This is a genomic window from Geobacillus sp. CCR, from assembly GCF_052906625.1.
Window position 1 is genome coordinate 1 of the sequence record NZ_JBREBQ010000022.1, and the last position, 55077, is coordinate 55077.

Genomic DNA, 55077 nt, shown 5'->3' on the forward strand with positions numbered 1-55077 from the left:
CCCCCTCAAGATGAGATTTCCCACCGCGCAAAGCGGGTAAGATCCCTCGAAGATGACGAGGTCGATAGGTCCGAGGTGGAAGCGTGGCGACACGTGGAGCTGACGGATACTAATCGATCGAGGGCTTAACCAAGAAAAGCGCAGGCGAGCGGGTCGCCGCGACGGGCAAATGTTCTTCGCCTGCAGGGATGTTCACATCCCGAAGGCGAAGGTTATTTGACCCCGAGCGGCGGCGAGCCGGAGCTGGACAATGCGAAAAGCGCAGGCGAGCGGCTTCTTCCTGAGCACGGTTATCTAGTTTTGAGGGAATGAAAAAGTCTTGACAACAGGTCAACTTTCCTTATAACAAGACTTGTCCATTGTTGCCTAGTGGCTATGGCGGAGGGGAAACACCCGTTCCCATCCCGAACACGGAAGTTAAGCCCTCCAGCGCCGATGGTAGTTGGGGCCAGCGCCCCTGCAAGAGTAGGTCGTTGCTAGGCAAAATGGAAAGCACGTCTTTTCTTTCCTTGGAAGAAAAGGCGTGCTTTTTCATTTATTCGGCTGCTTGACGTTTTATTGTCCAAAAAAACGGATATTCTATAGTTAGTTTTCCTTCTTTGGTCACTCTTGAAATTTTCCGTAATACATTGTATAGTAAGAGTAAGGTCAAATATAGTCAAAGTCAACAAATAGGCAGTGGGGTGTCCTGGTCAGCGGACGGCCCATCGCCAGGCAGCTTGGTTGTAAGGAAGGTGGTAGGTAGAGTGCCGAACATTTCCGACATCATTGAGCAATATTTAAAGCAAGTGCTCAATATGAGCGACCAAGATATCGTTGAAATTAAACGAAGCGAAATCGCTAATAAATTCCAATGTGTTCCGTCGCAGATCAACTATGTCATCAATACGAGGTTTACCCTTGAAAGAGGGTACATCGTCGAAAGCAAGCGCGGTGGCGGTGGGTATATCCGCATTATGAAAGTGAAGACAAAGAGTGAAGCACAGCTTATTGACCAGCTGCTCGAGCTTGTCGGCCACCGCATCAGCCAATCGAATGCCGAAGATGTGGTAAAACGTCTCGTTGAAGAAAAGGTAATTTCGGAGCGGGAAGCGAAAATTATGTTAAGCGCTATGGATCGTTCTGTTTTATATATCGATTTGCCCGAGCGGGACGAACTGCGGGCCCGCATGTTAAAAGCGATGCTGACGTCGCTGAAATACAAATAGGGGGAGGGGGAGGCATTGATTTGCCAAGAATGCAAGCAGCGGCCGGCCACGATGCACTTTACAAAAATTGTAAACGGAGAGAAAACGGAGTTCCATCTTTGCGAGCAATGTGCCAGAGAGCATGGCCATATGTTTACGTTCTACGGCAATGATGATTTTTCACTCAACAACTTGTTGGCGGGGCTTCTTAACTTTCAAGCGCCGATGAAAGAGATGACGGCGAACGCGTTTCCGAACCCGGATGTACTTCAATGTGAGACGTGCCAAATGACATACCATCAATTCACACAAATCGGGCGGTTCGGCTGCGCTAACTGCTACCGGACGTTTGCACGCTACTTGCCGCCGATTTTGAAACGGCTCCATAGCGGCAATACCGCTCATTCAGGAAAAATTCCGAAGCGAAAAGGCGGCGTTCTCCATTTGCGCAAGCAACTTGCTATGTTGAAACAAAAGCTTCAGGAGCTCGTTGCTCGTGAGGAATTCGAGCGGGCGGCCGAGGTGCGCGACCAAATCCGCTCGTTGGAGGATGAACTGCGTCGACGCGGAGAGGGGGATATGTAAGCGGTATGTCGTTCGAGAAGTTTTTCAATACGGCGGTCAGCGCGTGGATGAGCCAAGAGGGGCCGGATTCGGACATCGTCTTAAGCAGTCGCATCCGACTGGCGCGCAACATCGTTGACTTTCGTTTTCCAACGCTGTTTAGCAGTGAAGAAGCGATGCAAATCGTCGCGTTGTTTGAACGGACGTTCGCCCATCGTTCTTACGGAGGGGCAGGCCGCTTCGAGTTGTTGAAAATGTCGGAGCTTCAGCCGATTGAAAAACGGGTATTGGTAGAAAAACACTTAATTAGTCCACATCTGGCTGAGGATTCGCCGTTTGGCGCTTGTCTGCTTTCGGAAAATGAAGAAATCAGCATCATGATCAACGAGGAGGATCATATCCGCATCCAATGCCTATTCCCGGGGTTGCAGCTTGCTGAGGCTCTCGAGGCGGCGAGCGAATTGGACGATTGGATTGAAGGGTATGTCAACTATGCCTTTGACGAGCGGCTTGGTTATTTAACGAGCTGCCCGACCAATGTCGGGACGGGATTGCGGGCTTCGGTGATGATGCATCTTCCGGCGCTTGTGCTGACGCAGCAAATTAACCGTATTATTCCTGCCATCAACCAGCTTGGGCTTGTTGTCCGTGGAACATACGGTGAAGGGAGTGAAGCGTTGGGAAATATATTCCAAATTTCCAACCAGATCACGCTTGGGAAATCGGAGGAAGACATTGTTGCTGATTTGCATACGATCGTTCAGCAGCTGATCGCCCAAGAAAGAGCGGCTCGTCAGGCATTAGTGAAAACTTTGGGCATACAATTAGAAGACAAGGTGTTCCGTTCATACGGCATACTGGCCAACTGCCGCGTCATCGAATCGAAAGAAGCGGCGCAATGTCTGTCCGATGTTCGCTTAGGGATTGATCTAGGATATATCAAGAACATCTCGCGCAACATTTTAAATGAGCTGATGATTTTGACGCAGCCGGGATTTTTGCAGCAATATGCCGGCGGGGCGCTTCGCCCTGAAGAACGGGACGTCCGCCGCGCGGCGCTGATCCGGGAGCGTTTAAAGATGGAGGAACGAAGAAAGATGGAGGGTGATGAACGATGATGTTTGGCAGATTTACGGAACGGGCGCAAAAAGTGCTGGCGCTGGCGCAGGAAGAAGCCATTCGCCTCGGCCATAACAATATCGGCACAGAACATATTTTGCTCGGCCTCATCCGCGAGGGCGAGGGGATCGCGGCTAAGGCGCTCATGGCGCTTGGGCTCGGCCCAGATAAAATTCAAAAAGAAGTCGAATCGCTCATCGGCCGTGGCAGTGAAGTGTCGCATACGATCCACTATACGCCGCGGGCGAAGAAAGTGATTGAGCTGTCGATGGATGAAGCGCGGAAGCTCGGCCATTCATACGTCGGCACAGAACATATTTTGCTTGGGTTGATCCGCGAAGGCGAAGGGGTGGCCGCCCGCGTGCTGAACAACTTGGGAGTAAGCTTGAACAAAGCGCGCCAGCAAGTGTTGCAGCTGCTTGGCAGCAATGAGTCGATGTCAGGCCATGGCGGCGGTGCTTCGCACGTGAGCACTCCGACGCTTGACAGCCTCGCCCGCGATTTGACAGCGATTGCCCGCGAAGGGCGGCTGGACCCGGTCATCGGCCGCAGTAAAGAAATTCAGCGCGTCATTGAAGTATTAAGCCGGCGGACGAAAAATAATCCTGTGTTGATCGGCGAGCCGGGCGTTGGGAAAACGGCCATTGCTGAAGGGTTAGCCCAACAAATCGTCAATAACGAAGTGCCGGAAACGCTGCGCGACAAGCGGGTCATGACGCTCGATATGGGGACAGTCGTCGCCGGAACAAAATACCGGGGGGAATTTGAAGACCGACTGAAAAAAGTGATGGATGAAATTCGTCAAGCGGGCAACATCATCTTGTTCATCGATGAGCTGCATACATTAATTGGCGCCGGTGGGGCGGAAGGAGCGATCGACGCGTCGAACATTTTGAAACCGGCGTTAGCGCGCGGGGAGCTTCAATGCATCGGCGCGACAACGCTCGATGAATACCGGAAATATATTGAAAAAGACGCCGCGCTTGAACGCCGCTTTCAGCCGATTTACGTTGATGAACCGACAGTGGAAGAATCGATCCAAATTTTAAAAGGGTTGCGCGATCGGTATGAAGCGCACCACCGCGTTTCGATTTCCGACGAGGCGATCGTGCAAGCCGTCAAGTTGTCCGACCGCTACATTACCGACCGTTTCTTGCCGGATAAGGCGATCGATTTGATCGACGAGGCTTGCTCGAAAGTGCGCCTTCGTTCGTTCACCGCACCGCCGAAATTGAAAGAACTTGAACAAAAGCTCGAGGAAGTGCGGAAAGAAAAAGACGCGGCCGTGCAAAGCCAAGAATTTGAAAAAGCGGCGTCGCTGCGCGATATGGAACAGCGGCTGCGCGAAGAACTGGAGGAAACGAAACGTGCGTGGAAAGAAAAACAAGGCCAAGAAAATTTGGAAGTGACGGTCGAAGACATCGCCGCGGTCGTCTCGAGTTGGACCGGCATTCCAGTATCGAAGCTCGCTGAGACGGAAACGGAGCGGCTGCTCAAGCTGGAAGAAATTTTGCATTCGCGTGTCGTCGGCCAAGACGAGGCGGTCAAAGCGGTCGCCAAAGCGGTGCGCCGCGCCCGTGCTGGCCTGAAAGACCCGAAACGCCCGATCGGTTCGTTCATTTTCCTTGGTCCGACCGGCGTTGGGAAAACGGAGTTGGCCCGAGCCTTGGCAGAAGCGATGTTTGGCGATGAAGACGCCCTCATTCGCATCGATATGTCCGAGTATATGGAAAAACACTCGACATCGCGGCTCATCGGGTCGCCGCCGGGGTATGTCGGTTATGAAGAAGGCGGCCAGCTGACGGAAAAAGTGCGCCGCAAGCCGTATTCGGTTGTCCTGTTAGATGAGATGGAAAAAGCGCATCCGGACGTGTTCAATATTTTGCTGCAAGTGTTGGAAGATGGGCGGCTGACTGACTCGAAAGGGCGGACGGTCGACTTCCGCAACACGATCATCATCATGACGTCCAACGTCGGCGCCGATGCGCTGAAACGGAATAAGTACGTTGGCTTCAACATTCAAGACGGGAACCAGCAATACAAAGATATGAAAAGCAAAGTGATGGATGAGCTGAAAAAAGCATTCCGTCCAGAGTTTTTAAACCGGATCGACGAAATCATCGTCTTCCATTCGCTCGAAAAAGACCATCTGAAACAAATCGTCCGATTGATGGCCGATACGCTCGTGAAGCGGCTGAAAGAGCAAGACATTGATCTTGAGCTGACGGAGGCCGCCATTGAGAAAATCGCCGCCGAAGGGTTCGATCCAGAATACGGTGCCCGCCCGTTGCGCCGCGCCTTGCAAAAGCATGTTGAAGACCGTTTGTCCGAAGAATTGTTAAAAGGCACGATCGCCAAAGGGCAAAAAGTCGTCGTGGATGTCAAAGACGGGGAGTTTGTCGTATTGTCGAAACAGGCGGTCGTGTGAGGGAAGAAAAGGCATGCGGCAGCTTCCTGCCCATGCCTTTTTTTCGTTGGAAAACGTTACAGAAAGGGTTAAGATCGATGGCGAAGAAGAAAACGAAGTTCGTTTGCCAAGAGTGTGGATATGAGTCGGCCAAATGGCTTGGACGCTGTCCGGGATGCCAAACATGGAATTCGCTTGTTGAGGAAATTGAGCAGGAGAAACCGACTGTGCGCGGCGCATTTCTTCATTCGGAGCGGGCGGGTTCGGCCAAACCGGTCCCGATTACAGCCGTGGAGGCGGTGCAAGAGCCGCGCATGAAAACGAACAGCGCGGAGCTCGATCGCGTGTTGGGCGGTGGAATCGTCAAAGGTTCGCTCGTTTTGATCGGCGGCGACCCTGGCATTGGCAAATCAACGTTGCTTTTGCAAACATCGGCGCAGCTGGCCGCCGCTGGGCATCAAGTGCTGTATGTCTCCGGTGAGGAATCGGTCAAACAAGTAAAGCTGCGCGCTGGACGCCTTCGTGCGGAGTGCGATCGGCTGTACGTGTTGGCGGAAGCAGATTTGGAATACATTGTGGCAGCGGTTGAAACGGTTCAACCTGCTTGTGTCATCATTGATTCGATTCAGACGGTGTATCGCACCGATATTTCCTCTGCACCGGGCAGCGTCGCCCAAGTGCGCGAATGCACGGCCGAGCTGATGAAGCTGGCGAAAACAAAAGGCATTGCCATTTTTATCGTCGGTCATGTGACGAAGGAAGGGGCGATCGCCGGGCCGCGCCTGCTCGAACATATGGTGGACACCGTTCTCTATTTTGAAGGGGAGCGACACCATACGTATCGCATTTTGCGAGCGGTGAAAAACCGTTTTGGCTCAACGAACGAAATCGGCATTTTTGAGATGCGCGACATTGGGCTGAAGGAAGTGGAAAACCCATCAGAAGTGTTTTTAGAAGAACGGTCGCGCGGAGCGGCTGGCTCGACGGTCGTGGCGGCGATGGAAGGGACGCGGCCGGTGCTCGTGGAAATCCAGGCGCTCGTCTCGCCGACGAGCTTCGGCAACCCGAGACGGATGGCAACCGGCCTTGACCATAACCGTGTGTCGCTTTTGATGGCCGTGCTCGAAAAGCGGGTTGGGCTGCTGTTGCAAAACCAAGATGCTTATTTGAAAGTGGCGGGCGGCGTGAAGCTTGATGAGCCGGCAATTGACTTGGCGGTCGCTGTCAGCATCGCCTCGAGCTTTCGCGATCGGCCGACGAATCCGGCGGATGTCATTATCGGCGAAGTCGGCTTAACTGGAGAGGTGCGCCGCGTCTCGCGCATCGAACAGCGCGTGCAGGAGGCGGTAAAATTAGGCTTTTCCCGCATCATTGTGCCAAAAAACAATTTAGCTGGCTGGCAGCCGCCAAAAGGTGTGCAAGTGATCGGTGTTTCGCATGTGGCCGAGGCGCTTGAGCATACAATGTGTTAATCGCTCTTTCACCTGCGCAACCCGCTTCTTCGCGCCCAAGGGGATATGAGCAATCAAAAATTCATCGCCTCTTCATTCTTAAGTGTTCAAGCAGAGGCATAAACAGCCTAAAAGGATTGAACCTTTTCGCTCTGATGTACGTAAAAAATAGTAGGGTGATCCGAAACAACTATGGCGTTTGGCCGGCGTTTTCCGCTATTGTTACAAGCAGATGTCGAATGTTCAAAAACGATTAAAAATTGCCTTCCAATTGGTTTCAAACATTGGAAACTGTTTATAATGTTAAATAGGGAGGTGAAGATGGGCTGATGGTCAAACGCATTGTGCAATTATTTTTCCTCGCCGTGGGCGGAACGTTAGGCGCCATGTTTTTTCCTGACTTGCTTAAGCTGATGAATGTGAGCGGCATGCCGCTTCTCAATAATTCTTATACGCTGGCGGTGCTGGGGGCAGTCGTTTTCTTTTTGTTGACGTTTTGGCTTGTCGATTATGTGGTCGACATGATTCGCTGGGTGGAGGAAACGCTCGTGAAGGCGCCGGCCGCCGACGTGCTGTTTGGCAGTCTCGGGCTGATTTTCGGTCTTATTATCGCGTTTTTCGTTGTCATGCCGTTGCAGTCGTTTCACATTCAAGTGTTGAATACGGTGTTGCCGATTTTTTTGACGGTGTTGCTTGGCTACTTAGGGTTTCGCGTCGGTTTAAAGAAACGGAATGAGTTGATGAACTTATTTTCCTTGTCCAACCGCATGGCGAAGAAAAAAGGTGGAGAAGCGGAAAACGAACCGTCAAAGGGCGGTGCTGTGAAAATTTTGGATACGAGCGTCATCATCGACGGGCGGATCGCAGACATTTGCCAAACCGGGTTTTTGGAAGGGCCGCTTGTCATTCCGCGGTTTGTGCTCGAAGAATTGCAGCATATCGCCGATTCGTCCGATGTGCTGAAACGGAACCGCGGCCGCCGCGGCTTGGATATTTTGAACCGCATCCAAAAAGAAATGGCGATGAAAGTGGAAATCCATGAAGCGGATTTCAGCGACGTCCAGGAAGTCGACAGCAAACTCGTCAAGCTGGCGAAGCAACTTCAAGGCGTTGTCGTGACGAACGATTTCAATTTAAACAAAGTATGTGAGCTGCAAAACGTGCGTGTTTTGAATATCAACGATTTAGCGAATGCCGTCAAACCGGTCGTGCTGCCAGGCGAGGAGCTGAACGTACACGTCATTAAAGATGGGAAGGAGCATAACCAAGGCGTGGCCTATTTGGACGACGGGACGATGATCGTCGTCGAAGATGGCAAAGAATATATCGGCAAACGGGTTGACGTTTTAGTCACCAGCGTGTTACAAACATCTGCGGGGAGAATGATTTTTGCCAAATTGAAACTGCTGCAAAAAGCGTTGTAAAACGAATAGGGGAAACGGCCAATGAATTACGAAGCGATTGTCTTGGCGGCCGGGCGGGGAAAGCGGATGAACGCCGGCATGAACAAGCAATTCCTTGAGCTTGGCGGTGAGCCGCTCATCGTTCGGACGCTGAACGTGTTTGAGCGCGATGAGTGGTGCACCCGCATCGTGCTCGTCGTCAACCCAGCCGAGCGAAGCCGATTTGAGCAGCTGCTCGCCCGCTTTCGCATTCGAAAAGTCGCCGCGCTTACCGACGGCGGCGAGGAGCGGCAGCATAGCGTCTACAACGGATTGCAGGCGCTCGCGGGGGAGGAGATTGTTCTCATCCATGACGGCGCCCGCCCATTTGTCCGCGTCCATCATTTGCACGAGCTAGTGAACGCCGCTGTTCAGTACGGGGCGGCGATCCCGGCAGTGCGGGTGAAAGATACGATCAAAAAAGCGAACGGTTTGTTTGTCGAACAGACGATTGATCGTTCCAGCTTGTGGGCGGTGCAGACGCCACAAGCTTTTCGTCTGTCTTTGATCATGGAAGCGCACGAAGCGGCGAAACAGGCTGGCTATCTCGGCACGGATGACGCCGGCCTTGTGGAGCGAATCGGCAAGCCGGTGAAGATCATTGAGGGGGATTATCGCAATATTAAGCTGACGACGCCGGAGGACCTTTTGTTTGCTGAGGCGATTTTGGCAAGCCGGATGGCCGAATAGATGGGGGTGGAGAGATGTTTCGCATTGGACAAGGGTTTGACGTCCATCAGCTTGTTGAAGGGCGTCCGCTGATCATTGGCGGCGTCACCATTCCGTATGAAAAGGGGCTGCTCGGCCACTCAGATGCCGACGTGCTGCTTCATGCGGTGGCGGACGCATGCCTTGGGGCGATCGGCGCCGGCGATATCGGCCGGCATTTTCCGGACACAGATCCGCGCTTTAAAGATGCCGACTCGGCTGAGCTGTTGGCGCACGTATGGGCGCTCGCTCGGCAGGAAGGGTATAGGCTCGTGAACGCCGACTGCACGATCATCGCACAAAAGCCGAAGATGGCGCCGTATATTGAAGAAATGAGGGCGGTGATCGCTCGGTTGCTGGAAGCCGAGCGCTCGCAAGTCAATGTGAAGGCAACGACGACGGAGAAGCTTGGATTCACTGGGCGGGAGGAAGGCATTGCCGCCCAGGCGGTCGTCTTGCTGCAAAAAAGCTAATGGAGCGGCCTTTGGCAACATCATTTGGGAAGGCCTCGTTCCCTTAATACATAAGCGCTTTGTTCGCCGTCCTGGCTAGGAGGTGTAAAGGGGGGGCGTCGGCGGCGTGGTGCGGCTTAGGCGAGAGCTGTCTGTTTTGAACTTTGCCGCGATAAACGGTACAATAATAGCACAAGCTTTGATGGAAGTGGAGGGTTTGGATGATGGCAAAAGAGGTGCGCGTGCGCTATGCGCCGAGCCCAACCGGCCATTTGCATATCGGCGGGGCGCGGACAGCGCTGTTTAACTATTTGTTTGCCCGCCATCACGGTGGAAAAATGATCGTCCGCATCGAGGATACGGATATTGAACGGAACGTCGAAGGCGGCGAAAAGTCGCAGCTCGAAAACTTAAAATGGCTCGGCATTGATTATGATGAATCGATTGATCAAGATGGCGGCTACGGGCCGTACCGGCAAACGGAGCGGCTCGATATTTACCGAAAATATGTGAATGAATTGCTTGAGCAAGGGCATGCGTACAAATGTTTTTGCACGCCGGAAGAGCTCGAGCGCGAGCGGGAGGCGCAGCGGGCGGCCGGCATCGCCGCTCCGCAGTACAGCGGCAAATGCCGCCATTTGACGCCGGAGCAGGTCGCGGAGCTCGAGGCGCAAGGGAAGCCGTATACGATCCGCCTGAAGGTGCCGGAAGGGAAAACGTACGAGTTTTACGATTTAGTGCGCGGCAAAGTGGTGTTTGAATCGAAAGATGTCGGCGGCGATTGGGTGATTGTCAAGGCGAATGGCATTCCGACATACAATTTCGCTGTTGTCATCGACGACCATTTGATGGAAATCAGCCATGTGTTTCGCGGTGAGGAACATTTGTCCAATACGCCGAAGCAGCTCATGGTATACGAGTATTTCGGCTGGGAGCCGCCGCAGTTCGCGCACTTGACGTTGATCGTCAACGAGCAGCGGAAAAAGCTGTCTAAGCGCGATGAATCAATCATTCAGTTCGTCTCGCAATACAAAGAACTTGGCTATTTGCCGGAAGCGATGTTCAACTTTTTCGCTTTGCTTGGCTGGTCGCCGGAAGGAGAGGAAGAAATTTTTACGAAAGACGAACTGATCCGCATGTTCGATGTCTCCCGGCTGTCAAAATCCCCGTCCATGTTTGATACGAAAAAGCTGACATGGATGAACAACCAATATATCAAAAAGCTTGATCTTGACCGGCTTGTCGAGCTGGCCTTGCCGCATTTAGTGAAAGCCGGGCGCCTGCCGGCGGATATGACGGACGAACAGCGGCAATGGGCGCGCGATTTAATTGCTTTGTATCAAGAGCAAATGAGCTACGGGGCGGAGATCGTCCCGCTGTCTGAGCTGTTCTTTAAAGAAGAAATCGACTACGAGGACGAGGCGCGTCAAGTGCTTGCTGAAGAGCAAGTGCCGGCTGTGCTTTCCACCTTCCTTGAGAGCGTGCGTGAGCTTGAGCCGTTTACGGCAGACGAGATTAAAGCGGCCATTAAAGCGGTGCAAAAGGCGACCGGGCAAAAAGGGAAAAAGTTGTTTATGCCGATCCGCGCGGCGGTGACGGGACAAACGCACGGACCGGAGCTGCCGTTTGCCATTCAGTTGCTCGGCAAAGAAAAAGTGATCGAGCGGCTGGAGCGGGCGTTGCAAGAAAAATTTTAATCGGCCTCTATGCACGTTTGCATGATGGATGTGGTATAATAATATAAAGTTTCGATGGAACAAGCGCATAAAGAAAAAGCGTTGACGAGGAGAAGTAGGAAGCATCGGCATCCCAGAGAGAGCCGCCTTGGCTGGAAGCGGCTTGTGTTCGGTGCTGTCTGAAGTGCGCCTCGGAGTCTCCTTTCGAACCGGAACAGAGACGTTCTGCAGTAGAGGGGAGCGGAGCATCTCCGTTATCGGAATCGAGTGAGCGAAACGGCGCCCCGTTTCGCTAAACAGAGTGGAACCGCGCCAAAAGCGTCTCTGTGTCTTCGGCACAGGGACGCTTTTTTATTCAAGACAACTTAGAGGGATGGAGGGAGGACATTATGTTTAAAACGTTAAAAGAGGATATTGAGGTCATTTTTGAGCAAGACCCGGCGGCGAGAAGCTATTTGGAAGTCATTTTAACATATTCCGGCCTGCATGCCATCTGGGCGCATCGGATCGCCCATGCGCTTTACAAGCGGAAATTTTACTTTCTTGCCCGCTTGATTTCGCAAATCAGCCGCTTTTTCACTGGCATTGAAATCCATCCGGGCGCGAAAATCGGCCGCCGCTTTTTCATCGACCACGGCATGGGCGTGGTGATCGGCGAAACGTGCGAAATCGGCGACAATGTCACCGTCTATCAAGGGGTCACATTAGGCGGGACAGGGAAAGAAAAAGGGAAGCGGCACCCGACGATCAAAGACAACTGTTTGATCGCTGCCGGCGCGAAAGTGCTCGGTTCGATTACGATCGGGGAAAACTCGAAAATCGGCGCTGGGTCGGTCGTGTTAAAAGACGTGCCGCCCAATTCGACCGTCGTTGGCATTCCGGGCCGCGTCGTTGTGCGCGACGGGGTGAAAGTGAAGAAAGATTTAAACCATACCGACCTTCCTGACCCGATCGCCGACCGGTTTCGGGAGCTTGAAGAGGAAATCGCCCGGCTGAAAAGCGAGCTTGAGGCATTGAAACAACAAGAAAGGAAGAACGAGTATGAGCAGCATCCGGCTTTATAATACGCTGACGCGAAAAAAAGAACCGTTTGAGCCGTTGGAGCCGAATAAAGTGAAAATGTATGTGTGCGGCCCGACCGTCTATAATTATATTCACATCGGCAATGCTCGGGCCGCCATCGTTTTTGACACGATCCGCCGCTATTTGGAGTTCCGCGGCTATGATGTGACGTATGTATCGAACTTTACCGATGTTGATGACAAGTTGATCAAAGCGGCCCGCGAGCTCGGCGAGAGCGTGCCGGCGATTGCTGAGCGGTTTATTGAGGCGTATTTTGAAGACATTCAGGCGCTTGGCTGCAAAAAAGCGGACATCCATCCGCGGGTGACCGAAAACATTGATACGATTATCGAATTCATTCAGGCGCTCATTGACAAAGGATATGCCTACGAAGTCGACGGCGACGTGTATTACCGGACGCGCAAGTTCCGCGAATACGGCAAGCTGTCTCATCAATCGATCGATGAGCTGCAAGCTGGGGCGCGCATCGAAATTGGGGAGAAAAAAGACGATCCACTTGATTTCGCCCTTTGGAAAGCAGCGAAGGAAGGAGAAATTTGTTGGGACAGTCCATGGGGGAAAGGGCGGCCTGGTTGGCATATCGAATGCTCGGCGATGGCGCGCAAATATTTGGGCGATACGATCGATATCCACGCCGGCGGCCAGGACTTGACATTCCCGCACCATGAAAACGAAATCGCCCAGTCGGAGGCGCTGACCGGCAAACCGTTCGCGAAATATTGGCTGCACAATGGGTATTTAAATATTAACAACGAAAAAATGTCGAAGTCGCTTGGCAATTTCGTGCTCGTTCACGATATCATCCGGGAGATCGACCCGCAAGTGCTGCGTTTTTTCATGCTGTCGGTGCATTACCGCCATCCGATCAACTACAGCGAGGAACTGCTTGAGAGTGCGCGGCGCGGACTCGAGCGCCTGAAGACGGCGTACAGCAATTTGCAGCATCGCCTGCAGGCAAGCACGAACTTAACGGACAATGACGAGGAATGGGTTTCGCGCATTGCCGACATCCGCGCCTCGTTCATCCGTGAAATGGACGACGATTTCAACACGGCGAACGGCATTGCCGTATTGTTTGAACTGGCGAAGCAGGCCAACTTGTACTTGCAGGAAAAAACGACATCCGAGAAGGTCATTCACGCGTTTTTGCGCGAGTTCGAACAGCTGGCGGACGTACTTGGACTCACCTTGAAGCAGGATGAGCTGCTTGATGAGGAAATCGAGGCGTTGATCCAAAAGCGCAATGAAGCGCGGAAAAACCGCGATTTTGCGCTGGCCGACCGCATTCGCGACGAGTTGAGAGCGAAAAACATCATTTTGGAAGACACGCCGCAAGGAACGAGATGGAAACGGGGATAGCACGCGATGATGGCGGAGTTTGAAACGGTCAACGATGTGAAGCAGTTAAATGGACTGGCGCTTGCCTATATTGGCGACGCCGTGTACGAGGTGTATGTGCGACGCCATTTGCTTGCTGGCGGCAGCGTGCGGCCGCATGAGCTGCATCGGCGGGCGGTCCGCTATGTGTCGGCGCGGGCGCAAGCGCAAGTGATTTTGGCGTTGCTTGACGAGGGCGTCCTGACCGAGGAGGAAAAGGACATCGTCCGCCGCGGCCGCAATGCCAAATCAGGCACAATCCCGAAAAATACGGATGTGCAAACATACCGGCATAGCACGGCCTTTGAGGCGCTCATCGGTTATCATTTTTTGGTTAATAATGAAAAGCGGGTTGATGAGCTGATCGGCCGTTCGTTTGCCATTATTGAAAGGGAAGAAAGGGCGTTGGAATGATGGACTACATTATCGGCAAAAATCCGGTCATTGAAGCGCTCAAAGCCGGGCGCGACATCAATAAAATTTGGATCGCGGAAGGGGCGCAGCGCCATACCGTCGAACCTGTGCTTGAATGGGCAAAGCGGCGGGGCGTGCTCGTCCAATATGTCCCGAAGCGCAAGCTTGATCAGATGGCTGAAGGAGCTCATCAAGGGGTGATCGCTCAGGCGGCGGCTTACCGCTACTATGAAATCGATGACTTGTTCGCTCGCGCCGCCGAGCGGGGCGAGGCGCCGTTTTTTCTCATCTTGGACGAGCTTGAGGATCCGCATAATTTAGGGGCCATCATGCGCACCGCTGATGCGGTCGGGGCGCACGGCCTCATTATTCCGAAGCGGCGTTCGGTCGGGCTGACCCAAACGGTGGCGAAGGCGTCGACCGGGGCGATTGAGCACGTTCCGGTCGCGCGTGTGACAAACTTGGCGCGGACGATTGACGAGCTGAAAGAGCGCGGAGTGTGGGTAGCCGGAACGGATGCATCGGCTCAAGACGACTACCGCTCGCTCGATGGCACGATGCCGTTGGCGCTCGTAATCGGGAGCGAAGGAAAAGGGATCAGCCGCCTAGTGCTTGAAAAGTGCGATTTCTTGTTCCGGTTGCCGATGCGCGGCCATGTCACCTCACTCAATGCCTCTGTCGCCGCCAGCCTGCTCATGTACGAGGTGTACCGGAAGCGGTATCCGTTGGGAGAATAGCTAATGAACATTTTGATTGTCGACGGCTATAACATCATCGGAGCGTGGCCGGAGCTGCGCCGGCTGAAAGAAGAGGGCGATCTGGCAGCGGCAAGGGATTTATTGATTGAAAAAATGGCTGACTACAAAGGATTCACCGGGGACCATGTCGTGATCGTATTCGATGCCCACCTCGTGCAAGGAAACGAGAAAAAGTATAAACATTACGACGTCGATGTCATTTTTACAAAGGAACATGAGACGGCCGATGAGCGAATTGAACGGTTGGCGAAAACATTGATGAATGCGCGCACAAAAGTGTATGTCGCTACCTCCGACTACACCGAACAATGGACGGTGTTCGGCCAAGGCGCCCTGCGCAAGTCGGCGCGCGAGCTATTGGATGAAGTCGAGACGGTTGAGCGGGACATTTCCCAAAAAGTAAAAGCGATGCGGCAGCGCACTCCGATCTCCAAAGTTCCGCTAAATGATAGAATTGCTGAAATTTTTGAAAAATGGCGAAGAGGAGAAAAATGAGCGGTTGACGCTGTAAAAATTTGTCCTGTATAATACATGTTAGCGATTGATGCGGTCGGGGGGATCAGCGTGGGGGAATGCTTGAAAGCAATGAAAGGGAAAGATTATCATCAGCTGGACGATGAGCAGCTTGTTGCGCTCGTTCACGAAGGGGATGGGGAAGCACTTGATTTTTTAATCCATAAATATCAAAACTTTGTGCGCGCCAAAGCTCGCTCCTATTTTTTAGTCGGAGCTGATCGGGAAGATATCGTGCAGGAAGGAATGATCGGTCTGTATAAGGCCGTCCGTGATTTTAAGGGGGACAAGCTTTCCTCATTTAAAGCGTTTGCAGAACTTTGCATCACAAGGCAAATGATTACCGCGATTAAAACGGCGACCCGCCAAAAGCATATTCCGCTCAACTCTTACGTTTCCTTGGATAAGCCGATTTATGACGATGAATCTGACCGGACGCTGATGGATGTGTTGTCCGGCACGCAGGTGACGGACCCGGAACAATTGATTGTCAACCGCGAGGAAGTCGATGATATTGAACTAAAGATGGCGGAACTGCTCAGCGACCTCGAGCGGAAAGTGCTCGCTTTGTATTTGGATGGACGCTCATACCAGGAAATTTCCGAAGAGCTGAACCGCCATGTCAAGTCGATCGACAACGCGTTGCAACGCGTCAAGCGGAAGCTCGAGAAATATTTGGAATACCGCGAGATCAGTTTGTAGGCATCGCGCCGCCGCATCAAAAGATGTCATTGACAGCGAAACAGCCAATATGATAAATTTTTATGGACATCTCGAAGGAACGGTGGAATGCTGATGCGCCAAAAAGTGACGCTGGCTTGCGCGCAGTGCGGAAGCCGAAACTATACGGCAGCAAAACAAATACGTCGCCTTGGTGAGCGCCTTATGGCCAACAAGTTTTGCTCAACATGCAACAAACATACAATCCATCGTGAAACGAAATAGACGGTGGAGATAGTTTTGAACGATGATGGAGGTACGAGTGATGCAGCGAGTAATCAACTTTTTAAAAGAAGTCGTACGCGAGTTGAAAAAAGTGAGTTGGCCAAACCGGAAGGAGTTAGTGAACTACACGGCGGTCGTGTTGGCCACGGTGGCGTTTTTCACCGTCTTTTTTGCCGTTGTGGACCTCGGCATTTCTGAGTTGATTCGCCTCGTGTTTGAATAAGCGGACGAAGGATATGTTATAATGAAAGATAATCGTGCGCGTATGGAACCCGGCAACGGGTTTTTGTTTTGCGCAAAAAACAAAACGAAAACCGCCTTGGGGAGGCTTGTTGATGGAGAAAAACTGGTATGTTGTCCATACATATTCGGGATATGAAAACAAAGTGAAAGCCAATTTGGAAAAACGCGTCGAATCGATGGGAATGCAAGATAAAATTTTTCGCGTCGTCGTTCCGGAAGAGACGGAGACGGACGTCAAAAACGGAAAACGGAAAACGACGAAAAAGAAAGTGTTCCCTGGCTATGTGCTCGTTGAGATGGTCATGACGGATGACTCATGGTATGTCGTGCGCAACACGCCGGGCGTCACTGGATTTGTCGGCTCAAGCGGAGCTGGTTCGAAACCGACGCCGCTTATGGAGGAAGAAGTAAAAATGATCTTGAAGCGGATGGGCATGCCGCTTGCCGAGGTTGACGTAGACTATGAGGTAAATGAAACGGTGCGGATCAAAGAAGGTCCGTTTGCGAACTTTACAGGGAAAATTGAAGCGATTGACCCGGATAAACATAAAGTGAAGCTGCTTGTCGATATGTTTGGGCGCGAAACACGGGTGGAGCTTGAGTTTTCGCAAATAGAAAAAATCTAATGGATAAAGAACTTGCAATTGATAGGGAAAAGTGATACTATTTTAAAGTCAGTATGTCTCTTAAACGGAGACATATGGCGGTGAACTTATACACTTGTATAAGGGAGCCGTTTTGTTTTTACGCTGATCCTCTCAACTGAACGGGAGATAGGAAAACGGCTCAGTAGACCGGAGCCGGATGAGTGGGAGGGGCAATCCCTAATACCACATCACGGACTTAAGGAGGTGTGTCTCGTGGCGAAAAAAGTAATCAAGGTCGTCAAACTGCAAATTCCTGCAGGGAAAGCGAATCCGGCGCCGCCAGTAGGTCCTGCGTTGGGTCAAGCCGGTGTCAATATTATGGCGTTTTGCAAAGAGTTTAATGCCCGCACGGCGGACCAAGCAGGGTTGATCATTCCGGTTGAAATTACGGTTTTTGAAGACCGTTCATTTACATTCATCACGAAAACGCCGCCAGCCGCTGTATTGCTGAAAAAAGCGGCGGGCATTGAATCGGGCTCCGGCGAACCGAACCGCAACAAAGTGGCGACAATTAAACGCGACAAAGTGCGTGAGATCGCTGAGCTGAAAATGCCGGATTTGAATGCGGCGAGCATTGAGGCGGCCATGCGCATGATCGAAGGCACGGCCCGCAGCATGGGCATTGTGATTGAAGACTAAAGCCGGTGCGTCGTTTGTAGGGGAGGTTGCGTCATTGGGCAACCTCTCTCTCCATGAACAAAAACAGCAAGACGGGCCTGATGAATGGGCATCCGTCCGCTTCTTCGTTTTCGAAAGAAGCGAAGAACGTTCAATGTGGGAGGTTTTTCCGCTAAAACCACAACCGAGGAGGATTTTTCACATGCCGAAAAGAGGAAAGAAATACTTAGAAGCATTGAAACTCGTCGACCGCTCCAAAGCATACCCGATTGCTGAAGCAATCGAGCTCGTGAAAAAAACGAACATCGCGAAATTCGATGCCACGGTGGAAGTGGCGTTCCGTTTGGGCGTCGACCCGAAAAAAGCGGACCAACAAATTCGCGGCGCCGTCGTCCTGCCGCACGGCACAGGGAAAGTGGCGCGCGTGTTGGTGTTCGCGAAAGGGGAAAAAGCGAAAGAAGCAGAAGCGGCTGGCGCTGACTATGTCGGCGATACAGAATATATCAACAAAATCCAGCAAGGTTGGTTTGACTTTGATGTCGTTGTTGCTACGCCGGACATGATGGGTGAAGTCGGGAAACTCGGCCGCATTTTAGGGCCGAAAGGGTTGATGCCAAACCCGAAAACCGGAACAGTCACGTTTGACGTAGCAAAAGCGGTGCAAGAAATCAAGGCTGGTAAAGTGGAATACCGCGTCGACAAAGCGGGCAACATCCACGTTCCGATCGGCAAAGTGTCGTTTGACAACGAGAAATTGGCTGAAAACTTCGCAGCCGTCTATGAAGCAATTTTGAAAGCCAAACCGGCGGCGGCAAAAGGGACGTACGTGAAAAACGTCACGATTACATCCACAATGGGCCCTGGCATCAAGGTTGACCCGTCCACGGTTGCTGTTGCACAATAACCGTTGACTTTTGTTTGTCCGTCTGTTAAAATGCCATTTGGCTGAACAAATGAATATCATTTGTACCGTAGACAGTAGGTGCCTGTTTGAGGCTTAATTTCCTACCGAGGTATGTGGACGATAGAACAGCGCGCCCTGCGTCGGGGACGAGCGGCGGTGCGTTGAACGACACCTCCATGTCTACGCGGCATGGAGGTTTTTTATTGAGCAGACGGTATAAGTGGTATTCTCTCATTTTCCTTACAGGAGGTGCAGGACGTGTCGAGCGCGATTGAACTGAAAAAACAAGTGGTCGCGGAAATCGCAGACAAATTCCGGGCCAGCAAGGCAACCGTCATCGTTGATTACCGCGGCTTGAACGTGGCGGAAATGACCGAGTTGCGCAAACAGCTGCGCGAGGCAGGCGTCGAGTTTAAAGTGTACAAAAACACCTTGACCCGCCGGGCGCTCGCGGAAGTCGGCTTGGAAGGACTGGATGAAGTGTTCACCGGTCCAAATGCCATCGCCTTCAGCAATGAAGATGTCGTGGCGCCGGCAAAAATTTTAAGCGAGTTTGCGAAAACGCATGAAGCATTGGAAATCAAAGGCGGCGTCATCGAAGGGAACATCGCCAGCAAAGAAGAAATCGATGCGTTGGCGAAACTCCCGTCCCGCGAAGGGTTGCTTTCGATGTTGCTTAGCGTTCTTCAAGCCCCGATCCGCAACTTTGCGCTTGCGATTAAAGCGGTGGCTGACAAGCAAGAGGAACAAGGCGCGTAATGGCGCATCGATATGTGCTTAACAATCATTCAGAAAACAAAGGAGGAAGTTGTGATGACGAAAGAACAAATCATCGAAGCTGTGAAAAACATGACGGTATTGGAATTAAATGAATTAGTCAAAGCAATTGAAGAGGAATTCGGCGTAACAGCTGCGGCTCCGGTTGTTGTCGCGGGCGGCGCAGCAGCTGGCGCTGAAGCAGCGGCAGAAAAAACGGAATTCGACGTCATTCTTGCCGACGCCGGCGCGCAAAAAATCAAAGTCATCAAAGTCGTTCGCGAAATCACTGGCCTCGGCCTGAAAGAAGCGAAAGACTTGGTCGACAACACCCCGAAGCCGATCAAAGAAGGCATTGCGAAAGAAGAAGCAGAAGAAATCAAAGCAAAACTCGAAGAAGCTGGCGCGAAAGTCGAAATCAAGTAATGGCTGCGCCATTGAAAAAAGAGGCTTGCCCGAAGCAAGGGACGGCCTCTTTTTTGTTACACTATATAACGGAAGGCAGTGCAGCCTGTCGACAAGGAGGAGGGGATGATGATGAGCGAGCATTATTACTCAGTCAATCCGAAGTCGGAGCGAAACCCGCAAACGTGGACGTACGTGTTGCGGGGGCATGAATTCCGCTTTACGACCGACAGCGGAGTGTTTTCAAAGCGCGAAGTCGACTTTGGCACACGCCTGTTAATTGAAACGTTCGAGGAGCCGGGAGTGGCTGGGGATTTGTTGGATGTCGGCTGCGGATATGGGCCGATCGGGCTTGCCTTGGCCAAATCGTTTCCAAACCGGCGCGTTCACATGATTGATGTCAACGAGCGGGCGCTCGAACTGGCGCAGGAAAACAAGCAGGCAAACGGGATTGACAATGCGGTGATTTACAAAAGCGATCTTTTTTCGGAAGTCGGAGAACAGCGATTTGCAGCGGTCGTCACCAATCCGCCGATCCGGGCTGGCAAACGGGTCGTTTACGCGATTTTTGAACAAAGCCGCGATCATCTGCTCGATCATGGCGAGCTATGGGTCGTCATTCAAAAAAAGCAAGGCGCCCCATCGGCCTTGCAAAAGCTGAACGAATGCTTTCCCGCTGTAGAAGTCGTCGCGAAGAAAAAAGGATATTATATCATAAAGGCGAAAAAATGTTGACACCGTTTTTTTATTGTGGTAGCATTATAAAATGCTAAATATGCACATTTCCCGTGCAGAGGGGATGACGTATAATTTTGGACGCAATGGAAACAATGATAAAATCAATAAACAACGAACCATATGGTTTTCTATTGGAATAGAAACCATTTTCTTTTTTTCTCCATTCAACTCAACGCCTGGTTTCCTCGCGCCGGGAGCGTGTTAAATCCCCTAAATGAAACGGCGGTGCACGCAACGAAGCCGTTTCCGCCCGGATGGCGGGGGCCGGCCGCATGCATGCCTAGTGCTTTGCCCCGGAATGACGGAGCGGCCAGTCCGCCTTGAAGGCATTGATTGCTGAGCAGAGCGGATGATGGAGCTGTTCCGGTTCCGGTTTTCACTAATGTCTACATTTGAGGGGTGAATCACTCTTGACAGGCCGACTAGTTCAATACGGGCGACACCGCCAACGCAGAAGCTATGCACGCATCAGCGAAGTGCTGGAATTGCCGAACTTGATCGAAATTCAAACGTCCTCCTACCAATGGTTTCTCGATGAAGGGCTGCGGGAAATGTTTAGGGAAATTTCCCCGATTGAAGACTTTTCCGGCAATCTCTCGCTTGAATTTATCGACTATAGTTTAGGAGAACCGAAATATACGGTCGAAGAGGCGAAAGAACGCGACGTTACATATGCGGCGCCGCTTCGCGTCAAAGTTCGCTTGATTAATAAAGAAACGGGCGAAGTGAAAGAACAAGACGTGTTTATGGGCGATTTTCCGCTCATGACGGAAACCGGAACGTTTATTATCAATGGGGCGGAACGCGTCATTGTTTCCCAGCTCGTCCGTTCGCCAAGCGTCTATTACAGCGACAAAGTTGATAAAAACGGCAAACGCGGCTACTCGGCGACAGTGATTCCGAACCGCGGCGCATGGCTTGAATATGAAACCGATGCGAAAGACGTCGTTTACGTTCGCATCGACCGCACCCGTAAACTGCCCGTTACGGTGCTTCTCCGTGCGCTTGGGTTCAGCTCCGACCAAGAAATCATCGATCTGCTCGGCGACAACGAATACTTGCGCAATACGCTTGAAAAAGATAATACCGACAGCACGGAAAAAGCGTTGATTGAAATTTACGAGCGTCTTCGTCCGGGAGAGCCGCCGACGCTTGAGAATGCGAAAAATTTGCTGGCGTCGCGCTTTTTTGATCCGAAGCGCTATGACTTGGCGAGCGTAGGCCGTTATAAAATCAATAAAAAACTTCATATTAAAAACCGCCTGTTCAATCAGCGGCTCGCGGAAACGATCATTGATCCCGAAACCAAGGAAGTCATCGCCGAAGCTGGAGCGATGATCGACCGCCGAACGCTGAATCGCCTGCTCCCGTATTTGGAAAAAGGGGTCGGCTTACAGACATACCGCCCGGCCGAAGGGGTGGTGGACGGGGACATTTCGGTGCAAACGATCAAAATTTATGCCCCGAATGACCCGGATGGCGAAAAAGTGATCAACGTCATCGGCAACGGCTTCATCGCCGAGGATGTCAAACATATTACACCGGCTGACATCATTGCGTCGATCAGCTATTTCTTCAACTTGCTCCACGGCGTCGGCGATACGGATGACATCGACCATTTAGGCAACCGCCGCCTCCGTTCGGTCGGCGAACTATTGCAAAACCAATTCCGCATCGGCCTGTCGCGCATGGAGCGCGTCGTGCGCGAGCGCATGTCGATCCAAGATACGAACACGATTACGCCGCAGCAGCTGATCAACATCCGCCCAGTGATCGCGGCGATCAAAGAGTTTTTCGGCAGCTCGCAGCTGTCACAGTTCATGGATCAAACGAACCCATTGGCCGAACTGACGCACAAGCGGCGTCTGTCCGCGCTTGGCCCTGGCGGATTGACACGTGAGCGCGCTGGGTTTGAGGTGCGCGACGTTCACTATTCGCACTACGGGCGGATGTGTCCGATTGAAACGCCGGAAGGTCCGAACATCGGACTCATCAACTCGCTGTCCACTTACGCGAAAGTGAACAAGTTCGGCTTTATTGAAACGCCATACCGGCGCGTCGATCCGGAAACAGGGCGGGTGACGGACCAAATCGATTATTTGACAGCCGATGAAGAGGACAATTACGTTGTAGCGCAGGCGAACGTACCGCTTGCGGAGGACGGCACGTTCCTTGAAGAAAACGTTGTCGCCCGTTTCCGCGGCGAGAACATCGTCGTCAAGCGCGATCGCGTCGACTACATGGACGTTTCGCCGAAGCAAGTCGTCTCGGCAGCGACGGCGTGCATCCCATTTTTGGAAAACGACGACTCGAACCGCGCGCTGATGGGAGCGAACATGCAGCGGCAAGCCGTGCCGCTGTTGGAACCCGAAGCGCCGATCGTTGGCACGGGGATGGAGTATGTTTCGGCGAAAGACTCGGGCGCAGCGGTCATTTGCAAGCACCGCGGCATCGTCGAGCGCGTCGAAGCAAAGGAAATTTGGGTGCGTCGGCTGATTGAAGTGGACGGCAAAGAAGTCAAGGGTGATCTAGATAAATATCGGTTGCTGAAATTCGTTCGTTCGAACCAAGGCACGTGCTACAACCAGCGGCCGATCGTGAAAAAAGGCGATATCGTTGAGAAGGGCGAAATTTTGGCCGATGGCCCGTCGATGGATAAGGGCGAATTGGCGCTTGGCCGCAATGTGCTTGTCGCTTTTATGACATGGGACGGTTACAACTACGAAGACGCGATCATCATGAGCGAACGGCTCGTCAAAGAAGACGTGTATACATCAATTCATATTGAAGAGTATGAAGCCGAATCGCGCGATACGAAACTCGGTCCGGAAGAAATTACGCGCGACATTCCAAACGTCGGCGAGGATGCGCTGAAAAACTTGGATGAACGCGGCATCGTCCGCATCGGCGCAGAAGTCAAAGACGGCGACTTGCTCGTCGGCAAAGTGACGCCAAAAGGAATGACCGAGCTGACGGCGGAAGAGCGGCTTTTGCACGCGATCTTCGGCGAAAAAGCGCGCGAGGTGCGTGATACGTCGTTGCGCGTCCCGCACGGCGGCGGCGGCATCGTCCTTGACGTGAAAGTGTTCAACCGCGAAGACGGCGACGAGCTTCCGCCGGGTGTCAATCAACTGGTGCGCGTCTATATTGTGCAAAAGCGGAAAATTTCCGAGGGCGACAAAATGGCAGGCCGCCACGGAAACAAAGGGGTTATTTCCCGCATTTTGCCGGAGGAAGATATGCCCTTCTTGCCGGATGGCACGCCGATTGACATCATGTTAAACCCACTCGGCGTTCCGTCGCGGATGAACATCGGGCAAGTATTTGAGCTGCACCTTGGCATGGCGGCGAAAAAACTCGGCCTGCACATCGCCTCCCCGGTCTTTGACGGGGCGACGGAGGAAGACGTTTGGAACATCCTCGAAGAGGCAGGTCTAGCGCGCGATGCAAAAACGGTGCTGTATGACGGACGGACGGGTGAACCGTTTGATAACCGCGTGTCGGTTGGGATCATGTACATGATCAAGCTCGCCCACATGGTCGACGACAAGCTTCATGCCCGTTCCACCGGCCCGTACTCACTCGTCACTCAACAGCCGCTCGGCGGCAAGGCGCAGTTCGGCGGCCAGCGCTTTGGTGAGATGGAAGTATGGGCGCTTGAGGCGTATGGGGCGGCATACACGCTGCAAGAAATTTTGACCGTCAAGTCCGACGATGTCGTCGGCCGTGTCAAAACGTACGAGGCGATCGTCAAAGGGGAAAACATTCCGGAGCCGGGTGTGCCGGAGTCGTTTAAAGTGTTGATCAAAGAGTTGCAAAGCTTGGGCATGGACGTCACGATTTTGACGAGCGATGAACAAGAAGTGAACATGGAAAACTTTGATGATGATGATGACCATGCACCGGATGCCATCATGGTGGACGTCAAACCGGCCGAACGGGAAGAAGCCGGCGAAGAGAAAGATGCGGTGACGAAAGAATAAACCGGCCATAACGGCCAGGCGGGGAGTTGTTCCCCGCCATTGGCCGCTTGAGCGAACGGAAAACCGACGGATCAAAAAGGGAGGTATACCCCTTGCTAGATGTCAATAAGTTTGAGTACATGAAAATTGGGCTCGCTTCCCCGGAGAAAATTCGTTCTTGGTCATATGGCGAAGTCAAAAAGCCGGAGACAATCAACTATCGGACGTTAAAGCCGGAAAAAGACGGCTTGTTTTGCGAGCGCATTTTCGGTCCGACGAAAGACTGGGAATGCCATTGCGGCAAATATAAACGCGTTCGCTACAAAGGCGTCGTCTGCGACCGCTGCGGCGTCGAAGTGACGCGCTCGAAAGTCCGCCGCGAACGGATGGGCCATATTGAGCTCGCCGCCCCGGTTTCGCACATCTGGTATTTCAAAGGCATCCCGAGCCGGATGGGATTGGTTCTTGACATGTCGCCGCGGGCGCTCGAAGAGGTCATTTATTTTGCATCCTATGTCGTCACCGACCCGGGTGATACGCCGCTTGAGAAAAAGCAGCTGTTGTCGGAAAAGGAATACCGCGCCTATCGCGAGAAGTACGGTCAATCGTTCCAAGCGTCGATGGGGGCGGAGGCGATCAAAAAGCTGCTCCAAGACATTGATTTGGATAAAGAGGTGGCCGCGCTGAAAGAAGAGCTGAAAACAGCGCAAGGGCAACGGCGCGCCCGCATCATTAAGCGGCTTGAAGTGCTTGAAGCGTTCCGCAGTTCAGGGAACGATCCGGCATGGATGGTGCTTGATGTACTGCCGGTCATTCCACCGGAGTTGCGCCCGATGGTTCAGCTTGACGGCGGGCGGTTTGCAACATCGGATTTGAACGATTTGTACCGCCGCGTCATCAACCGCAACAACCGGCTGAAACGGCTGCTTGATCTCGGTGCGCCGAACATTATCGTCCAAAATGAGAAGCGAATGCTGCAAGAGGCGGTTGATGCTTTGATCGATAACGGCCGCCGCGGCCGTCCGGTGACCGGTCCGGGGAACCGTCCGTTAAAATCGCTTTCTCATATGCTGAAAGGGAAGCAAGGCCGCTTCCGGCAAAACTTGCTCGGCAAGCGCGTGGACTATTCCGGCCGTTCCGTCATCGTCGTCGGCCCGAACTTGAAAATGTACCAATGCGGCTTGCCGAAAGAAATGGCGCTAGAGTTGTTCAAGCCGTTTGTTATGAAGGAGCTTGTCGAGCGGGGCTTGGCGCACAACATTAAAAGCGCGAAACGGAAAATCGAGCGCGTCCATCCGGAAGTATGGGATGTGCTGGAAGATGTCATTAAAGAACATCCGGTGCTGTTAAACCGCGCCCCGACGCTGCACCGTCTCGGCATTCAGGCGTTTGAACCAACGCTTGTGGAAGGGCGGGCGATCCGTCTTCATCCGCTTGTTTGCACGGCGTACAACGCTGACTTTGACGGCGACCAAATGGCGGTGCACGTGCCACTGTCAGCTGAGGCGCAAGCCGAAGCGCGCTTGTTGATGTTGGCGGCGCAAAACATTTTGAACCCGAAAGATGGGAAGCCGGTCGTGACACCATCACAAGACATGGTGTTGGGCAACTACTACTTGACGATGGAGCGCGAGGGAGCCATCGGCGAAGGCATGGTGTTCAAAGACACGGACGAGGCGCTGCTTGCTTACCATAACGGCTACGTCCATCTCCATTCGCGCATTGCCATTCATGCCGGTTCGCTGAAAAACGAAACGTTTACCGAAGAGCAAAACAACAAGTTGCTCTTAACGACCGTCGGCAAGCTCATTTTCAACGAAATTTTGCCGAATTCGTTCCCGTACATCAACGAGCCGACGACGGAAAACATTGAAGGGCGGACGCCGGACAAGTACTTCCTTGACAAAGGGGTCAACGTGCGCGAAGAAATTCGCAAGCGCGAACTCGTGCCGCCGTTTAAGAAAAAAGTGCTCGGGCAAATTATCGCTGAAGTGTTCAAACGGTTCAAAATCACCGAAACATCGAAGATGCTCGACCGCATGAAAGACCTTGGCTTCCAATATTCGACGAAGGCCGGCATCACGATCGGCGTGGCCGATATCGTCGTCCTGCCGGAAAAACAAGAAATTTTGGATGAAGCGCAAGCGAAAGTTGATACGGTTTTGAAGCAGTTCCGCCGCGGGTTGATTACCGACGAAGAGCGGTACGAGCGCGTCATCTCCATCTGGAGCGCGGCGAAAGACAAAATTCAAGACCGGTTGATGAAGTCGCTTGATAAACGCAACCCGATCTTTATGATGAGCGATTCCGGAGCGCGCGGGAACGCGTCGAACTTTACGCAGCTTGCGGGGATGCGCGGTTTGATGGCCAACCCGGCCGGCCGGATCATTGAGCTGCCGATCAAGTCGTCGTTCCGCGAAGGCTTGACGGTGTTGGAATACTTTATCTCGACGCACGGCGCGCGAAAAGGATTGGCGGATACGGCGCTCAAAACGGCCGACTCAGGCTATCTCACGCGCCGCCTTGTCGACGTGGCCCAAGACGTCATCGTCCGCGAAGAAGATTGCGGCACCGACCGCGGCATTTTGGCGCGGGCGCTGACGGATGGCACGGAAGTTGTCGTCAAGCTTGAAGAGCGGCTTGTCGGCCGCTATGCGCACAAAACGGTGCGCCATCCGGAAACGGGCGAAGTGATCGTCCGCAAAGACGAGATGATCACCGAAGATATCGCCAATGAGATCATTAAAGCCGGCATTACGGAAGTATGGATTCGCTCCGTATTCGCCTGCAACACGCGCCATGGCGTCTGCAAAAAATGTTACGGCCGCAACATGGCGACCGGCATGGACGTCGAAGTTGGCGAAGCCGTCGGCATTATCGCCGCTCAGTCGATCGGCGAGCCGGGCACGCAGCTGACAATGCGGACGTTCCATACAGGCGGCGTCGCCGGCGACGATATCACTCAAGGTTTGCCGCGGGTGCAAGAGCTGTTTGAAGCGCGCAACCCGAAAGGGCAAGCGGTCATTTCTGAAATCGACGGCACGGTTATTTCGATTAATGAAACGCGCGACAACCAATATGAAATCGTCGTGCAAAGCGAGGTCGAAACGCGTACGTATGTAGCGCCGTACAACGCGCGGCTGAAAGTCGAAGAAGGTCAGCGCGTCGAACGCGGCCAAGAGCTGACAGAAGGCTCGGTCGACCCGAAACAGTTGTTGCGCGTGCGCGATATTACATCCGTTCAAGAGTACTTGCTTCGTGAAGTGCAAAAAGTGTACCGGATGCAAGGGGTGGAAATCAGCGATAAGCATATCGAGGTCATGGTGCGGCAAATGCTGCGCAAAGTGCGCGTCATCGATGCCGGCGACACCGATGTGCTGCCGGGCACGCTGTTGGATGTCCACCAGTTTACGGATGTCAACGCCAAAGCTCTTCGCGAAGGGAAACGGCCGGCGACGGCCCGCCAGGTGTTGCTCGGCATCACGAAAGCGTCGCTTGAGACGGATTCGTTCTTGTCGGCTGCTTCGTTCCAAGAAACGACGCGCGTCTTGACGGATGCGGCCATCAAAGGAAAACGTGATGAACTGCTTGGCTTGAAGGAAAACGTCATTATCGGCAAACTCGTCCCGGCTGGAACCGGTATGGCCCGCTACCGGAAAGTGAAGCCGGCCGTCAAAAAGGAAACGGCTAGCGACACGGTGTCGTCCAAATAACGCGAACCAAGTGGCCGGCTAAGGCGCTCCTTGGCCGGCCATCATCTAATTAAAAATCCAGTTGACAATTGACAAAGAAAATGGTAGTCTAATAAAGGTGTTCCAACAACCTGGTACTTTGGAGGATATGTTACATGTCTTATGAAAAAGTATTACAGGCTGGAAAAATTGTCATTGGAACCAAACAAACGATAAGGGCTTTAAAGGAAGGGAAAGCAGCGGAAGTGATCGTGGCGGAGGATGCCGACTTGCCGATCATCGAAAAAGTGACCGCCGCCGCCAATGAGGCAAACGTGCCGGTCACAAAAGTCGATTCGATGAAAAAGCTTGGCAAGGCGTGCAAAATCCAAGTCGGTGCGGCCGCGGTGGCGATCCTTCGGTAACGTTTTGCCTTTCCCCCCTAAAACCTTTATTTGCATAAACGATGAACCACCTGGATATGTGGGCTTAAACGATGCATGCGAAAGGAGGATCTTTTCATGCCTACAATCAACCAATTGGTCCGCAAAGGACGCGAGAAAAAAGTCGTTAAATCGAAATCCCCTGCGTTGAACAAAGGGTATAACAGCTTCAAAAAAGAGCAAACGAATGTGTCGTCTCCGCAAAAACGCGGCGTTTGCACGCGTGTCGGCACGATGACGCCGAAAAAACCGAACTCGGCGTTGCGGAAATACGCCCGTGTCCGCTTGACAAATGGGATTGAAGTTACGGCGTACATTCCGGGGATCGGCCATAACTTGCAAGAACACAGCGTTGTGCTCATCCGCGGCGGACGTGTCAAAGACTTGCCGGGGGTACGCTACCATATCATCCGTGGGGCGCTGGATGCTGCAGGCGTAGCGAACCGGATGCAAGGTCGTTCGAAATACGGCGCGAAAAAACCAAAAGCAGCGAAAAAATAATGAAATGAAGAGAATGTTTTCCTGAAGGGAGGAAACACTATGCCACGTAGAGGCCCTGTTGCTAAACGTGACGTACTGCCAGATCCAATTTACAATTCGAAGCTTGTTACCCGTTTGATCAATAAAATTATGATCGACGGCAAAAAATCAAAAGCGCAAAAAATTCTTTACACCGCGTTTGATATTATCCGTGAGCGCACGGGTAAAGATCCAATGGAAGTGTTTGAGCAAGCGTTGAAAAACGTTATGCCGGTGTTGGAAGTGCGCGCTCGCCGCGTTGGTGGGGCGAACTACCAAGTTCCGGTCGAGGTTCGTCCGGACCGCCGCGTTTCTCTCGGTTTGCGCTGGCTCGTGCAATATGCACGTCTTCGCAACGAAAAAACGATGGAAGAGCGCTTGGCAAATGAAATTATGGACGCTGCCAACAACACGGGTGCAGCGGTGAAAAAACGCGAAGATACACATAAAATGGCTGAAGCGAACCGCGCGTTTGCCCATTACCGCTGGTAAGGAGCGTCGCCTAAAGGAAATAGGTGAGGAGGCACTGCGGTTGCCTATTCACCTATCTTCCTATATATTGCGGCCTTTCCGGTCGCGCGTGGGACAACTTCAAAGACAAGGGGATTGCGCCATCGATGGCGGCGCCATCTACTTATATTTCATATTTGAAGGAAGGAGAAAATAACCACTATGGCAAGAGAGTTCTCCTTAGAAAACACTCGCAACATAGGGATCATGGCGCACATTGACGCCGGGAAAACGACGACGACTGAACGGATCTTGTTCTATACCGGCCGCGTTCATAAAATCGGGGAAGTGCATGAAGGTGCGGCAACGATGGACTGGATGGAACAAGAACAAGAGCGCGGAATTACGATCACGTCGGCGGCGACAACGGCGCAATGGAAAGGCCATCGCATCAACATCATCGACACGCCGGGGCACGTCGACTTTACGGTCGAGGTTGAGCGTTCGTTGCGCGTATTGGACGGGGCCATCACAGTCTTAGACGCGCAATCGGGTGTTGAACCGCAAACGGAAACCGTTTGGCGCCAAGCGACGACATATGGCGTCCCACGGATCGTGTTCGTCAACAAAATGGATAAAATCGGCGCCGATTTCTTGTATTCGGTGAAAACGCTCCATGACCGCCTGCAAGCAAATGCCCATCCGGTGCAACTGCCGATCGGCGCTGAAGATCAATTCTCCGGCATTATCGACTTGGTTGAAATGTGCGCGTACCATTACCATGATGAGCTTGGCAAAAACATTGAGCGCATTGACATTCCGGAAGAATACCGCGATATGGCAGAAGAGTACCATAACAAGCTGATTGAGGCGGTCGCTGAGCTGGACGAAGAATTAATGATGAAATATTTGGAAGGGGAAGAAATCACGACGGAAGAGCTGAAGGCCGCGATCCGCAAAGCGACGATCAGCGTTGAATTCTTCCCGGTCTTCTGCGGTTCGGCATTCAAAAACAAAGGTGTTCAGCTGCTTCTTGACGGCGTTGTCGACTACTTGCCGTCTCCGGTTGACATCCCGGCGATTCGCGGCGTCGTTCCGGATACCGAAGAAGAAGTGACACGTGAAGCAAGCGATGACGCTCCGTTTGCCGCTTTGGCATTTAAAATCATGACTGACCCGTATGTCGGGAAATTGACGTTTATTCGCGTCTACTCTGGAACGCTTGATTCCGGTTCATATGTGATGAACACGACCAAAGGGAAGCGCGAACGGATCGGCCGCTTGTTGCAAATGCACGCGAACCACCGTCAAGAAATTTCGAAAGTCTATGCCGGTGATATTGCCGCAGCGGTAGGTTTAAAAGATACGACGACCGGTGATACTCTATGTGATGAGAAGCATCCTGTCATTTTAGAGTCGATGCAATTCCCAGAACCGGTCATTTCGGTGGCAATCGAGCCGAAGTCGAAAGCCGATCAAGACAAAATGAGCCAAGCGCTGCAAAAATTGCAAGAAGAAGACCCGACTTTCCGCGCTCACACCGACCCGGAAACGGGACAAACGATCATCTCCGGAATGGGCGAGTTGCATCTTGACATCATCGTCGACCGGATGCGCCGCGAGTTCAAAGTCGAAGCGAACGTCGGGGCGCCGCAAGTTGCCTACCGCGAAACGTTCCGCAAATCGGCGCAAGTCGAAGGCAAATTCATCCGTCAATCCGGCGGCCGCGGTCAATACGGCCACGTTTGGATCGAATTCTCGCCGAACGAGCGCGGCAAAGGCTTCGAATTCGAGAACGCCATCGTCGGTGGGGTTGTTCCGAAAGAGTATGTGCCGGCCGTCCAAGCTGGATTGGAAGAAGCGATGCAAAACGGCGTCTTAGCCGGCTATCCGGTTGTCGACATTAAAGCGAAACTGTTTGACGGATCGTACCACGATGTCGACTCGAGCGAAATGGCATTCAAAATCGCTGCTTCCTTGGCATTGAAAAACGCCGCGACGAAGTGCGATCCGGTTCTTTTGGAACCGATCATGAAAGTCGAAGTCGTCATCCCTGAAGAGTACCTCGGTGACATCATGGGCGACATCACGTCCCGTCGCGGCCGCATCGAGGGGATGGAAGCGCGCGGCAACGCCCAAGTCGTCCGGGCGATGGTGCCGTTGGCTGAAATGTTCGGTTATGCGACATCGCTCCGTTCGAACACGCAAGGACGCGGAACGTTCTCGATGGTGTTTGACCACTATGAAGAAGTTCCGAAAAACATCGCCGATGAAATTATCAAAAAAAATAAAGGCGAATAATTGATTTCTCTTGCTAGTTTCGCTATAAATACTTATGTAAGTAAGACTTGGGAACATTTTGTTCCCAAGCATCCTATACTTACCCAACCATATAAATTCATATCTTACTTTTAAGGAGGATATCTCTCATGGCTAAAGCGAAATTTGAGCGCACGAAACCGCACGTCAACATTGGCACGATCGGCCACGTTGACCACGGGAAAACGACGTTGACAGCTGCGATCACGACGGTTTTGGCGAAACAAGGGAAAGCCGAAGCAAAAGCGTACGACCAAATCGACGCTGCTCCGGAAGAGCGTGAACGCGGGATTACGATTTCGACGGCGCACGTCGAGTATGAAACAGATGCTCGCCACTATGCGCACGTTGACTGCCCGGGCCACGCTGACTACGTCAAAAACATGATCACGGGCGCGGCGCAAATGGACGGCGCGATCCTTGTTGTCTCGGCGGCTGACGGTCCGATGCCGCAAACGCGCGAACACATTCTTCTCTCCCGCCAAGTCGGTGTTCCGTACATCGTTGTATTCTTGAACAAATGCGACATGGTGGACGACGAAGAATTGCTTGAACTTGTTGAAATGGAAGTTCGCGATCTTCTCTCTGAATACGACTTCCCAGGCGATGAAGTGCCGGTCATCAAAGGTTCGGCATTAAAAGCGCTTGAAGGCGACCCGCAATGGGAAGAAAAAATCATTGAACTGATGAATGCGGTTGACGAATACATCCCGACGCCGCAACGTGAAGTGGACAAACCGTTCATGATGCCAATCGAGGACGTCTTCTCGATCACGGGCCGCGGTACGGTTGCAACAGGCCGTGTTGAACGCGGTACGTTGAAAGTTGGCGACCCGGTTGAAATCATCGGTTTGTCGGATGAGCCGAAAACGACGACCGTTACGGGTGTAGAAATGTTCCGCAAACTTCTCGATCAAGCGGAAGCTGGCGACAACATCGGTGCGCTTCTCCGCGGCGTATCTCGTGATGAAGTCGAGCGCGGCCAAGTATTGGCGAAACCTGGTTCGATCACGCCGCACACGAAATTCAAAGCGCAAGTATACGTCCTGACGAAAGAAGAAGGCGGACGCCATACTCCGTTCTTCTCGAACTACCGTCCGCAATTCTACTTCCGTACGACGGACGTAACGGGCATTATCACGCTTCCGGAAGGCGTCGAAATGGTTATGCCTGGCGACAACGTTGAAATGACGGTGGAACTGATCGCCCCGATCGCGATCGAAGAAGGTACGAAATTCTCAATCCGCGAAGGCGGCCGTACGGTCGGCGCTGGCTCTGTATCGGAAATCATCGAGTAATCACGGCAAAAAAGGGTGTCCAGCAATGGACATCCTTTTTTTGATGCCATCTTGACCGTCAGATTGGCGGCTGTGTTGAAAACGGGATGGCGGCTATGTATAATAGAAGAAGTGTGGGAAAAGCAAAGAAATCACTTGCAATCTTGCTTACATACCAGTATAATATCAAATGTTGGTCTTTGACTGCGATGAAGCGGAAGGTTGCTGACACACCCGGCCGCTTTGCCACGGCGGTGTGCAGGAAATTTCCGTGGAGAAGTCTATTTTCAAAATAGGCGAAGAAGGAGGGAAACCAAATGGCAAAAGAAAAAATTCGCATTCGTTTAAAAGCTTACGATCATCGAATTTTAGACCAATCGGCGGAGAAAATTGTGGAAACCGCAAAACGTTCCGGGGCAAAAGTGTCGGGGCCGATCCCGCTGCCGACGGAAAGAACGGTGTATACGATCTTGCGCGCCGTTCATAAGTACAAAGACTCCCGTGAACAATTCGAAATGCGGACGCATAAACGTTTGATCGACATCATCAACCCGACTCCGCAAACGGTTGATTCGTTAATGCGTCTCGATTTGCCGTCGGGCGTTGATATTGAAATTAAACTTTGATCGACTGGGAGGTGTGACACATGACGAAAGGAATCTTAGGAAGAAAGATCGGTATGACGCAAATATTTGCGGAAAATGGCGATTTGATTCCGGTAACCGTCATCCATGCGACGCCGAACGTCGTCCTGCAAAAGAAAACGATCGAAAACGACGGTTACGAAGCGATCCAATTAGGTTTTGAAGATATTAGCGAAAAACGCGCCAATAAACCGCAAATTGGCCATGCTGCCAAAGCTAACACGGCACCTAAGCGCTTCATTCGTGAAATCCGCGGCGCCAACATCGATGAATATGAAGTTGGCCAAGAAGTGAAAGTTGACATTTTCAGCGAAGGCGAAATTGTCGATGTCACGGGCATTTCGAAAGGGAAAGGTTTCCAAGGGGCGATCAAACGCCACGGTCAATCACGCGGACCAATGGCTCACGGTTCCCGTTATCATCGCCGTCCGGGTTCGATGGGGTCCATCGCGCCAAACCGCGTTTTCAAAACGAAAAACTTGCCGGGCCGCATGGGCGGTGAGCGCGTGACGATCCAAAACTTGAAAATCGTGAAAGTGGATCCGGAGCGCAACTTGCTGCTCATTAAAGGCAATGTGCCGGGTCCGAGAAAAGGCTTAGTCATCGTCAAAAGCGCCGTGAAAGCGGCGAAGAAGGCGAAATAACATCCGGCCAAGAAAGGAGGAACTACGTAATGCCAAAAGTAGCATTATACAACCAAAACGGTCAGACGGTCGGCGAAATCGAGTTGAACGACGCCGTTTTTGGGATTGAACCGAATAAGCATGTGTTGTTTGAAGCAGTGATTATGCAACGCGCCTCGATGCGTCAAGGAACGCATAAAACGAAAAACCGCGCTGAAGTGAGCGGCGGCGGCCGCAAGCCATGGCGCCAAAAAGGGACAGGACGCGCCCGTCAAGGTTCGATTCGCGCTCCGCAATGGCGCGGCGGCGGTACGGTCTTTGGTCCAGTTCCGCGCAGCTACAGCTACAAACTTCCGAAAAAAGTTCGCCGTTTAGCGATCAAATCGGCATTGTCTTCGAAAGTGCTCGAAAACGACATCGTTGTATTGGATCAATTGTCGCTTGAAGCACCGAAGACGAAGGAAATGGTCAAAATTTTAAACAATCTCTCAGTGGATCGGAAAGCACTCATTGTGACCGACGAGCTGAATGAGAATGTATATCTGTCGGCGCGCAACATTCCAGGCGTCAAAGTGGTGGCAGCCAACGGCATCAATGTGCTCGATGTGCTCAACCATGACAAACTCGTCATTACGAAGGCGGCCGTGGAGAAAGTAGAGGAGGTGCTTGCATAATGAAAGACCCCCGCGACATTATTAAGCGCCCCATCATCACGGAAAATACAATGAATTTGATCGGGCAAAAAAAATATACGTTTGAGGTCGACGTCAAAGCGAACAAGACGGAAGTGAAAGACGCCGTCGAGAAAATTTTTGGCGTTAAAGTAGCCAAAGTGAACATCATGAACTATAAAGGGAAATTTAAACGCGTCGGCCGCTACAGCGGCTATACGAACCGCCGCCGCAAAGCGATCGTCACGCTGACGCCGGACAGCAAAGAGATCGAACTGTTTGAAGTGTAACATAAACGATGAAGGAGGGACATTCCGATGGCGATCAAGAAGTACAAACCGACATCGAACGGCCGTCGCGGCATGACGGTGCTTGATTTCTCGGAAATTACGACGGATCAGCCGGAAAAATCGCTGCTTGCTCCGTTAAAGAAAAAGGCGGGCCGCAACAATCAAGGGAAAATTACGGTGCGCCATCAAGGCGGCGGCCATAAACGCCAATATCGGATTATCGACTTTAAACGCGACAAAGACGGAATTCCAGGACGCGTTGCTACGATTGAATACGATCCGAACCGTTCTGCCAATATCGCGCTTATCAACTATGCAGACGGTGAAAAACGCTACATTATCGCGCCGAAAAACTTGAAAGTCGGCATGGAAATCATGTCCGGTCCGGATGCGGACATTAAAATCGGCAATGCGCTTCCGCTTGAGAACATCCCAGTCGGTACGCTCGTCCACAACATTGAGCTGAAACCGGGCCGCGGCGGACAATTGGTGCGTGCAGCTGGTACGTCGGCGCAAGTGCTTGGGAAAGAAGGAAAATACGTCATCGTTCGTTTGGCTTCCGGCGAAGTGCGCATGATTTTAGGCAAATGCCGTGCAACGGTTGGTGAAGTCGGCAACGAGCAACACGAACTTGTCAACATCGGGAAAGCAGGACGCGCCCGCTGGTTGGGAATTCGCCCGACAGTTCGCGGTTCGGTTATGAACCCGGTTGACCATCCGCACGGCGGTGGTGAAGGGAAAGCGCCAATCGGACGCAAATCGCCGATGACACCATGGGGCAAACCGACGCTTGGATACAAAACACGCAAAAAGAAAAACAAATCGGATAAATTCATCATCCGTCGCCGCAAGAAATAATGAACGAGCGCAATTCAGAAGGGAGGTTCACTTATGGGTCGCAGCTTGAAAAAAGGTCCGTTTTGCGATGAGCATTTGATGAAAAAAATCGAAAAACTGAATGCAACAGGGCAAAAACAAGTGATCAAAACGTGGTCTCGCCGTTCGACGATCTTCCCGCAGTTTGTTGGGCATACGATCGCGGTGTACGATGGCCGCAAACATGTTCCGGTCTACATCACGGAAGACATGGTCGGGCACAAACTCGGCGAATTTGCGCCGACGCGCACGTTCCGCGGCCATGCTGGCGATGACAAGAAAACGAAACGGTAATGAGAGGAGGTTCTAGATATGCAAGCCAAAGCTGTTGCAAGAACCGTTCGCATCGCTCCTCGTAAAGCGCGCTTAGTCATTGACTTGATTCGCGGGAAAGAAGTGGGCGAAGCGTTCGCTATTTTGCGCCATACACCAAAAGCAGCTTCCCCGATCATTGAGAAAGTGTTGAAATCAGCAGTCGCCAACGCTGAACACAACTATGACATGGACGTCAACAACTTGGTCATTACTCAAGCGTATGTCGACGAAGGCCCGACGCTGAAACGGTTCCGTCCGCGCGCCATGGGACGGGCAAGCGCCATTAACAAACGCACAAGCCATATTACGATCGTCGTTTCAGAAAAGAAGGAGGGATAATCCGTGGGTCAAAAGGTCAACCCGATCGGTCTGCGCATCGGCATCATTCGTGACTGGGAATCGAGATGGTATGCGGAAAAAGACTATGCAGATCTGTTGCACGAAGACTTGAAAATCCGTGAATACATTAGCAAACGCCTGCAAGACGCGGCCGTCTCCCGCGTGGAGATTGAACGGGCAGCCAACCGCGTCAACGTAACGATCCATACCGCCAAACCGGGCATGGTCATCGGGAAAGGCGGTTCGGAAGTGGAAGCGCTCCGCAAAGCGCTCGCGCAATTGACCGGTAAACGCGTCCATATCAACATTGTAGAAATCAAAAAACCGGACTTGGATGCACGTCTTGTTGCTGAAAATATCGCTCGTCAGCTTGAAAACCGCGTATCGTTCCGCCGGGCGCAAAAACAAGCGATCCAACGTGCGATGCGCGCTGGGGCGAAAGGGATCAAAACGATGGTATCCGGCCGTTTGGGCGGGGCTGACATCGCTCGTTCGGAGCATTACAGCGAAGGGACGGTTCCACTCCATACGCTGCGCGCTGACATTGACTATGGAACAGCAGAAGCCGATACGACGTACGGAAAAATCGGCGTGAAAGTATGGATTTATCGTGGAGAAGTCCTTCCGACCAAGAAAAAAGCTGAGGAAGGAGGAAAATAATCATGTTAATGCCAAAACGCGTCAAATATCGCCGTGAACATCGCGGACGGATGAAAGGCCGGGCGAAAGGCGGCACGGAAGTTCATTTCGGTGAATTTGGGTTGCAAGCATTAGAATCAGCTTGGATTACGAACCGGCAAATCGAAGCAGCCCGTCGGGCGATGACCCGTTACATGAGACGGGGCGGGAAGGTATGGATCCGCATTTTCCCATCCAAACCGTATACGGCAAAACCGCTTGAAGTGCGGATGGGTTCTGGTAAAGGGGCGCCGGAAGGCTGGGTCGCCGTTGTCAAACCAGGCAAAGTGATGTTTGAAGTGGGCGGTGTTTCTGAGGAAGTGGCACGTGAAGCATTGCGTCTCGCTTCTCACAAACTTCCGATCAAATGCAAATTTGTAAAACGTGAAGAAACTGGTGGTGAAGCGTAATGAAAGCGAAAGAAATCCGTGAGTTGACCACTGCCGAGATCGAACAAAAAATTAAAGCGTTGAAGGAAGAATTGTTCAACCTTCGCTTCCAACTGGCCACAGGTCAATTGGAAAACACGGCGCGCATCCGCCAAGTGCGCAAAGACATCGCCCGCATGAAAACGATTATTCGCGAACGTGAGCTCGCTGCCAATAAATAATGTGTTTGAGAGGAGGTTTGTGGAATGAGCCAACGCAATCAACGCAAAGTGTACGTCGGGCGGGTTGTATCGGACAAAATGGACAAAACGATCACCGTGTTGGTCGAAACGTACAAAAAACATCCGCTGTACGGCAAACGCGTGAAATATTCGAAAAAATATAAGGCGCATGATGAACATAACATCGCTAAAGTCGGCGATATCGTGAAAATTATGGAAACTCGCCCGCTGTCGGCCACAAAACGCTTCCGCTTAGTGGAAGTCATCGAAAAAGCGGTTGTTCTGTAATCGTTCTTCACTTAGTTCGGAGAGATAATTCCGAAAGGAGGTTTCGTCGATGATTCAACAAGAATCTCGCTTGAAAGTAGCTGATAACTCTGGTGCACGCGAAGTGCTTGTCATTAAAGTGCTCGGAGGCTCGGGTCGCCGCTATGCGAACATCGGCGACGTCGTTGTGGCGACGGTCAAAGATGCGACACCAGGTGGCGTTGTTAAAAAAGGTCAAGTCGTGAAAGCAGTTGTTGTTCGTACGAAACGCGGGGTGCGCCGTCCGGACGGCTCGTACATCCGCTTTGACGAAAACGCCTGCGTCATCATCCGTGATGACAAAAGCCCGCGCGGCACGCGGATTTTCGGACCGGTTGCCCGTGAATTGCGCGATAAAGACTTCATGAAAATCATTTCTTTAGCTCCGGAAGTTATTTAATGGAACGGAACAGCGTTTCAAGGAGGTGCGAATGCGATGCATGTAAAAAAAGGCGATAAAGTGCAAGTAATCTCCGGCAAAGACAAAGGCAAGCAAGGCGTCATTCTAGCGGCGTTTCCGAAGAAAAACCGCGTCATCGTCGAGGGCGTCAATATTGTGAAAAAGCATGCGAAACCGTCGCAAGCGAACCCGCAAGGCGGCATCATTGAGAAGGAAGCGCCGATCCACGTTTCGAAAGTCATGCCGCTCGACCCGAAAACGGGTGAACCGACGCGCATCGGCTATAAAATTGTCGATGGCAAAAAAGTGCGCTATGCGAAAAAATCCGGCGAGATTTTGGATAAATAACCGTGACGCAGGAAGGGAGGTACTTTTATGAACCGCCTGAAAGAGAAGTATTTAAACGAAGTCGTACCTGCTCTCATGAGCAAGTTCAACTATAAATCGATCATGCAAGTGCCAAAAATCGAAAAAATCGTCATCAACATGGGTGTCGGCGATGCGGTGCAAAACCCGAAAGCATTAGACAGCGCCGTTGAAGAGCTGACGCTGATCGCCGGTCAGCGTCCGGTGGTAACGCGTGCGAAAAAATCGATCGCCGGCTTCCGTCTTCGCCAAGGGATGCCGATCGGTGCGAAAGTGACGCTGCGCGGCGAACGGATGTATGAGTTTCTCGATAAGTTGATTTCGGTCTCGCTTCCGCGCGTGCGCGACTTCCGCGGCGTATCGAAAAAGTCGTTTGACGGCCGCGGCAACTATACGCTCGGCATTAAAGAACAGCTCATTTTCCCTGAGATTGACTACGATAAAGTGAACAAAGTGCGCGGCATGGACATCGTGATCGTCACAACGGCCAACACGGATGAAGAAGCTCGTGAACTGCTGGCGTTGCTCGGCATGCCATTCCAAAAATAATGATCCCATAACGCAAGGGAGGCGAAATCGTGGCTAAAAAATCGATGATCGCGAAACAAAAACGGACGCCGAAGTTTAAAGTGAGAGCGTACACCCGTTGCGAGCGCTGCGGCCGCCCGCACTCGGTCTATCGAAAATTCAAATTGTGCCGTATTTGTTTCCGTGAGCTCGCATACAAAGGTCAACTTCCAGGCATCAAAAAAGCCAGCTGGTAATCAACCCATTGATTGGGAAGGAGGTAAAACATAATGGTGATGACAGATCCAATTGCTGATATGCTGACTCGCATCCGCAATGCGAATATGGTGCGTCACGAAAAGCTCGAAGTCCCGGCTTCGAAAATCAAGCGGGAAATCGCGGAAATTTTAAAGCGCGAAGGGTTTATTCGTGATTATGAATATATCGAAGACAACAAACAAGGCATTCTCCGCATCTTCTTGAAATACGGTCCGAACAACGAACGTGTCATTACCGGGCTGAAACGCATCAGCAAACCGGGGTTGCGCGTTTACGTCAAAGCCCATGAAGTGCCGCGCGTCCTGAACGGCTTAGGGATCGCGATTCTTTCGACATCGCAGGGCATCTTAACAGACAAAGAAGCACGGCAAAAAGGCACGGGCGGCGAAGTAATCGCCTACGTTTGGTAATCTATCTGCTCAAGAATGGAGGTGTTTTTGACATGTCACGTGTCGGCAAAAAACCAATTGAAATTCCTGCCGGTGTCACCGTTACGGTCAACGGCAACACGGTTACGGTCAAAGGGCCGAAAGGGGAGCTGACCCGCACGTTCCATCCAGATATGACGATCACGGTTGAGGGCAATGTCATCACGGTTACGCGTCCAAGCGATGAAAAACATCATCGCGCGCTCCATGGCACGACGCGCAGCTTGCTTGCCAACATGGTCGAAGGCGTTTCGAAAGGTTATGAAAAAGCGCTCGAACTCGTTGGTGTCGGGTACCGGGCGTCGAAACAAGGGAAAAAGCTTGTATTGAGCGTCGGTTATTCTCATCCGGTAGAAATTGAGCCGGAAGAAGGGCTTGAAATTGAAGTGCCATCCCAAACGAAAATCATCGTCAAAGGGGCAGACAAACAGCGCGTCGGCGAACTGGCCGCCAACATTCGCGCGGTTCGTCCGCCAGAGCCGTATAAAGGCAAAGGCATCCGCTACGAAGGTGAGCTTGTGCGCCTGAAAGAAGGCAAAACTGGTAAATAACGCGGCATAGCGAAGCGAAAGGAGTGACATTCGATGATCACGAAAGTGGACCGAAACGCGGTTCGGAAGAAAAGACACGCGCGCATCCGCAAAAAAATCTTCGGCACGGCTGAACGTCCGCGGTTGAGCGTGTTCCGTTCAAATAAACATATTTACGCGCAAATTATCGATGATACACAATCGTCAACGATCGTCAGCGCCTCGACGTTGGACAAAGAGTTTGGCTTAGATTCGACGAACAACATTGAGGCAGCGAAAAAAGTCGGCGAACTTGTCGCCAAACGTGCATTGGAAAAAGGCATTAAAAAAGTCGTGTTCGACCGTGGCGGGTATTTATATCACGGACGGGTAAAAGCATTGGCAGACGCCGCCCGCGAAGCCGGCTTGGAATTCTAATTACAAAGGAGGGACAACGATGCGTCGTATCGATCCAAACAAACTTGAATTGGAAGAGCGTGTAGTCGCGGTCAACCGTGTAGCAAAAGTCGTAAAAGGCGGACGTCGCCTGCGCTTTTCAGCTCTCGTCGTCGTCGGCGATAAAAACGGCCATGTCGGATTTGGCACCGGAAAAGCACAAGAGGTTCCAGAAGCGATCCGCAAAGCGATTGAAGATGCGAAGAAAAACTTAATTGAAGTGCCGATCGTCGGCACAACGATTCCGCATGAAGTCATCGGCCATTTCGGTGCCGGGGAAATCATTTTGAAACCCGCTTCCGAAGGTACCGGGGTCATCGCTGGGGGTCCGGCGCGTGCTGTATTAGAGCTGGCGGGCATCAGCGACATCTTGTCGAAATCGATCGGTTCAAACACGCCAATCAACATGGTGCGCGCAACGTTTGATGGACTGAAACAATTAAAACGCGCCGAAGACGTAGCGAGATTGCGCGGCAAAACAGTCGAGGAACTGTTAGGATAAGGAGGGAACGATCATGGCAAAAAAACTGGCGATTACCCTCACGCGCAGCGTGATTGGCCGTCCGGAAGACCAACGCGTTACCGTCAGAACGCTCGGCCTGCGAAAAATGCACCAAACGGTCGTCCACAATGACAATCCTGCAATCCGCGGGATGATCAACAAAGTGGCCCACCTTGTCAAAGTCAAAGAAATTGAAGAATAATGAATCATAAGGAGGTGCTTTGCCATGAAACTTCATGAATTGCAACCAGCGCCGGGATCTCGAAAGAAAGCTGTGCGCGTCGGCCGCGGGATCGGTTCGGGCAACGGCAAAACGTCCGGCCGCGGTCAAAAAGGTCAAAATGCCCGCTCGGGTGGAGGAGTTCGTCTTGGGTTTGAAGGCGGTCAAACTCCGCTGTTCCGCCGTTTGCCGAAACGAGGATTTACGAACATCAATCGGAAAGAGTATGCTGTTGTGAATCTGGAAAAACTGAATCGTTTTGAAGACGGAACGGAAGTGACGCCGGAATTGCTTCTTGAGACGGGCGTCATCAGCAAGTTGAAATCGGGTGTGAAAATTTTGGGCAAAGGCCAAATCGAGAAAAAGCTGACGGTCAAAGCGCATAAGTTCTCGGCATCGGCGAAAGAGGCCATTGAGGCGGCTGGCGGTAAAACTGAGGTGATTTAATGTTTCGGACAATCTCCAACTTTATGCGCGTCAGTGATATTCGAAACAAAATTATTTTCACTCTTCTTATGTTGATCGTGTTCCGCATTGGAACGTTCATCCCTGTTCCAGGCGTGAACGCGGATGTGTTAAAACTGCAAGATGAATTGAATGCATTCGGCGTCCTGAACATTTTCGGCGGCGGGGCGCTGCAAAACTTTTCAATTTTTGCCATGGGGGTTATGCCCTACATCACCGCGTCGATTATCGTCCAGCTGCTGCAAATGGACGTCGTTCCAAAATTTACGGAGTGGTCGAAGCAAGGCGAGGTTGGCCGGCGTAAATTAGCTCAGTTTACCCGCTATTTCACGGTCGTGCTCGGGTTTATCCAAGCGCTTGGCATGTCGTACGGCTTCAACAATTTAGCCGGCGGGATGCTCATTCGAAATCCGGGCATCGGCACGTATTTGCTGATCGCGGTCGTCTTGACGGCCGGCACCGCATTTTTAATGTGGCTCGGCGAACAGATCACCGCGAAAGGCGTGGGCAATGGCATTTCGATCATTATTTTCGCCGGGATTGTCTCAGGCATTCCGACGGTCTTGAACCAAATTTACGCCCAACAGTTTGAAAATGTCGGGGAAGATGTGTTTTTGCGCATCGTCCGGCTCCTGCTTGTGGCGTTGGCGGTCGTTGCCGTCATCGTTGGTGTCATTTACATCCAGCAGGCGTTCCGGAAAATTCCGATTCAATACGCGAAGCGGCTTGAGGGCCGAAGCCCGGTGGGCGGCCACTCGACTCATTTGCCGCTCAAAGTGAACCCAGCGGGAGTCATTCCGGTCATTTTCGCTGTATCGTTTTTGATTGCACCACCGACCATTGCATCGTTTTTTGGCACGAATGATGTAACATTGTGGATTCGCCGAACGTTTGATTATACGCACCCGGTTGGGATGATCATTTACGTCGTGCTCATCATCGCGTTTACGTACTTTTATGCGTTTGTTCAAGTCAATCCGGAGCAGATGGCGGACAACTTGAAAAAACAAGGCGGCTACATCCCAGGTATTCGCCCTGGGAAAAACACACAAGAGTACGTGACGAGAATTTTATACCGGCTGACGCTGGTCGGATCAATCTTTTTGGCGGTTGTCGCTGTGCTGCCGGTGTTCTTTGTGAACTTTGCCAACTTGCCGTCTTCCGCACGAATCGGCGGTACGAGCTTGCTTATTGTCGTCGGCGTGGCGCTTGAGACGATGAAACAGCTTGAGAGCCAGCTGGTGAAACGCCATTACCGTGGATTCATCAAATAAAGAAGGCAAGAACGGACGTCCCTTGCCGATAGGGGGAGTTAGGATGAATTTAGTGCTGATGGGGCTGCCGGGTGCCGGCAAAGGCACGCAGGCCGGGAAAATTGTCGAGGCTTACGGAATTCCGCATATTTCAACGGGAGATATGTTTCGAGCGGCGATCAAAGAAGGGACGCCGTTAGGGTTGCAGGCAAAGCAGTATATGGACCGCGGCGATCTTGTGCCGGATGAGGTGACGATCGGCATCGTCCGCGAACGGCTGAGCAAAGAGGATTGCCAAAATGGTTTTTTGCTCGATGGATTCCCGCGCACGGTCGCCCAAGCAGAAGCGCTTGAAACGTTGCTTTCGGAAATCGGGCGCAAGCTTGACTATGTCATCCATATCGACGTTCGCCAAGAGGTCTTAATGGAGCGCCTGACCGGCAGACGTATTTGCCGCAACTGCGGAGCAACGTACCATCTCGTTTTTCATCCGCCGGCGAAACCGGGCGTATGCGATAAATGCGGTGGCGATCTGTACCAGCGCCCCGATGATAATGAAGCAACGGTGGCCAATCGGCTTGAGGTGAATATGAAACAAATGAAGCCGCTCCTCGATTTTTACGAGCAAAAAGGCTATTTGCGCCACATTAACGGCGAACAGGAAATGGAAAAGGTGTTTGCTGATATTTGTGAAGTGCTCGGGGGACTTGCTCGATGATTCGTTGCAAAACCGCGCAGGAAATTGCTTTGATGCGCGAGGCGGGAAAAATCGTTTCCCTTACATTGAAAGAATTGCAAAAGCACATTCGTCCCGGGATCACAACAAAGGAACTGGACGCCATCGCGGAGGAAGTGATTCGTTCCCATGGCGCCATTCCGTCGTTTAAAGGGTATCAAGGGTTTCCAGGGAGCATTTGCGCCTCGGTGAATGAAGAGCTTGTGCACGGGATTCCCAGCAGCCGCGCATTGCGGGAAGGCGATATTATTACGATCGATGTCGGCGCGCAGTATGAAGGCTATCACGCCGACTCGGCCTGGACGTATCCGGTCGGGGAGATCGACGCCGAGACGAAACGGTTGCTTGACGTGACAGAGCAATCGCTGTACGTCGGGCTCGCCGAGGCAAAACCGGGTGCTCGTTTAACGAACATCTCCCATGCGATTCAAACGTATGTCGAAGCGCATCACTTTTCCGTTGTTCGCGAGTATGTCGGGCATGGAATTGGTCAACACTTACATGAAGACCCACAAATCCCACATTATGGGCCGCCGAACAAAGGCCCGATTTTGCGGCCAGGGATGGCGCTGTGCATCGAACCGATGGTCAATGCCGGCAGCCGTTACGTGAAAACGTTGGCCGACGATTGGACCGTCGTCACGGCCGATGGAAAACGGTGCGCCCATTTCGAACATACGATTGTCATTACAGAAGATGGCTGCGAAATTTTAACACATTGTGGAAATGAGTCTCCCACTTCATAAGTGGGAAGGGGTAAACGTCTTCTCGATCATCATGGATATCACGTTCGGTTTTGCGTAACACAATGTTACTCATTCGAAGGAGGGAGAGCCGCTCGATGGCGAAAGATGATGTAATTGAAGTGGAAGGCACCGTCATCGAAACATTGCCAAATGCGATGTTTCGTGTAGAATTAGAAAATGGGCACACGGTGTTGGCTCATGTATCCGGCAAGATCCGCATGCATTTCATTCGCATTTTGCCTGGCGACCGGGTGACGGTGGAGCTGTCGCCGTATGATTTGACGCGTGGACGGATCACGTATCGATATAAATAAAGGAATGCACTCCGTTCAATTAGGGAGGTAAACAACATGAAAGTAAGACCATCTGTCAAACCGATTTGCGAAAAGTGCAAAGTTATTCGCAGACGCGGCAAAGTTATGATCATTTGTGAAAATCCGAAGCATAAACAACGCCAAGGGTAATTTTCAAGGAGGTGTATCATATGGCACGCATTGCAGGTGTCGATATTCCGCGTGATAAACGGGTAGTCATTTCGTTAACATACATTTATGGGATCGGCAAACCGACAGCACAAAAAATCTTAAAAGAAGCCGGCGTATCGGAAGACACACGCGTTCGCGACTTAACGGAAGAAGAGCTTGGCCGCATTCGTGAAATCGTCGGCCGCTTAAAAGTGGAAGGCGATTTGCGGCGTGAAGTATCGTTAAATATTAAACGGTTGATGGAGATCGGCTGCTATCGTGGTCTTCGCCATCGCCGCGGATTGCCGGTTCGCGGCCAAAACACGAAAAACAATGCCCGCACGCGCAAAGGTCCGCGCCGCACGGTAGCGAACAAGAAAAAATAATCACGCAAAGGAGGTCATTTGACGAATGGCACGCAGAACAAACACTCGTAAACGCCGGGTAAGAAAAAATATTGATACAGGCATCGCCCATATCCGTTCAACGTTCAACAACACGATCGTGACGATTACGGATGTTCATGGCAACGCCATTGCTTGGGCGAGCGCTGGTTCGCTGGGGTTCAAAGGTTCGCGCAAATCAACGCCGTTTGCGGCGCAAATGGCGGCTGAAGCAGCAGCGAAAGCGTCGATGGAGCATGGCATGAAAACGGTCGAAGTGAACGTCAAAGGTCCGGGGGCTGGCCGCGAGGCAGCGATCCGTGCATTGCAAGCAGCCGGGTTGGAAATTACGGCGATCAAAGACGTCACTCCAATCCCGCACAATGGATGCCGTCCGCCAAAACGTCGCCGTGTGTAACGCCCCTGTATAGAATTTGCACCATTGTCAATAATGGGATATGATAAAGACCATGGCAGGCAAGCATAAAGAGAGATTCATGGGGGAATGTTGTTAGGCGTGTACCGTTTGATCGGGGTCTCGACGTTTTGAAGGAGGGTATAATAATCGATGATTGAAATTGAAAAGCCGAAAATTGAAACGGTCGAACTGAGCGAAGATGCCAAATATGGCAAATTCGTCGTCGAACCGCTTGAGCGTGGATATGGTACAACCTTAGGGAACTCCTTGCGTCGTATCCTATTGTCTTCACTCCCTGGTGCAGCTGTAACATCGGTGCAAATCGACGGCGTCTTGCATGAGTTTTCAACGATTGACGGCGTCGTTGAAGATGTGACAGCCATCATTTTGAATATCAAAAAACTAGCGTTGAAAATTTATTCAGACGAAGAGAAAACGTTGGAGATTGATGTGCAGGGTGAAGGAGTTGTCACGGCTGCCGATATCACTCACGACAGCGATGTAGAAATTTTAAACCCGGACCTTCATATCGCGACGCTGGCGGAAGGCGGCCGCCTGCGCATGCGCATGACTGCCAAGCGGGGGCGCGGATATGTTCCTGCTGAGGCGAATAAGCGCGAAGACCAGCCCATCGGCGTCATTCCGATCGATTCCATTTATACGCCGGTCTCCCGAGTTTCCTATCAAGTCGAGAATACAAGGGTCGGCCAAGTGACGGACTATGACAAGCTGACCATTGATGTGTGGACGGATGGAAGCATTGGGCCGAAAGAGGCCATTTCCCTTGGAGCGAAAATTTTAACGGAGCACTTGAACATTTTTGTCGGCTTGACGGATGAGGCGCAAAATGCGGAGATCATGGTCGAGAAAGAGGACGATCAAAAAGAAAAAGTGCTCGAAATGACGATCGAGGAACTCGATCTTTCGGTTCGTTCCTACAATTGCTTGAAGCGGGCCGGCATCAACACTGTTCAAGAACTGACGCAAAAAACGGAAGAAGATATGATGAAAGTGCGCAACCTCGGCCGCAAGTCGCTTGAGGAAGTAAAAGCGAAACTGGCTGAGCTTGGCCTCAGCCTGCGCAAAGACGACTAAGTGCCGGCCTCCGCCGGCAAGCCGGAAACACACTTTCACCATATTGCTTTGATGATGGCCACCATGAGGAACACATCACTTTAAAAGGGAGGGACATTTGATGTCGTACAGAAAATTAGGACGCACGACTTCGCAACGAAAAGCACTGCTTCGCGACTTGGCAACAGACTTAATCATCAACGAACGCATTGAAACGACGGAAGCGCGGGCGAAAGAACTGCGCTCGGTCATGGAAAAAATGATTACGCTCGGCAAACGCGGCGATTTGCATGCCCGCCGCCAAGCAGCGGCATTCATCCGCAAGGAGGTCGCCAACAGCGAAACCGGCCAGGATGCGTTGCAAAAGCTGTTCAGCGACATTGCGCCGCGCTACCAAGATCGCCAAGGCGGCTATACGCGCATTATGAAACTTGGTCCTCGCCGCGGTGACGGGGCGCCGATGGTCATTATTGAACTCGTGTAACGGTTTCATTTCAACAAGGGCGAGACAGTTTCGTTTGAACTGGATCTATGCCCTTTTTTTGTTTACCATCATTTAGCAGGCTGCGTTTGCAACGCGGCGAAGCAAGGGGAAACGATCATGGCCGAACCAATCTTGTCGATCGAGGGAGTGTCCTTTCGCTATCCAAATCAATCCGACTATGCGGTGCAAAACGTCAGCTTCACGGCCGAGCGCGGGGAGTGGTTAGCGATCGTCGGCCATAACGGATCCGGCAAATCGACCATCGCTCGGATGCTGATCGGCTTGCTTCGGCCGGAGCGGGGCGCCATTCGCTTGTTTGGACGCCTTTTGAACGACGCAACCGTTTGGGAGGTGCGCCGCCGCGTCGGCCTTGTGTTCCAGAACCCGGACAACCAGTTTGTCGGTGCGACCGTGGAAGACGACATCGCTTTTGCCCTTGAAAACAACGGCATTCCGCGCTTGGAAATGGTCGAGCGCATTCGCGAGGCCATTCGCCAAGTCCATATGGAGCCGTTTCTCCATTATGAGCCGCACCGGTTGTCTGGGGGGCAAAAACAGCGCGTCGCCATCGCTGGCATTTTGGCGCTCCGCCCCGATATGATCATTTTGGACGAAGCGACATCGATGCTTGACCCGCGTGGAAGGGAAGAAGTGCTTGAGACGGTGCGCCGCCTGAACCGCCAGCAGCGCATTACCGTCTTGTCAATTACCCATGATTTGGAAGAGGCAGCGAAGGCGGACCGTCTCATTGTGATGAACAAAGGCGAAGTGATGGCAGAAGGGACGCCGGAGCAAATCTTTCGGCTCGGAAGCAAGCTCGAGCGCATCGGTCTTGATTTGCCGTTTGCCGTGAAAATGGGCAGTCGCTTGCGGGAACAAGGCATTCCGCTTCGGGCTGGATATTTCACGACAGAGGAGTTGGTCGAGGAGCTATGGACATTGTATTCGAAAAAGTAGAGCATGTGTACAACGCCCGTTCACCGCTTGCCCGTCGGGCGCTCTATGATGTCAATGTCGCAATCCGAAGCGGGGCGTACGTTGCCGTGGTTGGGCATACGGGCTCAGGAAAATCGACCCTCCTTCAGCATTTAAACGGGTTGCTGCAGCCGACAAGCGGCGCGGTGAAGATCGGCGAAGAGACGATCACGAGCCATAAGCGGCCAAAGCAGCTGAAACCGCTGCGCAAAAAGGTCGGGGTCGTCTTCCAGTTCCCGGAGCACCAGTTGTTTGAAGAAACGGTGGAGAAAGATATTTGTTTTGGCCCGCTCAATTTTGGCGTGCCGGAAGACGAGGCGAAGCGGAAGGCGCGGGAGCTCATTAAGCTCGTCGGATTGAGTGAAGACGTATTGGCGAAATCGCCGTTTGATTTGAGCGGAGGGCAAATGCGGCGCGTCGCCATCGCCGGCGTGCTCGCGCTTGAACCAGAAGTGCTCGTGCTCGATGAACCGACCGCGGGCCTTGATCCGCGCGGGCGCAAAGAGATGATGGAGATGTTTTATCGCCTCCATCGTGAGAAGCAGTTGACAACCGTTCTCGTCACCCACAGCATGGAAGATGCAGCTCGGTACGCTGATGAAATCATCGTCATGCATGAAGGAACGGTATGGGGCCACGGAACGCCGGAAGAGATGTTTCGCGACGCTGACAAACTGGCTGCCATCGGTTTGAGTGTGCCGGAAACGGTCAAATTGAAACAGCAGCTCGAAAAGCGGTTCGGCGTTGTCATTCCGTCGCCATGCTTGACGTTGGAACAGACAGCGGAAGCCATCCAGCAATTGTTCTCCAAGGTGAGCGTCCATGACTAATCATTTGATTATCGGGCAATATGTGCCTGGTCATTCCGTCATTCATCGCTTAGACCCGCGCGCCAAACTATTGATCGTGTTTGCTTACGTCCTGATCGTCTTTTTGGCGAACAATGCGGCGACGTATGCACTGCTGTCGCTGTTTGCGTTTGCCTTTGCAGCTCTGTCTCGCATCCCGTTTTCGTTCATTGCCCGCGGCTTGAAACCGATTTTATGGGTCGTTTTGTTTACATTGCTGTTGCATCTATTCATGACGAAAGAAGGAGACGTCATCTACCAAATCGGTGCGCTCTCTGTATATGAAGGCGGCATCAAGCAAGGGGTCTTTATTTCCCTAAGGTTTTTGCTCCTTGTATTGATGACGACGATGTTGACGTTGACGACGACGCCGATTGAAGTGACCGACGGCGTCGAAAGTTTGCTCGGGCCGCTCAAAAAGATGCGCGTTCCTGTCCATGAGCTCGCCTTGATGATGGCCATTTCGCTTCGATTCATTCCAACATTGATGGAAGAGACGGAAAAAATTATGAAAGCACAGGCGGCTCGTGGTGTTGATTTTTCTGGCGGCCGTTTTTCCGAACGGATGAAAGCCATTGTCTCACTGCTTGTGCCCCTGTTTATCAGCTCGTTCAAACGAGCCGATGAGCTGGCGACAGCCATGGAGGCGCGCGGCTACCGCGGCGGGGAAGGGCGGACGAAATTCCGCCAGCTCGCTTGGAAGCCGGTGGACATCGCGTTTTTAGCGGCTGTGGCGCTGCTGGCCGTATTGCTTTGTTTATTACGCTCATAGCGGAGGAAGGCCATGACACAACGGATCAAATGCATCATCGCCTATGATGGCACCCACTTTTCCGGCTACCAAATCCAGCCGGGAAAGCGGACGGTGCAAGGCGAGTTTGAGGAAGTGCTTCGGCGGATGCATAAAGGGACAAAAGTGCGTGTGGCGGCTTCCGGAAGGACGGATGCCGGCGTTCATGCCTATGGGCAAGTGATCCACTTTGATACGCCGCTTTCCCTTTCCTCGGAGCAGTGGAAAAAGGCGTTGAACGCCCAGCTGCCGGATGATATCGTCGTTCGCTTTGTACAGGAGGCCGATGCAGACTTCCACGCCCGTTTTTCGGCGAAAGCGAAAGAATACCGCTATAAAGTATGGACGGCTGCCGAGCGCGACGTGTTTCGCCGCCATTATTGCGCATGGCATCCATATTCGCTTCATATCAGCGCGATGAACGAGGCGCTTCGTTTGCTTCATGGAACGCACGATTTTACAAGCTTTTGTTCCGCAAAAACGTCGATCGAAGACCGGGTGCGCACCATGTATCGGGCTGAAGTGAAGGCCGACGGCCCGATGCTCGAGTTTCGGTTTGTCGGCAGCGGCTTTTTGTACAACATGGTGCGCATTATCGTTGGCACGGTGTTGGAGATCGGCCAAGGGAAGCGTTCTCCCGCCGACATTTCGACACTGCTTGCGGCGAAAGATCGGCGCCTCGCTGGTCCAACCGCGCCGGCCGAAGGGCTGTATTTATGGCGCGTATACTATGAGGATGAATGTTTGGTTCACTCATTGGTGGATGGCTGATGGTTTTCTCCGGCTTTTTAAGACAACGAGTCCTTGTGTAACATCTTCTTGACATTGGCGCGCCGGCAAGCTATTATATCATATGGCATGTATTTTCCACGATTAGCCCCGGACCATAATCGTGTTGAAATAAACGACCATTTTGTTTGTTCATTTTTTTATTTTAGGAGGGAACTGCATTGCGTACGACTTATATGGCGAAACCGAATGAAGTAGAGCGTAAATGGTACGTTGTCGACGCAGCTGGCAAAACGTTAGGCCGCTTAGCCAGCGAAGTAGCGGCGCTGTTGCGCGGCAAACATAAACCGACGTTCACTCCGCACGTTGATTGCGGAGATCACGTCATCGTCATCAATGCGGACAAAGTCGAACTGACTGGGAAAAAGTTGACGAAAAAACTGTACTATCGCCACAGCTTATATCCGGGTGGCTTAAAAGTAAGAACAGCGCTGGAAATGCGTACGAACTACCCGGAACAAATGATCGAACGTGCGGTGCGCGGCATGCTTCCAAAAGGCAGCCTTGGCCGGCAAATGTTCAAAAAGTTGCACGTTTACCGTGGAAGCGAACATCCGCATCAAGCACAAAAACCAGAAGTGTATGAACTTCGCGGATAATCATAAGGGAGGGTATGATTTTGGCACAAGTACAATATTACGGCACAGGTCGTCGCAAAAGCTCGGTCGCCCGTGTCCGCCTTGTCCCGGGCGATGGCCGCATCATTGTCAATAAGCGTGACATTCGCGAGTACATCCCGACGGAAGCGCTCATCGAAATGGTAAAACAGCCGCTCGTATTGACGGAAACGCTTGGCAGCTACGACGTTTTGGTGAATGTCCAAGGCGGCGGATTTGCCGGCCAAGCCGGTGCGATTCGCCATGGCATCGCCCGTGCGTTGCTTGAAGTCGATCCGGAATTCCGCACGGTGCTGAAACGGGCCGGTTTGCTGACGCGCGATGCTCGCGTTAAAGAACGCAAAAAATACGGGCTCAAAGGCGCCCGCCGCGCTCCGCAATTCTCGAAACGTTAATCGCGTGATGTTCCAACCCAGCCGATTTGGCTGGGTTTTTTGCTTATTTCTGCCTTTCGCCCGCGCGTATGATTGTGAGCGATCGTTAGACACTACATCGTAAAGGAGCGTGAAAGACGATGACAGTCATCACTTCATTGGCGGAAAAAAGGCAGGAAAAGCAGCTTCGCTATGAACGGAACATGTTGCGCGAACTGTCGCTTGAGAAATTACGGACCAAAGCGCTTGAGCACTTTGTTCCGTTTTATACGGCGTATCGGATGTTCCCATCCGTTGTTGAGGAAGGCTGTATTGATCTGGCCATTGAAGCGTATTTGCTCGGCGCTCGCTACAGCCGATTCGGCTATTATGGGGAGCCGGCGGCCAGCGTACGTTGTCGATGTGCTCAAGAAGAAAAATATTTGATCGATACGCTGTTTGATTTTCTTTGCTTTTGGGGCAATATCGACAACGATTTCCTCAGCCAGTCGCTGTATGACGCGTGTGAACAATATATCGGCAACTGGTGGACGGAAGGATTTGAGCGGGGCAAAAAACGGCGTCGTCTAAAACTTCGCTGAATGAGTTCTATTCCCGCGCCTTGTCCCATATAAGATAGAGAAGGGAAACGTGCGGGAGGAGAAACAATGAGAGAAAAATGGAAGTGGCTGGTCGCTTTTGCTGCCGTCGCCCTTATGAGCACTTTGCTATTTCCGTCTTTATTTTCCGATTTGACATCAACAAAACCATGGAATCTCCCATTATCGGGGAGAATCATCGTATTGGACCCCGGCCATGGTGGGCCGGACGGCGGCGCCGTCGGTGGCGAGGCGGTGGAAAAGGACATCGCGCTCAACGTGGCGAAAAAGCTGCGCGATTATCTGCAGCAGCAAGGGGCGCTCGTCCTGATGACGCGCGAGACGGATCGGGACTTGGCCAGCCCGTCCACACGCGGCTACAGCCGACGGAAAACGGAGGATTTGCTCGAACGAACGGCTTTCGTCAATCGATCGAATGCCGATCTTTTCATCAGCATCCATCTCAACGCCATCCCGTCGCCGCGTTGGCGAGGAGCGCAGACGTTTTATTACGGGTCGTTCATCGAAAACGAGCGGCTGGCGAGATTTATCCAAGCGGAATTGCGGCGCAATTTGGAGAACACCCATCGACTGGCAAAAATGATTGATACCGTCTATTTGCTCAAGCATGCAAAAATCCCCGGCGCGCTTGTCGAGGTTGGGTTTTTGTCGAATCCCGATGAGCGAGAGCTGCTTGTGTCTGATGGCTACCAAACGAAGCTGGCCGCCTCGATTTATAAAGGAGTGCTCCGCTATTTTTCCAATGAACATACGCCTCGCGAGTAGCGGGGATTTTTTAAGGTCGGAACAGAGGAGACAGACAGCCGACCGGCCTTGTTTCGCCAAAAGGAATTAGAAATTCCCCCCTTTTCAACCGCGGGGACGTGCGGGAGCAAGTCAAACATGGCGGCCGTCTGCCGATTTATGGTATGATAACACGTAGAAATGACCATTGATTTGCAAAAGGGTTGGTGAATACGATGTTGACGGAAACTGAAGTGCGCGCCATTCTTGAAAAGATGAAAGATCCCTTTTTAAACAAAACGTTTAAAGAGACGAATGCCATCCAAGAAATCAAAATTAAGGAAGAGAAAAACCATGTCAGCGTGAAAATCGCGCTCGCCAAAACCGGAACGCCCGAGCAGCTTCGCGTGCAAACGGCGATCGTCGAGCAGCTGAAAGACGCGGGCGCTGCGACGGTCGGGCTGCGGTTCGCCGAACTGCCGCGCGACGTGGTGGAGAAATATAGCGAAAACAAGCAAAAAACGACGTATATCGCCATTGCCAGCGGCAAAGGTGGAGTCGGCAAGTCGACCGTTTCCGTCAATTTGGCGGTCGCGCTCGCCCGGCTCGGCAAAAAAGTCGGGTTGATTGACGCGGACATTTATGGGTTCAGCGTTCCGGACATGATGGGAATCACCGAGCGCCCGACGGTGAGGGGCGACAAAATCATCCCGGTCGAACGGTTTGGCGTAAAAGTCATTTCGATGGCCTTTTTCGTCGAGGACAACGCCCCGGTCATTTGGCGCGGCCCGATGCTTGGGAAAATGTTGAACAACTTTTTCAAAGAGGTCGAATGGGGAGACTTGGATTACTTGCTGCTTGACTTGCCGCCTGGTACGGGCGACGTCGCCTTGGACGTCCATACGCTCTTGCCGTCGTGCAAAGAAATTATCGTCACGACTCCGCATCCGACCGCTGCGTTTGTCGCTGCCCGCGCTGGGGCAATGGCGTTGCGCACCGAACATGAAATTATCGGCGTGATCGAAAATATGTCGTACTACGAGAGCCGGAAAACAGGGGAGCGGGAGTATGTCTTCGGCAAGGGTGGCGGAGAAAAGCTGGCTAAAGAGCTGCAAACCGAGCTGTTAGGGCAGCTGCCGCTTCAGCAGCCGGATTGGAACGACGACGACTTCGCTCCGTCCGTTTACGCAGAAGATCATCCGATCGGGAAAATTTATATGGATATCGCCCGCAAAATCGTTGCAAAATATTAATCGGTTTCACAAAAAGCGT

At 52.2% G+C, this 55077-nt stretch carries 69 protein-coding genes, 2 rRNA genes and 2 other annotated features; all 71 genes read left to right on the plus strand.

Annotation, left to right across the window (positions count from 1 at the left end; genetic code table 11):
• Nucleotides 1-133 (plus strand): 23S ribosomal RNA (locus tag ACVBDQ_RS11920); the annotation flags it as partial.
• 232 nt (nt 134-365) lie between these two features.
• Nucleotides 366-482: ribosomal RNA gene (gene rrf / locus ACVBDQ_RS11925) — 5S ribosomal RNA — on the plus strand.
• A gap of 264 nt (nt 483-746) precedes the next feature.
• Nucleotides 747-1208: a transcriptional regulator CtsR gene (gene ctsR, locus ACVBDQ_RS11930; protein WP_011229590.1), complete on the plus strand. Its 462-nt coding sequence runs from the start codon at nt 747-749 to the stop codon at nt 1206-1208.
• Between the two features lie 15 nt (nt 1209-1223).
• Nucleotides 1224-1772 carry a UvrB/UvrC motif-containing protein gene (locus ACVBDQ_RS11935; RefSeq protein WP_011229591.1) on the plus strand — a complete coding sequence of 183 codons (549 nt, stop codon included), beginning with the start codon at nt 1224-1226 and terminating at the stop codon, nt 1770-1772.
• 5 nt (nt 1773-1777) lie between these two features.
• Nucleotides 1778-2869, plus strand: a complete 1092-nt coding sequence (locus ACVBDQ_RS11940) for a protein arginine kinase (protein WP_011229592.1) — start codon at nt 1778-1780, stop codon at nt 2867-2869.
• Nucleotides 2866-5298, plus strand: a complete 2433-nt coding sequence (gene clpC, locus ACVBDQ_RS11945; RefSeq protein WP_011229593.1) for an ATP-dependent protease ATP-binding subunit ClpC — start codon at nt 2866-2868, stop codon at nt 5296-5298. Before ACVBDQ_RS11940 ends, clpC begins: the two co-directional genes overlap by 4 nt.
• Before the next feature lie 77 nt (nt 5299-5375).
• A complete protein-coding gene (gene radA, locus ACVBDQ_RS11950; RefSeq protein ID WP_013143974.1) occupies nt 5376-6749 on the plus strand; it encodes a DNA repair protein RadA in 1374 nt (457 codons plus the stop codon).
• A 308-nt stretch (nt 6750-7057) separates the two neighbouring features.
• Nucleotides 7058-8152 carry a PIN/TRAM domain-containing protein gene (locus ACVBDQ_RS11955; protein WP_012820471.1) on the plus strand — a complete coding sequence of 365 codons (1095 nt, stop codon included), beginning with the start codon at nt 7058-7060 and terminating at the stop codon, nt 8150-8152.
• A gap of 21 nt (nt 8153-8173) precedes the next feature.
• Nucleotides 8174-8860: a 2-C-methyl-D-erythritol 4-phosphate cytidylyltransferase gene (gene ispD, locus ACVBDQ_RS11960; RefSeq protein ID WP_012820472.1), complete on the plus strand. Its 687-nt coding sequence runs from the start codon at nt 8174-8176 to the stop codon at nt 8858-8860.
• Between the two features lie 14 nt (nt 8861-8874).
• Nucleotides 8875-9351, plus strand: a complete 477-nt coding sequence (ispF, locus tag ACVBDQ_RS11965; RefSeq protein WP_013143976.1) for a 2-C-methyl-D-erythritol 2,4-cyclodiphosphate synthase — start codon at nt 8875-8877, stop codon at nt 9349-9351.
• A gap of 203 nt (nt 9352-9554) precedes the next feature.
• Nucleotides 9555-11027 carry a glutamate--tRNA ligase gene (gene gltX, locus ACVBDQ_RS11970; protein WP_011229598.1) on the plus strand — a complete coding sequence of 491 codons (1473 nt, stop codon included), beginning with the start codon at nt 9555-9557 and terminating at the stop codon, nt 11025-11027.
• Nucleotides 11028-11099: 72 nt separating this feature from the next.
• Nucleotides 11100-11335 (plus strand) — a binding site (T-box leader).
• A complete protein-coding gene (gene cysE, locus ACVBDQ_RS11975) occupies nt 11333-12070 on the plus strand; it encodes a serine O-acetyltransferase (protein ID WP_074043608.1) in 738 nt (245 codons plus the stop codon). Its footprint overlaps the feature before it by 3 nt.
• Nucleotides 12048-13448: a cysteine--tRNA ligase gene (gene cysS, locus ACVBDQ_RS11980; RefSeq protein ID WP_011229600.1), complete on the plus strand. Its 1401-nt coding sequence runs from the start codon at nt 12048-12050 to the stop codon at nt 13446-13448. Before cysE ends, cysS begins: the two co-directional genes overlap by 23 nt.
• A gap of 6 nt (nt 13449-13454) precedes the next feature.
• Nucleotides 13455-13880: a Mini-ribonuclease 3 gene (locus ACVBDQ_RS11985; protein ID WP_014194591.1), complete on the plus strand. Its 426-nt coding sequence runs from the start codon at nt 13455-13457 to the stop codon at nt 13878-13880.
• Nucleotides 13880-14617, plus strand: a complete 738-nt coding sequence (rlmB, locus tag ACVBDQ_RS11990; protein WP_011229602.1) for a 23S rRNA (guanosine(2251)-2'-O)-methyltransferase RlmB — start codon at nt 13880-13882, stop codon at nt 14615-14617. The genes ACVBDQ_RS11985 and rlmB overlap by 1 nt, the downstream gene beginning before the upstream one ends.
• A 3-nt stretch (nt 14618-14620) precedes the next feature.
• Entirely contained in the window at nt 14621-15133 is a 513-nt protein-coding gene (locus tag ACVBDQ_RS11995; protein WP_012820478.1) for an NYN domain-containing protein, read from the plus strand.
• A 36-nt stretch (nt 15134-15169) separates the two neighbouring features.
• Complete coding sequence (gene sigH, locus ACVBDQ_RS12000) at nt 15170-15853, plus strand: RNA polymerase sporulation sigma factor SigH (RefSeq protein ID WP_013143979.1); 684 nt, start codon at nt 15170-15172, stop codon at nt 15851-15853.
• Nucleotides 15854-15946: 93 nt separating this feature from the next.
• A complete protein-coding gene (gene rpmG / locus ACVBDQ_RS12005) occupies nt 15947-16096 on the plus strand; it encodes a 50S ribosomal protein L33 (protein WP_012820480.1) in 150 nt (49 codons plus the stop codon).
• Nucleotides 16097-16136: 40 nt separating this feature from the next.
• Entirely contained in the window at nt 16137-16319 is a 183-nt protein-coding gene (gene secE, locus ACVBDQ_RS12010) for a preprotein translocase subunit SecE (protein ID WP_012820481.1), read from the plus strand.
• Between the two features lie 112 nt (nt 16320-16431).
• Nucleotides 16432-16965, plus strand: coding sequence for a transcription termination/antitermination protein NusG (gene nusG, locus ACVBDQ_RS12015; RefSeq protein ID WP_012820482.1), 534 nt, complete (start codon nt 16432-16434; stop codon nt 16963-16965).
• A 234-nt stretch (nt 16966-17199) separates the two neighbouring features.
• Nucleotides 17200-17625 carry a 50S ribosomal protein L11 gene (gene rplK / locus ACVBDQ_RS12020; protein ID WP_011229608.1) on the plus strand — a complete coding sequence of 142 codons (426 nt, stop codon included), beginning with the start codon at nt 17200-17202 and terminating at the stop codon, nt 17623-17625.
• Between the two features lie 181 nt (nt 17626-17806).
• Nucleotides 17807-18508: a 50S ribosomal protein L1 gene (gene rplA, locus ACVBDQ_RS12025; protein WP_012820483.1), complete on the plus strand. Its 702-nt coding sequence runs from the start codon at nt 17807-17809 to the stop codon at nt 18506-18508.
• A 47-nt stretch (nt 18509-18555) separates the two neighbouring features.
• Nucleotides 18556-18719: a sequence feature (ribosomal protein L10 leader region), on the plus strand.
• Nucleotides 18720-18766: 47 nt separating this feature from the next.
• Entirely contained in the window at nt 18767-19267 is a 501-nt protein-coding gene (gene rplJ, locus ACVBDQ_RS12030; protein WP_011229610.1) for a 50S ribosomal protein L10, read from the plus strand.
• A 54-nt stretch (nt 19268-19321) separates the two neighbouring features.
• On the plus strand, nt 19322-19690 hold the full coding sequence (gene rplL, locus ACVBDQ_RS12035) for a 50S ribosomal protein L7/L12 (protein WP_012820484.1): 369 nt from the start codon (nt 19322-19324) through the stop codon (nt 19688-19690).
• A gap of 111 nt (nt 19691-19801) precedes the next feature.
• Nucleotides 19802-20404: a class I SAM-dependent methyltransferase gene (locus ACVBDQ_RS12040; protein WP_013143980.1), complete on the plus strand. Its 603-nt coding sequence runs from the start codon at nt 19802-19804 to the stop codon at nt 20402-20404.
• A gap of 413 nt (nt 20405-20817) precedes the next feature.
• Complete coding sequence (rpoB, locus tag ACVBDQ_RS12045) at nt 20818-24390, plus strand: DNA-directed RNA polymerase subunit beta (RefSeq protein ID WP_011229613.1); 3573 nt, start codon at nt 20818-20820, stop codon at nt 24388-24390.
• Between the two features lie 92 nt (nt 24391-24482).
• On the plus strand, nt 24483-28082 hold the full coding sequence (rpoC, locus tag ACVBDQ_RS12050; RefSeq protein WP_021322058.1) for a DNA-directed RNA polymerase subunit beta': 3600 nt from the start codon (nt 24483-24485) through the stop codon (nt 28080-28082).
• A 134-nt stretch (nt 28083-28216) separates the two neighbouring features.
• Nucleotides 28217-28465 (plus strand): 50S ribosomal protein L7ae-like protein, encoded by a 249-nt coding sequence (locus ACVBDQ_RS12055; RefSeq protein WP_011229615.1) that lies wholly within the window; start codon nt 28217-28219, stop codon nt 28463-28465.
• 96 nt (nt 28466-28561) lie between these two features.
• Complete coding sequence (gene rpsL, locus ACVBDQ_RS12060; protein WP_011229616.1) at nt 28562-28984, plus strand: 30S ribosomal protein S12; 423 nt, start codon at nt 28562-28564, stop codon at nt 28982-28984.
• A 39-nt stretch (nt 28985-29023) separates the two neighbouring features.
• Nucleotides 29024-29494 (plus strand): 30S ribosomal protein S7, encoded by a 471-nt coding sequence (gene rpsG, locus ACVBDQ_RS12065; RefSeq protein ID WP_011229617.1) that lies wholly within the window; start codon nt 29024-29026, stop codon nt 29492-29494.
• A 180-nt stretch (nt 29495-29674) separates the two neighbouring features.
• Nucleotides 29675-31753 carry an elongation factor G gene (gene fusA, locus ACVBDQ_RS12070; RefSeq protein ID WP_021322059.1) on the plus strand — a complete coding sequence of 693 codons (2079 nt, stop codon included), beginning with the start codon at nt 29675-29677 and terminating at the stop codon, nt 31751-31753.
• Between the two features lie 128 nt (nt 31754-31881).
• Nucleotides 31882-33069 carry an elongation factor Tu gene (tuf, locus tag ACVBDQ_RS12075; protein ID WP_011229619.1) on the plus strand — a complete coding sequence of 396 codons (1188 nt, stop codon included), beginning with the start codon at nt 31882-31884 and terminating at the stop codon, nt 33067-33069.
• Nucleotides 33070-33365: 296 nt separating this feature from the next.
• Entirely contained in the window at nt 33366-33674 is a 309-nt protein-coding gene (rpsJ, locus tag ACVBDQ_RS12080) for a 30S ribosomal protein S10 (RefSeq protein ID WP_008881945.1), read from the plus strand.
• Between the two features lie 20 nt (nt 33675-33694).
• Complete coding sequence (rplC, locus tag ACVBDQ_RS12085) at nt 33695-34336, plus strand: 50S ribosomal protein L3 (protein WP_011229620.1); 642 nt, start codon at nt 33695-33697, stop codon at nt 34334-34336.
• 29 nt (nt 34337-34365) lie between these two features.
• Nucleotides 34366-34989: a 50S ribosomal protein L4 gene (rplD, locus tag ACVBDQ_RS12090; protein ID WP_011229621.1), complete on the plus strand. Its 624-nt coding sequence runs from the start codon at nt 34366-34368 to the stop codon at nt 34987-34989.
• Nucleotides 34989-35276, plus strand: a complete 288-nt coding sequence (rplW, locus tag ACVBDQ_RS12095; protein WP_011229622.1) for a 50S ribosomal protein L23 — start codon at nt 34989-34991, stop codon at nt 35274-35276. Before rplD ends, rplW begins: the two co-directional genes overlap by 1 nt.
• A gap of 27 nt (nt 35277-35303) precedes the next feature.
• Complete coding sequence (gene rplB / locus ACVBDQ_RS12100) at nt 35304-36134, plus strand: 50S ribosomal protein L2 (RefSeq protein WP_011229623.1); 831 nt, start codon at nt 35304-35306, stop codon at nt 36132-36134.
• A gap of 33 nt (nt 36135-36167) precedes the next feature.
• Nucleotides 36168-36446: a 30S ribosomal protein S19 gene (gene rpsS / locus ACVBDQ_RS12105; protein WP_011229624.1), complete on the plus strand. Its 279-nt coding sequence runs from the start codon at nt 36168-36170 to the stop codon at nt 36444-36446.
• Between the two features lie 18 nt (nt 36447-36464).
• The gene (rplV, locus tag ACVBDQ_RS12110) at nt 36465-36806 is read left to right on the plus strand and encodes a 50S ribosomal protein L22 (protein WP_011229625.1); all 342 of its coding nucleotides are present in this window, start codon (nt 36465-36467) and stop codon (nt 36804-36806) included.
• 3 nt (nt 36807-36809) lie between these two features.
• Nucleotides 36810-37466 (plus strand): 30S ribosomal protein S3, encoded by a 657-nt coding sequence (rpsC, locus tag ACVBDQ_RS12115; protein ID WP_011229626.1) that lies wholly within the window; start codon nt 36810-36812, stop codon nt 37464-37466.
• A 2-nt stretch (nt 37467-37468) separates the two neighbouring features.
• Nucleotides 37469-37894, plus strand: coding sequence for a 50S ribosomal protein L16 (gene rplP, locus ACVBDQ_RS12120; protein ID WP_011229627.1), 426 nt, complete (start codon nt 37469-37471; stop codon nt 37892-37894).
• Nucleotides 37894-38094: a 50S ribosomal protein L29 gene (rpmC, locus tag ACVBDQ_RS12125; RefSeq protein ID WP_011229628.1), complete on the plus strand. Its 201-nt coding sequence runs from the start codon at nt 37894-37896 to the stop codon at nt 38092-38094. Before rplP ends, rpmC begins: the two co-directional genes overlap by 1 nt.
• A gap of 24 nt (nt 38095-38118) precedes the next feature.
• Nucleotides 38119-38382, plus strand: a complete 264-nt coding sequence (rpsQ, locus tag ACVBDQ_RS12130) for a 30S ribosomal protein S17 (protein WP_011229629.1) — start codon at nt 38119-38121, stop codon at nt 38380-38382.
• Between the two features lie 49 nt (nt 38383-38431).
• Nucleotides 38432-38800: a 50S ribosomal protein L14 gene (gene rplN, locus ACVBDQ_RS12135; protein WP_011229630.1), complete on the plus strand. Its 369-nt coding sequence runs from the start codon at nt 38432-38434 to the stop codon at nt 38798-38800.
• Nucleotides 38801-38836: 36 nt separating this feature from the next.
• Nucleotides 38837-39148, plus strand: coding sequence for a 50S ribosomal protein L24 (gene rplX / locus ACVBDQ_RS12140; RefSeq protein WP_011229631.1), 312 nt, complete (start codon nt 38837-38839; stop codon nt 39146-39148).
• A 27-nt stretch (nt 39149-39175) separates the two neighbouring features.
• A complete protein-coding gene (rplE, locus tag ACVBDQ_RS12145; protein WP_011229632.1) occupies nt 39176-39715 on the plus strand; it encodes a 50S ribosomal protein L5 in 540 nt (179 codons plus the stop codon).
• A 29-nt stretch (nt 39716-39744) separates the two neighbouring features.
• Entirely contained in the window at nt 39745-39930 is a 186-nt protein-coding gene (locus ACVBDQ_RS12150; protein ID WP_003247599.1) for a type Z 30S ribosomal protein S14, read from the plus strand.
• 33 nt (nt 39931-39963) lie between these two features.
• The gene (gene rpsH / locus ACVBDQ_RS12155) at nt 39964-40362 is read left to right on the plus strand and encodes a 30S ribosomal protein S8 (protein ID WP_012820490.1); all 399 of its coding nucleotides are present in this window, start codon (nt 39964-39966) and stop codon (nt 40360-40362) included.
• A gap of 32 nt (nt 40363-40394) precedes the next feature.
• Nucleotides 40395-40931 (plus strand): 50S ribosomal protein L6, encoded by a 537-nt coding sequence (rplF, locus tag ACVBDQ_RS12160; RefSeq protein WP_011229634.1) that lies wholly within the window; start codon nt 40395-40397, stop codon nt 40929-40931.
• 33 nt (nt 40932-40964) lie between these two features.
• The gene (gene rplR, locus ACVBDQ_RS12165; RefSeq protein WP_068895421.1) at nt 40965-41327 is read left to right on the plus strand and encodes a 50S ribosomal protein L18; all 363 of its coding nucleotides are present in this window, start codon (nt 40965-40967) and stop codon (nt 41325-41327) included.
• 19 nt (nt 41328-41346) lie between these two features.
• Nucleotides 41347-41847, plus strand: a complete 501-nt coding sequence (gene rpsE, locus ACVBDQ_RS12170; protein WP_011229636.1) for a 30S ribosomal protein S5 — start codon at nt 41347-41349, stop codon at nt 41845-41847.
• Nucleotides 41848-41860: 13 nt separating this feature from the next.
• A complete protein-coding gene (rpmD, locus tag ACVBDQ_RS12175; protein ID WP_014194602.1) occupies nt 41861-42049 on the plus strand; it encodes a 50S ribosomal protein L30 in 189 nt (62 codons plus the stop codon).
• A 24-nt stretch (nt 42050-42073) separates the two neighbouring features.
• Nucleotides 42074-42514 (plus strand): 50S ribosomal protein L15, encoded by a 441-nt coding sequence (gene rplO, locus ACVBDQ_RS12180; protein WP_011229638.1) that lies wholly within the window; start codon nt 42074-42076, stop codon nt 42512-42514.
• Entirely contained in the window at nt 42514-43806 is a 1293-nt protein-coding gene (gene secY, locus ACVBDQ_RS12185) for a preprotein translocase subunit SecY (protein WP_021322060.1), read from the plus strand. Before rplO ends, secY begins: the two co-directional genes overlap by 1 nt.
• A gap of 43 nt (nt 43807-43849) precedes the next feature.
• Nucleotides 43850-44503: an adenylate kinase gene (locus ACVBDQ_RS12190; RefSeq protein WP_013143983.1), complete on the plus strand. Its 654-nt coding sequence runs from the start codon at nt 43850-43852 to the stop codon at nt 44501-44503.
• Nucleotides 44500-45267, plus strand: a complete 768-nt coding sequence (gene map, locus ACVBDQ_RS12195) for a type I methionyl aminopeptidase (protein ID WP_011229641.1) — start codon at nt 44500-44502, stop codon at nt 45265-45267. The genes ACVBDQ_RS12190 and map overlap by 4 nt, the downstream gene beginning before the upstream one ends.
• A 95-nt stretch (nt 45268-45362) precedes the next feature.
• Nucleotides 45363-45581 carry a translation initiation factor IF-1 gene (infA, locus tag ACVBDQ_RS12200; protein ID WP_011229642.1) on the plus strand — a complete coding sequence of 73 codons (219 nt, stop codon included), beginning with the start codon at nt 45363-45365 and terminating at the stop codon, nt 45579-45581.
• A gap of 36 nt (nt 45582-45617) precedes the next feature.
• A complete protein-coding gene (rpmJ, locus tag ACVBDQ_RS12205; protein ID WP_011229643.1) occupies nt 45618-45731 on the plus strand; it encodes a 50S ribosomal protein L36 in 114 nt (37 codons plus the stop codon).
• 20 nt (nt 45732-45751) lie between these two features.
• The gene (rpsM, locus tag ACVBDQ_RS12210; RefSeq protein WP_008881920.1) at nt 45752-46117 is read left to right on the plus strand and encodes a 30S ribosomal protein S13; all 366 of its coding nucleotides are present in this window, start codon (nt 45752-45754) and stop codon (nt 46115-46117) included.
• A 25-nt stretch (nt 46118-46142) separates the two neighbouring features.
• The gene (rpsK, locus tag ACVBDQ_RS12215) at nt 46143-46532 is read left to right on the plus strand and encodes a 30S ribosomal protein S11 (protein WP_011229644.1); all 390 of its coding nucleotides are present in this window, start codon (nt 46143-46145) and stop codon (nt 46530-46532) included.
• A 150-nt stretch (nt 46533-46682) separates the two neighbouring features.
• Nucleotides 46683-47627, plus strand: a complete 945-nt coding sequence (locus ACVBDQ_RS12220) for a DNA-directed RNA polymerase subunit alpha (protein WP_011229645.1) — start codon at nt 46683-46685, stop codon at nt 47625-47627.
• 100 nt (nt 47628-47727) lie between these two features.
• Nucleotides 47728-48090: a 50S ribosomal protein L17 gene (gene rplQ, locus ACVBDQ_RS12225; protein ID WP_011229646.1), complete on the plus strand. Its 363-nt coding sequence runs from the start codon at nt 47728-47730 to the stop codon at nt 48088-48090.
• A 117-nt stretch (nt 48091-48207) separates the two neighbouring features.
• Nucleotides 48208-49047 carry an energy-coupling factor ABC transporter ATP-binding protein gene (locus ACVBDQ_RS12230; protein ID WP_011229647.1) on the plus strand — a complete coding sequence of 280 codons (840 nt, stop codon included), beginning with the start codon at nt 48208-48210 and terminating at the stop codon, nt 49045-49047.
• Complete coding sequence (locus tag ACVBDQ_RS12235; protein WP_011229648.1) at nt 49023-49895, plus strand: energy-coupling factor ABC transporter ATP-binding protein; 873 nt, start codon at nt 49023-49025, stop codon at nt 49893-49895. Before ACVBDQ_RS12230 ends, ACVBDQ_RS12235 begins: the two co-directional genes overlap by 25 nt.
• Nucleotides 49888-50685, plus strand: coding sequence for an energy-coupling factor transporter transmembrane component T family protein (locus ACVBDQ_RS12240; RefSeq protein WP_011229649.1), 798 nt, complete (start codon nt 49888-49890; stop codon nt 50683-50685). The genes ACVBDQ_RS12235 and ACVBDQ_RS12240 overlap by 8 nt, the downstream gene beginning before the upstream one ends.
• Before the next feature lie 12 nt (nt 50686-50697).
• Entirely contained in the window at nt 50698-51474 is a 777-nt protein-coding gene (gene truA / locus ACVBDQ_RS12245) for a tRNA pseudouridine(38-40) synthase TruA (RefSeq protein WP_011229650.1), read from the plus strand.
• A gap of 179 nt (nt 51475-51653) precedes the next feature.
• Nucleotides 51654-52091, plus strand: a complete 438-nt coding sequence (rplM, locus tag ACVBDQ_RS12250; RefSeq protein WP_011229651.1) for a 50S ribosomal protein L13 — start codon at nt 51654-51656, stop codon at nt 52089-52091.
• Nucleotides 52092-52111: 20 nt separating this feature from the next.
• Nucleotides 52112-52504 carry a 30S ribosomal protein S9 gene (gene rpsI / locus ACVBDQ_RS12255; protein WP_011229652.1) on the plus strand — a complete coding sequence of 131 codons (393 nt, stop codon included), beginning with the start codon at nt 52112-52114 and terminating at the stop codon, nt 52502-52504.
• Between the two features lie 119 nt (nt 52505-52623).
• The gene (locus ACVBDQ_RS12260; protein WP_011229653.1) at nt 52624-53064 is read left to right on the plus strand and encodes a YbaK family protein; all 441 of its coding nucleotides are present in this window, start codon (nt 52624-52626) and stop codon (nt 53062-53064) included.
• Between the two features lie 66 nt (nt 53065-53130).
• Nucleotides 53131-53847, plus strand: coding sequence for an N-acetylmuramoyl-L-alanine amidase CwlD (cwlD, locus tag ACVBDQ_RS12265; protein ID WP_011229654.1), 717 nt, complete (start codon nt 53131-53133; stop codon nt 53845-53847).
• Between the two features lie 194 nt (nt 53848-54041).
• Nucleotides 54042-55058, plus strand: coding sequence for an Mrp/NBP35 family ATP-binding protein (locus tag ACVBDQ_RS12270; protein WP_011229655.1), 1017 nt, complete (start codon nt 54042-54044; stop codon nt 55056-55058).
• Nucleotides 55059-55077: the final 19 nt, after the last annotated feature.

Excerpts from the sequence above, each read along its gene's own strand:
- ACVBDQ_RS11940 (WP_011229592.1), top strand. The coding sequence starts at position 1,778 with ATGTCGTTCGAGAAGTTTTTCAATACGGCGGTCAGCGCGTGGATGAGC.
- clpC (WP_011229593.1), top strand. The coding sequence starts at position 2,866 with ATGATGTTTGGCAGATTTACGGAACGGGCGCAAAAAGTGCTGGCGCTG.
- radA (WP_013143974.1), top strand. The coding sequence starts at position 5,376 with ATGGCGAAGAAGAAAACGAAGTTCGTTTGCCAAGAGTGTGGATATGAG.
- ACVBDQ_RS11955 (WP_012820471.1), top strand. The coding sequence starts at position 7,058 with ATGGTCAAACGCATTGTGCAATTATTTTTCCTCGCCGTGGGCGGAACG.
- ispD (WP_012820472.1), top strand. The coding sequence starts at position 8,174 with ATGAATTACGAAGCGATTGTCTTGGCGGCCGGGCGGGGAAAGCGGATG.
- ispF (WP_013143976.1), top strand. The coding sequence starts at position 8,875 with ATGTTTCGCATTGGACAAGGGTTTGACGTCCATCAGCTTGTTGAAGGG.
- gltX (WP_011229598.1), top strand. The coding sequence starts at position 9,555 with ATGGCAAAAGAGGTGCGCGTGCGCTATGCGCCGAGCCCAACCGGCCAT.
- cysS (WP_011229600.1), top strand. The coding sequence starts at position 12,048 with ATGAGCAGCATCCGGCTTTATAATACGCTGACGCGAAAAAAAGAACCG.
- ACVBDQ_RS11985 (WP_014194591.1), top strand. The coding sequence starts at position 13,455 with ATGATGGCGGAGTTTGAAACGGTCAACGATGTGAAGCAGTTAAATGGA.
- rlmB (WP_011229602.1), top strand. The coding sequence starts at position 13,880 with ATGGACTACATTATCGGCAAAAATCCGGTCATTGAAGCGCTCAAAGCC.
- ACVBDQ_RS11995 (WP_012820478.1), top strand. The coding sequence starts at position 14,621 with ATGAACATTTTGATTGTCGACGGCTATAACATCATCGGAGCGTGGCCG.
- sigH (WP_013143979.1), top strand. The coding sequence starts at position 15,170 with ATGTTAGCGATTGATGCGGTCGGGGGGATCAGCGTGGGGGAATGCTTG.
- rpmG (WP_012820480.1), top strand. The coding sequence starts at position 15,947 with ATGCGCCAAAAAGTGACGCTGGCTTGCGCGCAGTGCGGAAGCCGAAAC.
- secE (WP_012820481.1), top strand. The coding sequence starts at position 16,137 with ATGCAGCGAGTAATCAACTTTTTAAAAGAAGTCGTACGCGAGTTGAAA.
- nusG (WP_012820482.1), top strand. The coding sequence starts at position 16,432 with ATGGAGAAAAACTGGTATGTTGTCCATACATATTCGGGATATGAAAAC.
- rplA (WP_012820483.1), top strand. The coding sequence starts at position 17,807 with ATGCCGAAAAGAGGAAAGAAATACTTAGAAGCATTGAAACTCGTCGAC.
- rplL (WP_012820484.1), top strand. The coding sequence starts at position 19,322 with ATGACGAAAGAACAAATCATCGAAGCTGTGAAAAACATGACGGTATTG.
- ACVBDQ_RS12040 (WP_013143980.1), top strand. The coding sequence starts at position 19,802 with ATGAGCGAGCATTATTACTCAGTCAATCCGAAGTCGGAGCGAAACCCG.
- ACVBDQ_RS12055 (WP_011229615.1), top strand. The coding sequence starts at position 28,217 with ATGTCTTATGAAAAAGTATTACAGGCTGGAAAAATTGTCATTGGAACC.
- rpsL (WP_011229616.1), top strand. The coding sequence starts at position 28,562 with ATGCCTACAATCAACCAATTGGTCCGCAAAGGACGCGAGAAAAAAGTC.
- rpsG (WP_011229617.1), top strand. The coding sequence starts at position 29,024 with ATGCCACGTAGAGGCCCTGTTGCTAAACGTGACGTACTGCCAGATCCA.
- fusA (WP_021322059.1), top strand. The coding sequence starts at position 29,675 with ATGGCAAGAGAGTTCTCCTTAGAAAACACTCGCAACATAGGGATCATG.
- tuf (WP_011229619.1), top strand. The coding sequence starts at position 31,882 with ATGGCTAAAGCGAAATTTGAGCGCACGAAACCGCACGTCAACATTGGC.
- rpsJ (WP_008881945.1), top strand. The coding sequence starts at position 33,366 with ATGGCAAAAGAAAAAATTCGCATTCGTTTAAAAGCTTACGATCATCGA.
- rplC (WP_011229620.1), top strand. The coding sequence starts at position 33,695 with ATGACGAAAGGAATCTTAGGAAGAAAGATCGGTATGACGCAAATATTT.
- rplD (WP_011229621.1), top strand. The coding sequence starts at position 34,366 with ATGCCAAAAGTAGCATTATACAACCAAAACGGTCAGACGGTCGGCGAA.
- rplW (WP_011229622.1), top strand. The coding sequence starts at position 34,989 with ATGAAAGACCCCCGCGACATTATTAAGCGCCCCATCATCACGGAAAAT.
- rplB (WP_011229623.1), top strand. The coding sequence starts at position 35,304 with ATGGCGATCAAGAAGTACAAACCGACATCGAACGGCCGTCGCGGCATG.
- rpsS (WP_011229624.1), top strand. The coding sequence starts at position 36,168 with ATGGGTCGCAGCTTGAAAAAAGGTCCGTTTTGCGATGAGCATTTGATG.
- rplV (WP_011229625.1), top strand. The coding sequence starts at position 36,465 with ATGCAAGCCAAAGCTGTTGCAAGAACCGTTCGCATCGCTCCTCGTAAA.
- rplP (WP_011229627.1), top strand. The coding sequence starts at position 37,469 with ATGTTAATGCCAAAACGCGTCAAATATCGCCGTGAACATCGCGGACGG.
- rpmC (WP_011229628.1), top strand. The coding sequence starts at position 37,894 with ATGAAAGCGAAAGAAATCCGTGAGTTGACCACTGCCGAGATCGAACAA.
- rpsQ (WP_011229629.1), top strand. The coding sequence starts at position 38,119 with ATGAGCCAACGCAATCAACGCAAAGTGTACGTCGGGCGGGTTGTATCG.
- rplN (WP_011229630.1), top strand. The coding sequence starts at position 38,432 with ATGATTCAACAAGAATCTCGCTTGAAAGTAGCTGATAACTCTGGTGCA.
- rplX (WP_011229631.1), top strand. The coding sequence starts at position 38,837 with ATGCATGTAAAAAAAGGCGATAAAGTGCAAGTAATCTCCGGCAAAGAC.
- rplE (WP_011229632.1), top strand. The coding sequence starts at position 39,176 with ATGAACCGCCTGAAAGAGAAGTATTTAAACGAAGTCGTACCTGCTCTC.
- rpsH (WP_012820490.1), top strand. The coding sequence starts at position 39,964 with ATGGTGATGACAGATCCAATTGCTGATATGCTGACTCGCATCCGCAAT.
- rplF (WP_011229634.1), top strand. The coding sequence starts at position 40,395 with ATGTCACGTGTCGGCAAAAAACCAATTGAAATTCCTGCCGGTGTCACC.
- rplR (WP_068895421.1), top strand. The coding sequence starts at position 40,965 with ATGATCACGAAAGTGGACCGAAACGCGGTTCGGAAGAAAAGACACGCG.
- rpsE (WP_011229636.1), top strand. The coding sequence starts at position 41,347 with ATGCGTCGTATCGATCCAAACAAACTTGAATTGGAAGAGCGTGTAGTC.
- rpmD (WP_014194602.1), top strand. The coding sequence starts at position 41,861 with ATGGCAAAAAAACTGGCGATTACCCTCACGCGCAGCGTGATTGGCCGT.
- rplO (WP_011229638.1), top strand. The coding sequence starts at position 42,074 with ATGAAACTTCATGAATTGCAACCAGCGCCGGGATCTCGAAAGAAAGCT.
- secY (WP_021322060.1), top strand. The coding sequence starts at position 42,514 with ATGTTTCGGACAATCTCCAACTTTATGCGCGTCAGTGATATTCGAAAC.
- ACVBDQ_RS12190 (WP_013143983.1), top strand. The coding sequence starts at position 43,850 with ATGAATTTAGTGCTGATGGGGCTGCCGGGTGCCGGCAAAGGCACGCAG.
- map (WP_011229641.1), top strand. The coding sequence starts at position 44,500 with ATGATTCGTTGCAAAACCGCGCAGGAAATTGCTTTGATGCGCGAGGCG.
- infA (WP_011229642.1), top strand. The coding sequence starts at position 45,363 with ATGGCGAAAGATGATGTAATTGAAGTGGAAGGCACCGTCATCGAAACA.
- rpmJ (WP_011229643.1), top strand. The coding sequence starts at position 45,618 with ATGAAAGTAAGACCATCTGTCAAACCGATTTGCGAAAAGTGCAAAGTT.
- rpsM (WP_008881920.1), top strand. The coding sequence starts at position 45,752 with ATGGCACGCATTGCAGGTGTCGATATTCCGCGTGATAAACGGGTAGTC.
- rpsK (WP_011229644.1), top strand. The coding sequence starts at position 46,143 with ATGGCACGCAGAACAAACACTCGTAAACGCCGGGTAAGAAAAAATATT.
- ACVBDQ_RS12220 (WP_011229645.1), top strand. The coding sequence starts at position 46,683 with ATGATTGAAATTGAAAAGCCGAAAATTGAAACGGTCGAACTGAGCGAA.
- rplQ (WP_011229646.1), top strand. The coding sequence starts at position 47,728 with ATGTCGTACAGAAAATTAGGACGCACGACTTCGCAACGAAAAGCACTG.
- ACVBDQ_RS12230 (WP_011229647.1), top strand. The coding sequence starts at position 48,208 with ATGGCCGAACCAATCTTGTCGATCGAGGGAGTGTCCTTTCGCTATCCA.
- ACVBDQ_RS12235 (WP_011229648.1), top strand. The coding sequence starts at position 49,023 with ATGGACATTGTATTCGAAAAAGTAGAGCATGTGTACAACGCCCGTTCA.
- ACVBDQ_RS12240 (WP_011229649.1), top strand. The coding sequence starts at position 49,888 with ATGACTAATCATTTGATTATCGGGCAATATGTGCCTGGTCATTCCGTC.
- truA (WP_011229650.1), top strand. The coding sequence starts at position 50,698 with ATGACACAACGGATCAAATGCATCATCGCCTATGATGGCACCCACTTT.
- ACVBDQ_RS12260 (WP_011229653.1), top strand. The coding sequence starts at position 52,624 with ATGACAGTCATCACTTCATTGGCGGAAAAAAGGCAGGAAAAGCAGCTT.
- cwlD (WP_011229654.1), top strand. The coding sequence starts at position 53,131 with ATGAGAGAAAAATGGAAGTGGCTGGTCGCTTTTGCTGCCGTCGCCCTT.
- ACVBDQ_RS12270 (WP_011229655.1), top strand. The coding sequence starts at position 54,042 with ATGTTGACGGAAACTGAAGTGCGCGCCATTCTTGAAAAGATGAAAGAT.